The sequence below is a fragment of the Sinorhizobium chiapasense genome, from assembly GCF_045277575.1.
GTDB classification, from domain to species: domain Bacteria; phylum Pseudomonadota; class Alphaproteobacteria; order Rhizobiales; family Rhizobiaceae; genus Ensifer; species Ensifer chiapasense_A.
The window spans coordinates 683,972-739,357 of record NZ_CP144205.1 but is presented as its reverse complement, the minus strand read 5'-3'; the positions used below and the strand labels follow the sequence as shown (position 1 = coordinate 739,357).

The window sequence follows — 55,386 nt, the reverse complement described above, 5'->3', positions numbered from 1 at the left end:
ATAAAAAGGCAGTAATTTACTTGGTTCTGCGGGAAAGGAGGCGTCCCCGAGCCTATCAGCAAGACTGAACCGGTGGAGACCGACATGGCCAAATACCGACGGAGCCTGCCACTCTTGAAGGGTGGGCTGTTCCTGAGCGACGGCGGCATGGAGACGACGCTGATCTTCCACGAAGGCGTCCCGCTTCCGCATTTCGCAGCCTTCGTGTTGCTTTCGACCGCCGATGGGCGGCGGCGGCTGCTCAACTACTACGCACGCTATCTCGCGATCGCCCAGCAACATGGCACCGGCTTCGTGCTCGACACGCCCACCTGGCGCGCAAGCTCCGACTGGGGCGTCAAGCTCGGCTACGATGACGAGGCGCTGGCCGTCACAAACCAGAACGCCATCTACATCCTCTCGGAACTGCGCGCCGAATACGAGCGCCCGCAGGCACCGATCGTGCTCAGCGGAGCGATCGGTCCGCGTGGCGACGGCTACTGCCTGGGCCGTATGAACCCTGACGAGGCCGAAGACTATCATTCGCCGCAAATCTCGGCCTTTGCGGCCAGCGAGGCGGATATGGTCAGCGCCTATACGCTGACCAGCATCGATGAAGCGATCGGCATCACCCGGGCCGCTCAGAGCCACGGCATGCCCTCGGCCATCTCCTTCACGGTGGAGACAAATGGTCGCCTGCCGGACGGCCGCACGCTTCAGGCTGCGGTCGAGACCGTCGACGCTGCGACCGGCGGCTATCCGCATTACTACATGATCAACTGTGCCCATCCGAGCCATTTCGAAACGGTCCTCGACGCCCGGGCCACCTGGACGCAGCGCATCGCCGGGATCCGAGCCAATGCCTCGATGATGAGCCATGCCGAACTCGACGACAGCGAAACGCTCGATGCCGGTGATCCCGCCGACCTTGGGCGGCGGTACAGAACACTGACGGCACATTTGCCACGATTGCGCATCCTCGGTGGCTGCTGCGGCACCGATCATCGCCATATCGCGGCAATCTGCGAGGCCTGCCTTCCACCGACGGCGCTTAGCGCCTGAGGCGCGGGCCTCGCCCTCCCGGCCCTCTCGCGACTGATCGCGGGAGGGCGCCGCCGCTCTCGCGAAAGCCACAGTGCCGGAGCAATTTCAGCCCGCATCCCGCTCTAACTTCCAAGAATCGATCACGATGATTTTTGCTCGAGTCGGCGCAAAATCATCGTGATCTCGTGTAGACTTGGGCGGAAAGGACGGCCCCGGGCAATCCCGACAGACGCCGTTGACCGCTTGATCATGAACTATGCTCCCCCCTCACCGACCGGAAATGCCGAAGCCTTTGCCTTCGACAATAGCTATGCGCGGCTGCCGCAACAGTTCTTTGCGCGCGTCGAGCCGACGCCCGTCGCGGAGCCCTGGCTGATCAAGCTCAACAAGCCGCTCGCCGAGGAACTCGGGCTCGACGTCGCCGTGCTCGAGCGCGAAGGTGCCCAGATCTTCTCGGGAAACCGCGTGCCGGTTGGCGCCGAGCCGCTTGCCATGGCCTATGCCGGGCACCAGTTCGGCACCTTCGTGCCGCAGCTTGGCGACGGCCGGGCAATCCTGCTCGGTGAGGTGATCGACCGCAACGGAACGCGGCGCGACATCCAGTTGAAGGGACCGGGCCAAACGCCCTTTTCACGGCGTGGCGACGGGCGCGCGGCACTCGGGCCGGTGCTGCGCGAATATATCGTCAGCGAGGCGATGTTTGCCTTGGGTATCCCAACGACACGGGCGCTTGCGGCCGTGGTCACCGGTCAGCCCGTCTATCGCGAGCAGATCCTGCCCGGCGCCATCGTCACGCGCGTTGCAGCGAGCCACCTGCGCGTCGGCACCTTCCAGTTCTTCGCCGCACGCGGCGACATGGCATCCGTGAAGATCCTCGCCGACTACGCGATCGACCGGCACTATCCCGAGATCAAGGATCATGCGCGGCCCTATCTCGCCTTCTTCAAGGCGGTGGCGGCGCGCCAGGCGGAGCTGATTGCCCGTTGGCTGCATGTCGGCTTCATCCATGGCGTGATGAACACCGACAACATGACGATATCCGGCGAGACGATCGATTTCGGCCCCTGTGCCTTCATGGATGTCTACGACCCCAAGAAGGTGTTCTCCTCGATCGACCAGATCGGCCGTTATGCCTATGCGAGCCAGCCCGGCATCGGCCAATGGAACCTCGCGCGTCTCGCCGAGACGCTGGTGCCACTCTTCGACGATAATGCGGACACGGCGGTGGAACTGGCCAATGATGCGCTCGGCGAATACGGCGCAATCTTCCAGCGCCATTGGTTGGACGGCATGCGGGCCAAGATCGGGCTGGCCACGAGCGAAGAAAGCGACCTTGATCTCGTGCAGGCACTGCTGACGGCCATGCACAAGGGCGAGGCCGATTTCACTCTGACCTTCCGGCGGCTGTGCGACAGTGCCCGCGATCCGGCAGGCGATGCGACGTTCAGCGCTATTTTCGCCTCGGCCGAGACGATCCAGCCATGGCTTCAGGACTGGCGCCAGCGGCTTTCCCGCGAAACGGCGACGCCCGAAGCGCGCTCGCGCGCGATGAGGGCCGTGAATCCCGCCTATATCCCCCGCAATCACCGCATCGAACAGGCGATTGCAGCGGCAACCAATGACGGCGATTTTTCGCTGTTCGAGGCGCTCGTCGAGGTCACCGCAAAGCCCTACGAGGACCAGCCGCGCTTTGCTGCCTACCAGGAGCCGCCGAAGCCCGAAGAAGAAGTCCTGCGAACCTTCTGCGGCACGTGACAGTCGTCTGAAGCTGCGCCAGCTCGAAGCGATCCGGCCCGCTGCTTCTGGTCCTGATTCACCGAAACGTTCTAACTTCTTGTTTTTTCATGGCGTGATGGCACGGCTCGCCAACAGATGGGTCCATACCCATCGGGCTTGTGTTCATTTATCGCGGCAGCTTGAGCGCAACCCCATCGCATAACCCTAAATTTCCGCGTTGCGGAATTGTGGCTATTGAAAGGCAGATGCGGCGCGTTAGGTGCTACCGGTAAGTGCCAGGCGCGCCTTTCCACACCCGGCTGCCGCGACATCGCTTGCGGCCGCCAACTCCGAAACCGACCTGTCTCACGCGGCCCCGAACGGGACCGGCGTTATGGAAAAAACCGTGCCGCGGCACCTTTCTTCAATGCGGGAGTTTCCATCATGCTCATCCTGACGGCCATGGTCTTCGCTCTCATTGGCCTCGTGCTCGGCGGTGGCGGAGCCAAGCTGCTGATGCTCGGCGGCAGCCCCTACTATCTCGTCGTCGGTATCGGCTTCCTACTGACGGCCGTGCTCATGTTTATGCGGAAATCGGCGGCGATCTGGCTCTATGCGTTCATCGTCCTCGGATCGCTCGGCTGGGCGGTCTCCGAGGTCGGCTTCGACTGGTGGCAGCTCGGCCCGCGCGGCGGTGTCATCGTGCTTCTGGGGCTCTGGCTGCTGCTGCCGTCCGTCCGTCGTCCGCTTGGCTTCGAGAGCCCAACGGGCGAGCGCTACGCGGTGAGCGGCTGGCCGCTGGCGATCGCCGTGCTCATCGCGATCGGCGTGGCCGGGTATGCCCTGACGCAGGACCCGCACGACATTCGCGGAGATCTGCCAAGCGATGTCGTTGCCGCCAGTCCGCCGCTTGGAGGCTCGGTGCCTCCGGGCGAATGGCACCAGTACGGGCGTACGCCGTTCGGTCAAAGGTACTCGCCGCTCAAGCAGATAACGCCGGACAATGTCGGCACCCTCAAGCTTGCCTGGCAGTACCAGACCGGCGACGTCAAACGGCCCGACGACGTCGGGGAGACGACCTATCAGGTCACGCCGCTCAAGGTGAAAGATACGCTCTATGCCTGCACGCCGCACAATTGGGCGATCGCGCTCGATGCAGCGACCGGTGAGGAGAAATGGAAATATGATTCCAACTCGGGCATGAATCCCGATCGCCAGCATCAGACCTGCCGCGGTGTCACCTATTGGGCCGACCCGGCCGCAGCACCCGGCAGCCCCTGCGCCGAGCGGGTCTACCTGCCGACCTCCGATGCACGCCTGATCGCGCTCGACGCGGCGACCGGCTCGGTCTGCACCGGCTTCGCCGACAACGGCGTGCTGCGTCTCGAAACGGGCATGAAGTACAATCCGGCCGGCTACTACTATTCGACGTCACCGCCGGTGGCAGTGGCCGGCAAGCTCATCATCGGCGGCGCCGTCAACGACAACTATTCGACCCAGGAACAATCCGGCGTCATCCGTGCCTTCGACATCAACACGGGCGCGCTGATCTGGAACTGGGACAGCGGCAATCCGGATGTGACGACGCCGCTTCCCGTGGGGCAAACCTACACGACCAACTCGCCGAACAGCTGGTCGGTTTTCAGCTATGACGAAGCGCTTGGCCTGGTCTACATCCCCATGGGCAACCAGGTGCCGGACCAGCTCGGCATGGGGCGCAGCGAGCACGTCGAGAAATATTCGTCCTCGATCGTCGCGCTCGACATCAATTCCGGCGCGGTGCGCTGGGTCCGCCAGACCGTGCACCACGATCTCTGGGACATGGACGTGCCGGCGCAGCCGGCCCTGCTCGACATCACCAAGGACGACGGCACGGTGGTGCCGGCGCTGGTCGGGCCGACGAAACAGGGCGATATCTACGTGCTCGACCGCAGAAGCGGCGAGCCGATCATCCCCATCGAGGAGGTCCAGGCGCCGGGTGGGGCGATCCCCGAGGATTTCAGTGCGCCGAGCCAGCCAGTCTCGGGCCTTACCTTCATGCCTTCGCCACTGCAGGAGAAGGACATGTGGGGCATCACGCTCTTCGACCAGCTTGCCTGCCGCATCGCGTTCCGGTCGCTGAAATACGAGGAGCGCTACACGCCGCCGTCGATCGAGGGAACGCTCGTCTACCCCGGCAACTTCGGCACCTTCAATTGGGGCTCCGTCGCCGTCGATCCGGAACGGCAGGTGATGTTCGGCATGCCGACCTACCTCGCCTTCACGTCGCGTCTCGTGCCTCGCGATCAGATTCCGCCGAGGGGGCAGGACGAGAAAGGATCGGAACAAGGCCTCAACCGTAACGAAGGCGCGCCCTATGGCGTCTTCATGGGTCCCTTCCTCGGGCCGCTCGGCATTCCCTGCCAGGCGCCACCATGGGGCTATGTCGCCGGCGCAGACCTCAGGACCGGCAAGATCGCCTACAAGCACAAGAACGGCACCGTCGAGGACATGACGCCGCTGCCGTTGCCGTTCAAGGTCGGCGTGCCGGGCATCGGCGGACCGATGATCACCAAGGGCGGCGTCGCCTTCCTGGGTGCTGCGGTCGACGATTATCTGCGCGCCTATGACCTGACGACCGGCCGCCAGCTTTGGGAAGCCCGCCTGCCCGCCGGCGGCCAGTCGACACCGATGAGCTATGCGGTTGGCGATAAGCAATATGTGATGATCGTCGCCGGAGGCCACGGTTCGGTCGGCACCCGGCCGGGTGACTACATCATCGCCTACACCCTGCCCTGACGCGCGAGAAGCATCCCTAATTCTCGCTAGAAGGTTGCAGTAGCAAGCTCCACGCAAGCCCGCAAAAGCAGCTTCCCCCGGACGACAGATTCCGGGGGATTCCCATGAAGATCGACAACAGCATCTCGAGCTACTACTTCTCCCAGCGCCGCCAGCAGATGGGTACGGTTTCGCCGATTGAAGAGACCGGCACCGATGCGCGCCCGCGGCTTGCCCCGACAATCGCACCGCCGTCGACCTCGAACGCGCTCTCCAACGCCTTGTGGGCGACCGCAACCCGCGGCGAACCCGGCACGGCCTCGATCACGGACAAGGAAGGGGCGGCTCCCTCGGGCAATTCGGTCAGCGACGAGTTCCTGAAGCGGGCGAAGATGAGCCTGGCGGAACAGATCCGCGCGCAGATCCTCGAATCGCTCGGTCTCAGCGAAGAAGACCTGAAGGCGATGGACTCTGAGCAGCGCAAGGCGGTCGAGGACGAAATCCGTCAAGCCATCGAACGTGCGATGGGCGTCGAGAAGCAGCGCGACAACGCGGCCACCGACATCGGCGCAACTGGAGGAGAGCGATCTCTTCGACGGGATCTTGCTCTCGTTCCTCGGTAACAAACCTGACTACGGCCAGGCCGGGCCAGAATTGATGCCGAGGCCCCGGTCTCCGAATTTGGGAGGGCCCAGACGGGTCTTTCCCTCACCCCACCATTGACACCCAACAGCGCGCAACTATCTATTGCTCCAGGAGCTATAGGTTTGAGGCGAACATGTATTCCATCGGCGATCTCTCACGGCGCACCGGCGTGAAAATTCCGACCATTCGCTATTACGAGCAGATGGGGCTGATCGCGGCGCCCGAGCGTTCCGAAGGCAACCAGCGGCGCTACGAGAAAAGCGAACTCGAGCGACTGGCCTTCATCCGTCACGCACGCGATCTCGGCCTGTCGATCGATTCGATCCGGGATCTGCTCGCCCTCAGTCAGCATCCGGAACGCCCGTGCGGCGAAGCCGACCGGATCGCCAGCGAACATCTGGCGACCGTTCGCGAGAAGATCGCCCGGCTGAAGAAGCTGGAGCAGGAACTGGAACGCATCGTCGCCTGCCACGGCAATCACACGGTGGGCGACTGCTATGTGATCCGGGCTTTGGCCGACCACTCGATGTGCGAGAGCGAGCACTGAGATCACAGGGATAATGACCGCGCGAAAAATCCCCGTTGACAAAATCGCGAAAACGAACAATCTAGCGCCCATGATCAAGAACGCACCCATTTGCCGCGTGTATTTTTGGCTGTTCCGATAGGAGCGGCCTGCTGATCATATTCAACAAGGCCGCCATCAGGCGGCTTTTGTTTTTCCGGCTCCTGATGGCGAGAGAACCCGAGGAGCCGAGACATGCTACAGACCGCCATCCCCACCCTTCATCCCGTCCCGTCGGCGCGGCCGCCGATGGTCACGATCCGCTGCGCCAAGCAGCGCGACCTGCCGGAATTGCGCGAGATGATCGCCGAACTGGCCGCCCACCATGGCGATGCCGCGCCGATCACGCCGGAGCAGCTCGAGCGCGACCTCTTCGGCCGCACGCCCTGGATCACCGCGCTCGTTGCCGAGGCCGGCAACCGGCTGATCGGCTACGCGATCCTGGTGCCGATCTACCGGGCCGCCGAGGGCGCCCGCGGCATGGAACTGCACCATCTCTTCGTTCGCCCTGAAAGCCGCGGCACCGGCATCGGCCGTCACCTCGTTGCCAAGGCGCGCGAGCAGGCGAAGATGGCCGGCTGCGACTTCCTTTCGGTCAGTGCCGCCACCGGCAATTTCCAGGCGCATCATTTCTACGAATCCGAACGCTTCGTGCCTCGTCCGGTGACCGGCATGCGCTATATGCAGAAGCTTGGATGAGGACGGAACGATGCGCCTTGCAATCGTGCTCTGTGAAGGCTTCGCCGATTGGGAATGTGCGCTGTTGATGGCGGCGGCGCGCACCCATCTTGGCGTAGAAATCGACGTTGCCACCGCCGACGGTGCCCGCGTGACGTCGATGGGTGGCCTCGACGTCTCGGCGCATCTGTCGATCGACGCGCTCGATCCTGCGGGTTTCGACGGCTTGGTGATTTGCGGCGGATCGATCTGGGAGACAGATGAGGCTCCTGATCTCTCAGCGACGATCCGCGCTTTCGATCGCGACAAGCGCGTGGTTGCGGCCATTTGCGGCGGTGTCAACGCGCTCGCCGCAAGCGGTCTTCTCAACGGCGTCAACCACACCGGCAACAGCGGCGAAAGCCTTGCGGCGCTGCCCGGCTATCGCGGTGGGCCGCATTATCGCGATCAGTCGCAGGCGCTGCGCAGCGGCCATGTCGTCACCGCCGCAGGAACCGCACCGATCAGTTTTGCCGCCGAGATCCTGCGCGGCCTTGGCCTCGGCTCGCCGGAACTCGACGGCTTTCTGGCACTCTACGGACATGAGCATCTGGTGAACGAAAGCGCCAGCGTCGGCTGAGAACCGCCACTTGGGACGCAGGTCGGAGCGGCTGGACTGGTCATAGGGCACGGTTTCGTGTGGGCACATTCAGTCCCCTCCCCATTGTCCCGCAGCAACGCACGCCCCTCTCGACGCACAAAGATCACCGCAGCATCTTGAATTCCTGCATGCTTTGCCCTTCCTTCCGTGACGATCAAGGAAGCATGCAGAACGAGTTGAGTGCGTCCTACTGCGAAGATCTACTGCATGTCTCCTTAAGTCAGCCTCGATTTGAGGACGAAGACATGCAGCAAATCGAAGTGCTACAGCGACGTTTGATAAGACGCGTGGCGCTGTAGCGTCAGAGCGCCGGAACCGCCTTGAGATAGGCTGCAATCGCCTCCCGGTCGGCCGGCGTCAGTTTCGCCATGTTCTTCTGCACCTCGACCATGGAACCGCCGACGGAATCGAATTCCGGGGTGAACCCGGTTTCGAGATAGGAGGCGATATCAGAGGCGCTCCAGCCGCCGATGCTCTTGGAGCCGGGCGTGATGTTGGGGATGCGGCCTTTACCTCCCGCGTTCGGCGCACCGGCAAGCCACTGGTTAGGCTCGAAGCCGCCAATCGCATTTCGGGGCGTATGACATTCGCCGCAATGGCCCGGCCCCTCGACGAGATATTGGCCGCGCGTGAGTTTCGGATCGTTGCCGTCAACGCTGACGCGCGGCTTGTCGGTGAGGAACAGCAGCTTCCAGCCACCGAGCGCCATCCGCATATTGTAGGGGAACGGCAGTTCGTGCGGCGGCGCCACGTCGGCGCTCTTCGGCAGGGTTTTCATGTAGCCCCAGAGGTCGTTGACGTCCTTCGCCGTCATGCGCGCATAGGAGCCGTAGGGGAAGGACGGATAGAGATGCTCGCCATCGCGTCCCACCCCGCGGGTCATCGCGTTGCCGAAATCGGCAAGTGTCCACCCGCCGATGCCGGCGGTCTCATCAGGCGAGATGTTCGGTGCATGGAAGGTTCCGAACGGGCTCTTCAGCGGTGCGCCGCCGGAGAGAACGAGGCGAGCGTCGCCTTCGGCGCCCGGCTTGGCATGACAGCTCACGCAGCCGCCGGCCCAAAAGACCTGTTCGCCATTGGCGAGATCAGGCTCGCCAAGCCCCTCCCAATGAGAGGCACTCCACGGCGCCGGCTTCGTCAGCCACCAGAAGGCTGCCCCACCGACAACGCCCAACACCACAAGACCCGAAATCAGCTTTCTTGTGCGACGACCCATTGTCACCCCTCGTGCCTACTGCATGTCTCCTTAAATCGACCTCGATTTAAGGAGAATGCAGCAAATCAAAGTCCTACAGCGACCTTTGCGCGTCTGATAAGACGCGCGGCGCTGTAGCCGCAAGCGGACTGGTCCCAAAAACAGATCGAGGCACGCGACTCGAGGGCGCGTGCCTCTCTTGTCAACATGATGCGACGTCGCCGCCCATCAATCCTTCTTCAGGCGATAGCTCTCGTGACAGCTGCCACAGTCCTTGCCGATGCCGCCGAGGACAGTACCGACGGCCGCCTGGTCAGCGGGAAGCTGTGCCAGAACCGTCGCAGCATCGGTGCCGAGCTTGGCGGCCTTGGCTTTGAAGTCGTCCATGTTTTCCCAGATCTTCGGGCTCGCCTCGGTCTCGTGGCCCGTCTCGGAACCCGTCGGGAAATGCTCGGGGAAGGTCTTCATCGTTTCGCTGATCGTCGTCAGCGACGCCTTGACGACATCCGCGTCATAGGGCTTCTCGCCCTTGGCGATGCCGGCAAGTGCACCGGTTGCTGCCCCCACCTTCTTCATCGCCTGCTGGCGAACCACCTGCGGCTCGTCGGCTGCCGTCACGGCAGTAACACCCAGGCCCGCAAGAGCGGCTGCCAACATGAGTGCGCGTATTTTCATCAGGATCTCCCGGTCAAATCAAATCGGTTTGGCAAATCTGCCTGGCTGGCCTTCATGTCCAATGCGGCGGCATGATGTCATCTTGCGTATTCTGCGGAAGTAACATTTTTTTGATGTGCTTGTTACGACAACAGAATTTCGAATGGCCGCCTTGTTTTCCGGGCTTTCGGTCGATCACCGAATAAACATGACTTTTGTATTCATATTTATACTTCGACCGTCCGCATGATGAACGTCAATTCGCCCAGCCCTGCCAAATGGTGAAGACTGCGACCAGAATGAGCACGACGCCGGCGGCGCGACCGACCCACACCGTTGCGCCGGGGCTGCCGACCAGGAAATCGCGGCCGCGGCCGGCGGCGAGCGCCAGGCCGCCATATATCGCGAGTTGCGTCGTCGCGATCATTGCGGCCATGACCAGGGCCTGCGACCAGATTGGCCCAAACTGCGGTTTGAGAAACTGCGGATAGACCGCCTAGAGATAGGCCTTCGGGTTCATCAGGCTCGTCAGCGCACCCTGCCGGAAGCTCGCCCAGCGGGAGAGCCTCCCCGAGCCTTCTATCCCGCCGATGGTGATCGAACTCCTGACAAGCGAAAGACCGATCCAGGCGATATAGGCAGCACCCGCGACAAGCAGCACGTTGAAGAGCCCTAGCACGAGGTGGAGGATGACGCTGACGCCGAGCGCCGCATAGAGCGTGTGCAACACGCCGCCCGCCATGATGCCAGCCGTCGCCGACAGGCCGGAGGCCCGCCCACCCGTTAGCGAGTTGGCCAAAACAAAGACCATATCCATGCCCGGCACGATGATGATGCCGAAAAGCAAGGTGAAGAAGAGCCAGAGATTTTCCGTGTACGTCATGTCAGTTGTCCATCGCCCGATTTTTCACTTCCCTAGACGAATTGCTGTTTTTTCAACTCGTTGGCTGATGGTATAAATCCGGGCTACTGACAAGGTATTGTCAGGAGCGTTGATGACGGGAGCGGTTTTCGATGCGCAAGGCGGCACGGCTTTTCGAGATCATCCAGATCCTCAGACTTGCCCGAAAACCGGTAACTGGAGCGGCGATGGCCGCGACGCTGGAGGTGACGGTGCGCTCGATCTACCGTGATATCGCAGCACTCCAGGCGATGCGGGTGCCGATCGAGGGTGGCCGCGGCATCGGCTATATCCTCAGGCCCGGCTTCGACCTGCCGCCGCTGATGTTTTCGATCGAAGAAACGGAAGCGATTGCCGTGGCGCTGGCGCTGCTGTCGCGGACCGGCGACGAGGAACTGAAGGCGGCGGCCGTCAGGGTCAACCAGAAGATCACCGCCGCAGTGCCCGAGCCGCTCAGGCTCGCCTTCCGCTCGCAGGCGCTGCACGCCTGGGGAACGATTGCCCCCTCGCCCGCCGGCATCGATCTTGCCCTGGTGCGCCGGGCAATCCGCGACGAACAGAAGCTCGAACTCAACTATCGCGACGAGCTCGGCCGAGCGACGGAGAGAACGATCCAGCCGGTGGCGCTGATCTACTATTCCGAAACCGCCAACATCGTTGCCTGGTGTGAGCTGCGGAAGGCGATCCGCAATTTCCGGGCCGATCGCGTCGAACATTGCGAAGCGGCGGACGCCTATTTCCCGGGCGAGGGAAACCGCCTTCGGGAACTGTGGATCAGCGGCTGGCGTAGGCCGCCGGCAGCCTGACGCCTCACGCGACAGCAGGCCGCTGCAAACGAAGACCCGGCGCAAGCGCCGGGCCCAAACGTCATGCACTGAAGACGGACGGCTTACTTGGCAGCCGCTTCGTACATTTCGAGCACGTAGTCCCAGTTGATCAGGCTGTCGACGAAGGCTTCGAGGTACTTCGGACGGGCGTTGCGGTAGTCGATGTAATAGGAATGTTCCCAGACATCGACGCCGAGGATCGGCGAAGCACCGTGAACGAGCGGGTTCTCGCCGTTCGGGGTCTTGGAGATTTCAAGCTTGCCGTTCTTGACCGAAAGCCAGGCCCAGCCCGAGCCGAACTGACCGGTGCCGGCGGCGATGAAATCGGCGCGGAACTTGTCGTAGCCGCCGAGATCGGACTTGATGGCCGCCTCGAGCTTGGCCGGCAGGCTGGTGCCGCCGCCGCCCTTCTTCATCCACTTCCAGAAGTGGATGTGGTTGTAGTGCTGGCCGGCATTGTTGAACAGCGGCTGGTTGGTGCCGTAGGACTTCTTGACGATTTCCTCGAGCGACAGGTCGGAGAGGCCGGCTTCTTCAGCGAGCTTGTTGCCGTTGGTCACGTAGGCAAGGTGGTGCTTGTCATGGTGATATTCGAGCGTCTCGCGCGACATGTAGGGCGCCAGCGCATCGTAGTCATAGGGAAGGTTCGGCAATTCGAAGGCCATGTGGGCATCTCCTCTTGGCATGGGATTTCGTGAGGGAAATCTGTGAGCGGGAACATAGGCACCAGCCCCCATGGAGGCAACCGATGCAATGCCATTTTTTCCTCAACCCACGGAATATACTTTCAACATCATTTTGAAAGCATGACACTTTCGAGCACAATCGCGCCACGGTTTGCGTGCAGCCTTTCAACCGCCACAACCATGCAGAAGGACTGCCCATGCCATCGCGCCTGATCCACGCCCTCGCCCTTTCCGCTGCCGCGGCGCTGCTCGCGTCCAATGCCGCAGCCTCCTCCGGCGACGCGTGGGAGACCTTCCGGGCCGAAGTTTCGGAAAAATGCCTCGCCGCTGCCTCGTCGCTCGAAAAGGCAAGCGCGGTCGTCGATCCCTTTGGCTCGGAAAGCTTCGGCCTGGCGCTGATGATCGGCACGCCCAAAGGATCCGACACGGCCGTGACCCGGATCTGCGTCTTCGACAAGCAGAAGAAGACGGTCGAAGTCGGCGGCGAACTGGCACCCGATACGGTGATCATCAAGGCACCGGAAAAGGCCAAGTGAGCAACCGGCGCTGACACGCGACGATCACCACTCGCAGTCTGACGTTCGACCTGACGGATGAACTATTGGCAGGTCGAACGTCTTGCGCCGCCGCTATGCTCGGACACCGATTACAGCTTGAGCTCCAACCGACCAGTTGGTAGAGCTTTCGCCATGGTGAGCGAGACCTACGAAAAGATCCTGGAAGTCGCGGAACGCCTGATGGTGTCGAGGGGCTACAACGCATTCAGCTATGCCGACATTGCGCCCGAAGTGGGGGTCGGCAAAGCAACGATCCATCATCATTTTGCGACCAAGGCGGATCTGGCGGCGGCGGTGCTTGCGCGTTACCGCAAGAACAATCGCCGCCACGTCGAGGGGCTGCTGGCGGCCGTCGCCGATCCGGTGGCGCGGCTTGACGCCTATATCGGCTTTTGGGAGGACTGCATTCGCCGGCAGGATATGCCGTTCTGCATCGGCGCATTGCTCGCCTCCGAGATCCCGTCATTGCCGGAAATTGTCGTTCAGCAGGTGCGTAGCCATTTCGCCGATCTCGCCGGCTGGCTCCGCGCGGTGATCGACGACGGCGTCGCCAAAGGCGTGCTTAGGGCCGAGCATGGATCGGCAGTGGCGGCCGATTCCTTGATTGCCTCGGTCCACGGCGCCATGCTGGCCGCACGGGTCGCCGGCTCCGATCCAAGCGTGTTTTCCGTTATCGCCCGTCGCGCAATGAATCAGCTTCTGACCACCAGGACGATATGATCGACGGCTTCGCAGGCATTGTTTCGACATCACAAAGCCGCAACAATGGCGACGCAGACTCCGCGAGGGCTGTTCCCACGGTAACGCCAGAAAGCCCGCAGTTGGCATAAGTTGACTGCGAAGGACCCCGATGCGCCGGCATAAGCAAGCGCATCTCTTTTTTGAACCATTGCCCAACTAGTCGGTTGATAAGATTGGAAGGAGCAAGATCATGGCAAATCCGCTGTCCACCCTTGGCATCATACATACGGCAATCAGCCTGGCGCCCGTCGTCGCGGGGCTTTACGGCTTCGCCCGCCATGGCGCGATCGACCCCGCGACGCGCTCCGGCAAGATCTATCTCGCCACTCTCGTTCTCGCCGTGCTGACAACGGTGGGGCTGTCGAGCACCGGCGGCTTCAATGCAGGGCATGCGCTTGGCATCGTCACGCTGCTTGTGATCGCTGGAAGCCTTGCCGCTGCACGCGTCGACTTCTTCGGCCGCCTCAAACCCAATCTGACGACGCTCGGCCTCTCCTTCACCTACTTCCTGCTGATTGTGCCGGCGGTCGCCGAAACGCTGAAACGTCTGCCGGCCTCGCAGCCGCTCGCAAGTGGGCCGGAATCGCCGATCGTGCAAACGACGTTGCTCGTCTGGCTGCTGATCTTCCTGTCGGGTATTTCAGTCCAGGCCTATCTGATCCATAAGCGCGCCGCGGTCAGGGCGCGCGCTTCCCTCTCCCGCTGAAGGCGGGAAGCAAGCGACCGGCGTTCGGCCGCACCCCGAGTGTATACCGTCCGAGCGCGGCAGACCTCGCGCTCGGTGTCGGGACCTTCGGATTGTTTCAGACGTCGCGCGCCGCGTGCGCCCAATCCATGTAGAGATCGCGGGCCTTGGCGGCGACCGGGCCGGCTTGCAGGTCGCGGCTTTCGAGGCGTGTCACTGGCAGCACCTTGGAATAGTTGCCGGACGTGAAGATCTCGTCGGCCGCTTCGAAATCGGCCATGGTCAATGTTGCCTCGACCACGTCGAAACCAGCTTCACGCAGCAGCGTCATGACGCGGAATCGGGTGATGCCGGCGAGGAAGGTGCGGTTGGCGGCCGGCGTGAAGACGACGCCGTCCTTGACCAGGAAGACGTTGGAAGAGCCGGTCTCGGCGATGTTGCCGAGCATGTCGCGCACGAGCGCATTGTCGAAGCCGCGCGAACGGGCCTCGGTCAGGATGCGCGCATTGTTCGGGTAGAGGCAGCCGGCCTTGGCGTCGGTCGGCATCGATTCCAGCGTCGGCCGGCGGAAGGGCGAGAGCGTGAGCGACGAGCCGCCATGACCATTGCCCATCGGCGCTTCGAACAGGCAGAGCGCGAAACGGGTCGATTCCGGATCGATGGCGACGACGCCGGCGGCGCCGTGTTCGGCCCAGTACATCGGCTTGACGTAAAGCGCGGTCTTGCCATCGAAATTCTTGGCGCCTTCCCAGGTCAGCGCCTCGATCTCTTCGGCCGCCATGGTCGGCTTCAGGCCAAGTGCGGTCGCCGAGCGATTGACGCGCTGGCAATGCAAATCAAGGTCGGGCGCGACGCCGTCGAAGACGCGGGCGCCGTCGAAGACCGTCGAGCCCAGCCACATCGCGTGCGAGGTCGGGCCGATCAGCGGCGGGTTGCCCGAGAGCCATTCACCATCGACATAGGTCCAGGTCACTGAGCGGGGGGATGTATCGACGGCCATCGGCGTCTCCTTCACTTTCCTTGTTCCGTTCGTTCGGCATAGCCCAAAAAAGCAGCATCGGGGTGAATGGGTATATCAAAAAATGTCATAGCGGCCATTCTGGCACCGGGACGACGTCTCGCTTAGTCTCTTGCGCAAAGGAAGGGAAAGCCATGCGCATCAAGCATCTCGAAGAGGAAGACGTGGACCTCTTCCGCCGTATAAGGCTGGAAGCGCTCACCCGCGAGCCACAGGCCTTCGCTTCGACCGCGGCGGACTGGGAGCGGCTTTCGACGGCGGAATGGCAAGCGAGACTGACCGCCAACGCCGTCTTCGTCGCGCTCGACGGGGACGAGCCGCTCGGCATGATGGGCCTGATGCGGGAGCGCGCGAGCCGGCTGGCGCACCGGGCCACGATCATCATGGTCTATGTGCGCGACGAAGCACGCGGGTCCGGCGTAGCGCACCAACTTCTCGGGTATCTGACCGAGCATGCCCGTTCGGCCGGTATTCGGATGCTGGAGCTCGTCGCCCGCGCCGACAACGAGACCGCGATCCGCTTCTATGAGCGCGAAGGGTTCCGAGCAATCGGGCGCGTTCCGGGCGGGTTGCTCGACGGAGACGAAGAAGTCGACGAAATCCTGATGGCCCGCCACATCGATGGTCGCGCCGCATCTGTTCAGACATCGCAAGGAGTGCCCCGATGAAAGCCATGTATTACGACGCGTTCGAGAAGACGCCGGAAATCCGGACGCTTCCCGATCCGACTCCGACGGAAAATGGCGTGGTCATCAAGGTCGAGGCGACGGGGCTTTGCCGGTCCGACTGGCACGGGTGGATGGGCCATGACGCCGATATCCGGCTGCCGCACGTGCCGGGCCACGAGTTGGCGGACGTGGTCACCGCTGCCGGCCGCCGAGTGATGCGCTACAAGGTCGGCGACCGGGTCACCGTGCCCTTCGTTTCCGGCTGTGGCCGCTGCGGCGAGTGCCGCTCGGGCAACCAGCAGGTCTGCGAGGCGCAGTTCCAGCCGGGCTTCACCCATTGGGGTTCCTTCGCCGAATATGTCGCGCTCGACTTTGCCGACCAGAACCTCGTGCACCTGCCCGAAAGCATGGACTTCACCACGGCCGCGAGCCTCGGCTGCCGCTTCGCCACCTCATTCCGCGCCGTCGCCGACCAGGCCAAGGTCAAGGGCGGCGAATGGGTGGCCGTGCATGGCTGCGGCGGTGTCGGTCTTTCGGCGATTATGATCGCGGCCGCCCTCGGCGCCCAGCCGATCGCGATCGACATCGCCGAGGACAAGCTCGCCTTCGCCAAAGAAATCGGCGCCATCGCGACGATCAACGGCCGCGAGGTCGAGGACGTGGCGGCAGCCGTCAAGGACATCACCGGCGGCGGCGCGCACGTCTCCATCGACGCCCTCGGCAATCCAGTGACCTGCTTCAACTCGATCAAGAACCTGCGCCGGCGCGGGCGTCACGTCCAGGTCGGCCTGATGCTTGGCGACCAGGCGACGCCGCAGATCCCGATGGCGCAGGTAATCGGCCACGAGCTCGAGATCTACGGCAGCCACGGCATGCAGGCCTGGCGCTACGACGCCATGCTCGCGATGATCGCCGACGGCAAGCTGAAGCCGCAACAGTTGATCGGCCGGGAGATCTCGCTCGCCGAGGCGATCCCTGCGCTGACCGCCATGGATCGTGCGATCGACCTCGGCATCAGCGTCATCACGCGGTTTTAATGCGGACATGGACAGCCGGATCGGAGCGATCGACGAGCGAACGCCGAACACACCCATTTCGACTCACTTGCTGCCTGGGCTAAAGCTCGTTCCCGACAGGGGGCAAGGCAGATGACCATTGCGAGACGGCGAAGATTGATCAAGCGGCAGCGCACCGGCACGGCGCTGGCCATTGCTGCGACGATCTCATTCCTCGCCGGCATGACCGACGCAATCGGGCTCCTGAGCATCGGCGATTTCGTCTCCTTCATGAGCGGCAACACGACCCGGGCGGCGATCGCACTTGGTGAAGGCAATTTCACCGGTGCGCTGTTGCTCGTCGGCGCGCTCGGGGCGTTCATCATCGGTAACGCGCTTGGCGTGATCGTAGCCGCGCGCCTCGGCGTCGTCGGCGTTCTCTCGACGGTCAGTCTCGTGCTGATGCTTTGCGCCGGTTTCGGGCCCCTTATGGCGCGACCCTTCTATTTCTACGGCGTCGTGCTCTCCATGGGCCTGGTCAACGCGGCTGTCGAACATATCGAGGGGCTGCCGATCGGGCTTACCTATGTCACCGGGGCACTTTCCCGCTTTGGGCGGGGTCTCGGCCGCTGGCTGCTCGGCAACAAAAACCGTCAATGGTTCGTGCAGATCGTCCCGTGGCTCGGCATGTTCTCAGGCGCGGTTGCGGGCGCCGTGTTGCAGCACCACTTCGGCGCGGCCTCGCTCTGGGCGTCCTTTGCGCTCAGCACCGGGCTCGCGCTTGCCACCGTTCTCGTGCCGTCCCACTGGTCGCGGCGCTATATCCATTCGGGCTGATGCCCTGCCCTGCCGGCAGCTTTTCACCAGTTCCAAGATTTTGCCCTTAAGCCTCGACCGATTTCAGGGCAAAATCCGCTCGGAAGAATCACAGCGAGGTCCTGTCATGGCGCTTGCGGCAGCCGTTACCGGGGATGAACTCTACCATCCCGTTCTCAAGGCCAATCCGGCGCATCCGGCCGGCTGGCCGGTCCGGGCGATCGTCAGCTCGCAAACAGAAGCGCGGCACAACCGGGCGCTCTGGGCGCCGACGCATCTGATCTCGATCCGCGCCCCCGGCAGCCGGCTGCTCTCGATGATCGAGCTGCCGCCGGAGCGGCACCTGGAACTCTTTTTTGGCGACAGCACCGATCCGGACGAACCGGATGCAGCCCGTCGGGAGGCGATCGAGGCCGCCTTCGCCTTTGTCGACCGTCTGCCCGAAGACGCACATCTGCTCGTCCACTGCCTGAGGGGGATCGGCCGCGCGACCGCGCTCACCCTCGGCATCCTGGCGCGTTACATGCCGCCGGAAGACGCCGCCGCGGCGCTCCATGCGCTGCGGCCGGAGGCCAAGCCGAACCGGCATGTGGTCAACCTCTGCGACACGGCGCTCGGCCTCAAGGGCAAGCTCGCCAAGCAGGCGCTGCGCTTCCCGGCGAAAATCTGGAAGCCAGGCAAAAGCTGACGCGAGAATTCTGCAGCCGCCCTGCCAGATATTGTGCATTGCACAAAGATTTGACATGATCCCACGAAAGAACGGTGACAGTTGGCTGCCTGATCAGGCATGATGCTGTAAGCCTTTGTTTTCGGATGGGCTTTGACGGGCGATTCGATCTTGTCCCGCCAGTGCCGAAGACAAATGACGGGAGGAAAAGATGTCCCACGCGGCCTATGTGTTTGACGCCTACGGCACGCTTTTTGATGTGCATGCGGCTGTCAGGCGCCACGCTGAGGAAATCGGGCCGGACGGGCAGGCTTTCTCCGAACTCTGGCGCGCCAAACAGCTCGAATATTCCTGGGTGCGCTCGCTGATGGGCAGCTATCAGGATTTCTGGCAACTGACCGAACAATCGCTCGACTACGCCTTCGCACGGTTTCCCTCCGCCGACCCGAAGCTTCGCAAGCGGCTGCTCGACGCCTATTGGGCGCTCGACTGCTATCCGGAAGTGCCGGCGGTTCTGAAAGGGCTCAAGGAGCGCGGCGCGCGCATCGCCATCCTCTCCAACGGCTCGCCGGCCATGCTCGCCTCTGCGGTCCGCAACGCGGCGCTCGACATCATCATCGACGACGTCTTTTCCGTCGACGCGGTGAAGGCCTTCAAGACCGCGCCTGCCGTCTACGACATCGTCACAACCGGCTACCGGCTCTATCCGCATGCCGTCTCCTTCCAGTCGTCGAACCGCTGGGACATTGCCGGGGCGACGAAATTCGGCTTCCGCACCGTATGGATCAACCGCGCGGACATGCCGGACGAGTATCGTGATCACGGGCCGGCGCTGATCCTGCCCTCTCTCGAAAGCCTGCAATTCGGTATCTGAAGGATCCCCGATGGTCTGGTCGCCTGCGCTATATCTGAAGTTCGAAGACGAACGCACCCGGCCAGCCAGAGACCTTCTTGCCCAAGTGCCAGACCTGCCCGATGGCGTCGCCTTCGACCTCGGCTGCGGCCCGGGCAACTCCACCGAACTCATCCGCGACCGGTTTCCCGAGGCCACGCTTTCAGGCCTCGATAGCGACGAGAACATGCTCGTTGCGGCGGCCAAGCGGCTGCCCGGCATCACCTTCGAGAAGGCGGATCTCGCAAACTGGGTCCCACCTGCCGGCGCGGCGCTGTTTTACGGCAACGCTGTCTTCCAATGGCTTCCGAACCATCTAACTGTCTTCGAAAGACTGATGGCGGCACTCGCATCGGGCGGCACGCTTGCGGTCCAGATGCCGGACAATCTTGGAGAGCCGAGCCATTTGCTGATGGAGCAGACGGCTCGCAGCCCGGCTTTCACCGATGCCTTTGCCGGCAAGACCATCCGCCGCAATCCCATGCCGAGCCCCGCAACCTATGTCGAATGCCTGGCGCCACAGGCGGCCAGCATCGAGGTCTGGCACACAATCTACTATCACCGGCTCGCCAATGCCGAGGCGATCGTCGAATGGGTGAAAGGTACGGGCCTGCGCCCCTATCTCGACGCCGTGCCAGAAGACAAGCGCGACGCCTTCGTTGCCGACTACACGGACCGGATCCGCGCTGCCTATCCGGCGATGAGCGACGGCAAGGTCCTTCTGCGCTTCCCGAGACTTTTCATCGTCGCGGTGAAGGCGTAGCGCCGACCTGCGTTAAATACGTTCGACCAGAAATTCGATGAAGGCGCGGATACGGGCGGCGAGATGCTCATGGCCTGCATAGACGGCGTAGACCGTCTCGATCTCGCCCGATTGATAATCTTCAAGCAACGGTACGAGCGTTCCCGCTTCGAAGTCCGGCTCGACGTGGAAGCGGCCGATACGGCCGATGCCGATGCCGGCAAGGCAAAGCTGGCGGACGATCGAACCGCTCGAAACCTGCATGTTGCCGAAGACCGAGCGCAGTTCCGCGGCCGGCTGCCCGGGCATGCGGAACGCCCATTCGTCGACGCTGCGACGGAAATTGAAGCGGATGCAATTGTGGCCGTCGAGTTCATCCGGCGTTTGCGGTGTCCCGTGCCTTTCCAGATAGGCGGGCGATGCGATCACCACCGGGCGGCTTTCCATGAGCTTGCGTGCCTTCAGCGATGAATCACGCAAGGGACCGGTGCGGATCGCCACGTCTGCCCTCTCGCCGACCACGTCGATCATGCTGTCGGTCAAGGTCAGATCCAGCCGCACCTCCGGGTAGCGGGCGAGGAACTCCGGCGCGAGCGGCATGATGTAGCGCTCGCCGAAGCCGACGGCGGCATTCACACGCAAAAGCCCACGCGGTGTCATGCGGCCGCCGGCGGCGACGAGCTGTTCGGTCTCGACGATCTCGGTCAGAATTCGCTGCGCTCGCTGAAGGTAGACCTCTCCCTCCGGCGTCAGTTGCAAGGTCCTGGTCGAGCGCACGAGAAGGCGTGTGCCGAGCCGGTCCTCGATGCGCGTCACCAGTTTGCTGACTGCAGACGGCGACAGCTTCAGGCGTCGCGCCGCGGCCGAGAAGCTGCGGGTCTCCGACACGGCAACAAAGACCTCCATCTCACCCGCCCGATTGTCCATGGGTCGTCACCTTTGAAACGAATTCACAGTCCTTTGTCCGATTATGCTTATTATCTTGCGGAGTGCAAAGGCTCATATTCCGCTTCGATTTCATCAACAACCAACGCGCCCGGCCCCTCCCAGCCGGGTGGGAAAGGTCTCGTCGTGCCCATTGCTATCCTTGCGCTGACGATCGCGGCCTATGCGATCGGAACAACGGAATTCGTGATCGTCGGCCTACTTCCGACAGTCGCCACCGACCTCAATGTCACCCTGCCGCTCGCCGGCCTGATCGTCAGCGTCTATGCGCTCGGCGTCACCTTCGGCGCGCCGGTGCTGACGGCGCTGACTGGCCGGATCGAGCGCAAGCCGCTCCTGATCGGCCTCATGGCGCTGTTCATCGTCGGCAACGCCGCCGCCGCACTGTCCCCCAGCTATGAGCCCCTGCTCGTCGCGCGGGTCATTTCCGCCTTTGCCCATGGCGTGTTCTTCTCGGTCGGCTCGACCATCGCCGCCGACCTCGTCCCGGAGGATCGCCGCGCCTCGGCCATTGCCATGATGTTCATGGGCCTCACGGTCGCGATCGTCACCGGCGTGCCGCTCGGTACCTGGATCGGCCAGACCTTCGGCTGGCGCGCCACCTTCTGGGCAGTGACCGGTCTCGGCGTCATCGCGCTCACCGCGATCGTTGGCCTGCTGCCGAACACGCTCTCCAAGGCGCCGCCGGCCAAGCTCATCGACCAGTTGCGTGTGCTCGGTTCCGGCCGCCTGCTGATCGTCTTTGCCATGACCGCGCTCGGCTACGGCGGCACATTCGTCGCCTTCACCTTCCTCGCGCCGATCCTGCAGGACATCACCGGCTTCTCCGAAGGAGCCGTCAGCCTGATTCTCGTGCTCTATGGTGTTGCCATCGCCATCGGCAACATTGCCGGCGGCAAGATCGCCAATCGCGACCCGGTAAAGGCGCTTGTAGGCCTGTTCCTGGCCCAGGCGACTGTGCTCGTGCTCTTTACTTTCACCGCTCCCGCGCCGGCGCTGACGCTGGTGACGCTTGCCGCGCTCGGCTTCCTGTCCTTCGCCAACGTGCCGGGCCTGCAGCTCTACGTGGTGCAGCTTGCCAAGCAGTACCGTCCGGGTGCGGTCGATGTCGCCTCGGCGCTCAACATCGCAGCCTTCAACCTCGGCATTGCCGTCGGCGCCTGGCTCGGTGGCGTGGTCGTCGCCTCGCCGCTTGGTCTCGGCATGACACCGATCATCGGTGCCCTGCTCGTCGCGGCCGCCCTGATGCTTACGCTCTTGAGCGGCGTTCTTGATCGTCGAGCCGGCGCCGCCTACCAACCGGCTTGATCCGCCGCCCTCGAGGACCACCTATAGATCGTTCCTTTCTCGCCCGGCCATCCGGCCGGGCGCTCGCCAAGTGCAGCAGGTCAAGTACAAGGAGTTACCCACCATGCATTCCGTCAATTCAAACGGCGCCAACATTCCAGCGCTCGGCTTCGGCACCTTCCGCATGCCTGGCGCTGACGTGCTGCGGGTGCTGCCGGAAGCGCTCAAGCTCGGCTTCCACCACGTCGACACGGCGCAGATCTACGGCAACGAGGCCGAGGTCGGCGAAGCCATCCATAATTCCGGCGTGTCGCGCGCCGACATCTTCCTCACCACCAAGGTCTGGGTCGACAACTATGCGTATCGCGACTTCCTCGCCTCGGTCGACGAGAGCCTGAAGAAGCTGAGGACCGACCATGTCGACCTGCTGCTCTTGCACTGGCCGGGCGGCAGCGACGTACCGATGGCAGAGCGCATCGGCGCCCTCAACGACGTGCAGAAGGCCGGCAAGGTCCGCCACATCGGCGTCAGCAACTTCAACACGGCGCAGATGGAAGAAGCCGTGAAGCTCAGCGATGCGCCGATCGCCACCAACCAGGTCGAGTACCACCCCTATCTCGACCAGACCAAGGTGCTTCAGACTGCCCGAAAGCACGGCATGTCGATCACCGCCTATTACGCAATGGCCAACGGCAAGGTGCCGAGCGATTCCCTGCTCAACGAAATCGGCGCGCGCCACGGCAAGACGGCCGCGCAAGTGGCCCTGCGCTGGTTGGTGCAGCAGAAGGACGTGATCACGCTTTCGAAGACGGCGACGATCGATCGCCTGAAGGAGAATTTCGCGATCTTCGACTTCGCGCTCGGTGACGGCGAGATGGCGGAAATCCACGCCCTGGCCCGCCCGGATGGCCGCATCGTCAATCCGGACGGTCTCGCACCGGTCTGGGACAAGGCCGCCTGATCGACTCTCCTAGATTGGAGCGGGATGCGGGCGGAAAACCGCGCACACTTTTCCTATCCCGCTCTCTTGGATTGGAGCGGGATGCGGGCGGAAAACCGCGCACACTTTTCCTATCCCGCTCCGACCAATCCTGCCGCGCCGGCGTCGGTACGGGCTCGTGATCTTCGCCCTCGCCTTTGCGCTCGCTGGTCGCCGCTAGAGCGGAATGAGAAAAGGCGTATTCCGCTCGTATTCCGCTCCGACTAATGTGAACCGATCACGATCAATTGGCGTTGACCTGGCTCAAAATCATCATGATCCAGGGGCAGCACTCAGCCGGGCAAGCGCCTCCCCGAAAATGCGTGCGGCAGGCCCGAGCGGCTCGTCGATCCGGTGGGTGAGATAGCACTCGGCGCCGACCTGGCTGTTGCGGCCGAGGGCCGTCGTCGGCATGCGCACGAGCCGGCCTTCATCGAGATCCCGCTGCACCTGCCAGAGCGGTAGCCGGCCCCAGCCGAGACCGGCCCGGATCATCGCATATTTGGTATCCTGGCTGCTGACACGACAGGTCTGCGGCGACAGCACGCCGAAATCCCGCCCCGCCGTGCGCTGCGACGGATCCGACTGCACGATCTGCAGGTGGTCGGCGAGTTCGGCGTTTTCGAGTGCGCCGTCGCCGGCACTGAGCCCAAGAGGATGATGGGCAGCCACGACCGCAACGATTTGAACCGTCGAGAGCGCCTGGCGGGCGATCGCCGGATCGCGGAAATCCTCGCCAACCATGATACCGAGGGTGAAGCGGCGTTCGACGAGACCATCCAGCGGCCCGCCCAGTGGCGAAACCGCGAGCCTGATGGATACATTGGGGTAGCTCGTCCGCATCTCGTTCAGCGCCAATCCGACCGTCTCGATCGGGAAGAGCGTGTCGACGATCAACGAAAGCTCGAGCTCGATTCCCTCGCCAAGCCCGCGTGCCCGGGCCCGCATGGCGTCCACTCGCAGCAGGATGTCGCGGGCATTGGCAAGCAGCGCCTGCCCTTCCGGTGTCAGCGCCGGCCGATGGCCCGAGCGGTCAAACAGGGCGACGCCGAGTTCCGACTCGAGATTGGCGATGGCGTGGCTGACCGCCGACTGCACGCGTGAAAGCCTGGCGGCACCGGCACGGAAACTTCCGCTTTCGGCGACGGTAACGAAGGTCCGCATCTGGTCGAGGGTCAGGGCATCCAGCATGATCGATTCCAGAGATCAAGTTGATGAATTTTATGTCACTTCATCAGATCAAATAAAGCCACCATCTTTATCCGAACAGCAGCACCCCGAGGAAGGAAGCCGGATGGCCAGGATACTCGTACTCTACTACTCGTCTTACGGTCACATCGAGACCATGGCGAAGGCCGTCGCCGAGGGCGCGCGGGCGTCCGGTGCCACCGTCACGCTGAAGCGCGTGCCAGAAATCGTGCCGGAAGCCGTTGCTATCAAGGCGGGTTACAAGCGCAATCAGGACGCGCCGATCGCGACGGTCACGGAACTGCCGGACTATGACGCGATCATCATCGGCACGCCGACGCGCTTCGGCAACATGGCAGCGCAGATGAAGAACTTTCTCGATCAGGCGGGCGGCATCTGGGCGCGGGATGCCTTGGTCGGTCGTATCGGCAGCGTCTTCACCTCCACGGGCAGCCAGCATGGCGGCCAGGAATCGACGATCCTTGCCACCCATACCGTGCTTCTCCATCTCGGCATGGTGATTGCGGGCCTGCCCTACAGCTTCAAGGGTCAGATGCGCATGGACGAAATCACCGGCGGATCGCCCTATGGTGCCTCTACCCTTGCCGACGACGGCAACGGCGGCGACCGTCGGCCGAGCACCAACGAGCTGGAAGGCGCACGATTCCAGGGACGCCACGTCGCAGAACTGGCGGCAGCACTGGTCGCCGGGCGTGCGCGCGTGGCGGAGATCGCCTGATGACCACAGCCGCAATCTTCGTTCGCGAGAGAACCGATTGGGCGGGCGTGTTGACCGTCGTCGTGGCGGGCGTGGTCGCAGCGATGCAGGTCGGCAAGGGGCTGATTGCCGGCCCGCTGCTTCAGTCCGACCTCGGGCTCGACCTCTCCGCGCTCGGCTGGATCACCTCCGTCTTCGCCATCGTCGGCGTCGTCGGCGGCATGGTTGCCGGCGCGATCGTCGCGGCGGCGGGGGATCGGCGCCTGCTCGGCGTCGGGATGGCTATGTTGGTGCTCGGCTCCTTCGCCGGAGCGGCCAGCCACGCTTTCACGCTCCTCCTTCTGTCGCGCATCCTCGAAGGTTTCGGGTTCCTGCTCGTCGTCGTCGCCGGGCCTGCCATCCTCATGCGTCTCGTGAGCACCGATCGCAGTGATCTCGTCTTTTCGCTGTGGAGCTGCTTCATGCCCGCGGGAATGGCGGCCGCCATGCTGATCGGACCGTTCTTTGCCGATTGGCGGTCGATCTGGTGGAGCAATGGCTTGATCACACTCGCAAGCCTATTTTCCGTCTTCCTGGCTGTTTCGCCACCGCGAGAAACAGCCAGCACCGTCGCCAGCTTCCGGAATGATGTGACCGAAACGCTGGCAAGCCGCGGCCCGGTGCTGCTCTTCGTGCTGTTTTCCCTCTTCAGCCTGATGAGCTTCACGCTTTCCAGTTTCCTGCCGATCCTGCTCGTCGAGCGCTTGAACGTCTCGCTTGCAACCGTTGGCGTCATCAGCGCCGTCATCACCCTGGTGAATGTCATCGGCAATCTCGCTGCTGGTCATCTGCTGTCGCGCGGCTTCGCCCGCGGACGGCTGATCGCCACCGCTGCGGTGCTGATGGGCGCATCCGGTCTGTGGATCTTTCTGGGTCAGTCCGGCGACGTTCTGATCGTTGGCCTCTGCGTTCTGTTTTCGGCGATCGGCGGCCTGATTCCCGCCACGCTGATTTCATCGGTGCCGATCCTTTCGCCTCGCCCGGCGCTTGCGCCGATGGCGATGGGGCTGCTGATGCAGGGCAGCAATCTCGGACAGCTTGTCGGCCCTGTCGCGGTCGGAACGGCGATTGAACTTTACGGCTGGGCCTCGGGTGCAGCCTTCATCGGTGTCGGTGCCCTTTTCTGCATTCTTCTCTCCTCCACGCTCGAACGAACTCTGCAGAGCAAGGCACAGCGGAAATGATGATTGGCACCCGTTGAGACATCATCCATCACACAGAAAACCCACCGGCCGGAACCGGTGGGTTGGCATTTCAGACGGATTGTCCGCGGATCAGACGAACTGGCTGAGGCCCGGAACCGAGGCGACGACTTCGTCGACCACGTCGTCGCCAGCCTTTTCCTTGGCGAAGGCAATGGTTTCCTTGGCGAGCGAGGTGATTTCGCCCATGCCGAGGCCCTGGCTCATCAGCTGCTGGCCGAGCGCCATGACGCCGCCGCCGCCGATCGCCGACATCAGGCCACCAAGCAGGCCGCCGCCACCAGAACCTTCGCCGTTGTACTGGGCGATCAGCTCGGATGCGCCCGGGATCGCTTCGATCATCCTGGCGACCGGGCCGTCGGCGGCTTCGCGCTGCAGAAAACCGAGGATCATGCCGACAGCCTTTTCGGCCGTTGCGGGCTCAATGCCAACGTTTTCCGCGACGCGCGTGACCAGTTCATTCATGGACTTAACTCCCTCATTGAGTTTTTGACGTTGACGTCAAGGTAAATGATCGCTTCGAAAATAACAAGCGGCGACGGCTGCCGGCGCCGAACAACTCACGGCTTTCGGCCCGCATCTGCAGGCCTCCTTCAATGGCACCCGGCCCGCGAAAAGCCGATGGTTTCACGGCGCCGCAGGCTTGGCAAGGCGTCGAGCCGGGCACCGTCCACCCATCCGCTTTCCCGCTCCCCGGACGGGAACAGTCCAGTTGCCGGGCGTGACTGCACCACCTATAACAGGAGCGAGCCACATAGCGATGACGGGCCTTTGCTAAAACCGCGAACCGCCCGCTTTCATTGACGAAACGGAGATGAAGCCCACATGTTGGAAGAAGGCAAGCTCTTTATCGGCACCAGCCGCAAGCCTGATGATTCGATCAACAAGGGCGAGTATCTGGAACTCAAATTCGGCAACCGCCACGGCCTGATCACCGGCGCCACCGGCACCGGCAAGACAATTACCTTGCAGATCCTCGCCGAAGGCTTTTCCAACGCCGGCGTCCCGGTCTTCTGCGCCGACGTCAAGGGCGATCTCTCCGGCATCGGCGCCATCGGCGAACCCAAGGACTTCATCCTGAAGCGCGCCGAACAGATCGGCCTGCCGACGAACCCTTACGAGTTCCAGGAATTTCCCGTCATCTTCTGGGACCTCTATGGCGAGAAGGGTCACCGGGTCCGCACCACCATGTCGGAGATGGGACCGCTGCTGCTGTCGCGGCTGATGAATGCGACCGACGCGCAGGAAGGCGTGCTCAACATCGCCTTCAAGATCGCCGACCAGGGCGGCCTGCCGCTGCTCGATCTCAAGGACCTGCAGGCGCTGCTCAACTACATGGGCGACAATGCCAGTGCGCTTTCCAACCAGTTCGGCTTCATCTCCAAGGCCTCGGTCGGCTCGATCCAGCGCGAGCTTCTGATCCTCGAGCAGCAGGGCGCCGAGCATTTCTTCGGCGAGCCGGCGCTGAAGATCACCGACATCATGCGCACGACCAATGACGGACGTGGCGCGATCTCGGTGCTGGCGGCCGACAAGCTGATGATGAACCCGCGGCTTTACGCGACCTTCCTGCTCTGGCTGCTTTCGGAACTCTTCGAGGAGCTGCCGGAAGTGGGCGACCCGGACAAGCCGAAGCTGGTCTTCTTCTTCGACGAGGCGCATCTGCTCTTCAACGACGCGCCGAAGGCGCTGATCGAACGCGTCGAACAGGTCGTGCGCCTGATCCGCTCCAAGGGCGTCGGCGTCTACTTCGTCACCCAGAACCCGCTCGACGTGCCGGATACCGTTCTCGGCCAGCTTGGCAACCGCGTCCAGCATGCATTGCGCGCCTATACGCCGCGCGACCAGAAGGCGGTGAAGACGGCCGCCGACACCTTCCGTCCGAACCCGGACTTCGACTGCGCCACCGTCATCACCAATCTCGGCACCGGCGAGGCGCTGGTCTCGACACTCGAAGGCAAGGGCGCACCGTCGATGGTCGAGCGCACGCTCGTGCGTCCGCCACAGTCGCGCGTCGGTCCGCTGACCGAGGCCGAGCGGCAGAAGGTGATGGACGTCAGCCCCGTCCGTGGCCTCTACGATGAAGACTTCGACCGCGAGTCGGCCTACGAGATCCTGGCGGCACGCGCCAAGAAGGCAGCCGACGCGCAGGCAGAGGCGCAGGAACAGGCCGAGCAGCAGACGACTGAAGCCAATACCGGCGGCAGCCGCTGGACGCTGCCGGGCTTCGGCGACGACGAGCCGGAAGCGGCCGGCAAGCAGGCGCGTCCGCGCAGCTCCGGCTACCAGCGCGAGACAGTCGTCGAAGCCGCGATGAAATCGGTCGCCCGCACCGTCGCCACCCAGGTCGGCCGCGCCCTGGTGCGCGGCATCCTCGGCAGCCTCAGCCGGCGTTGACCAAGACCGTGAGGGCAAGGGCACCTCGACGACGCTGAGGCGCGGCGGCCGCCGCCTCGTGCGGCGGCTGGATGGAGCATCACGCCCCTCAGGACACAAAGCCCGGCGGAAGAACCCGCCGGGCTTTTGGATTCCGATTGGAATTGAAAAATCAGGCAACCGTCAGCTTGACGTCGATATTGCCCTTGGTCGCGTGGCTATAGGGGCAAACGATATGCGCCTTCTGGACGAGGTCTTCGAGAACCGCCTTGTCAACGCCAGGCGACGAGATCTCAAGCGCGGCATCGATGCCGAAGCCGGTGCCATCGTCGCGCGGGCCGATACCAACGGTTCCCGTCACCTTCGTGTCTTCCGGAAGCTTTACCTTCTCCTTGCCGGCAACGAACTTCAGCGCGCCGAGGAAGCAGGCCGAGTATCCGGCGGCAAAAAGCTGTTCCGGGTTGGTGCCGCGGGCGCCGTCGCCGCCGAGTTCCTTCGGCACAGTGAGGGTGACATCCAGAACGCCATCGGCGCTCTTGGCCTGGCCAGCACGGCCACCGGTTGCGGATGCAGTGGTGCGATAGAGAATGGGCATTGGCGGGTCTCCTTTTGCGTTTCCGAGTGGATGCGAATTAGATATCGCAAAATTCAATTGCGCGCAAATTAATTTTGCAAATTGCATTTTTGGCGTGTTTTTGCGAAAATGCGACGATGACAGACAAGTCGACACATAACGACACCATCCCCGAGGAAGCGCTGGCGCTCGGCCAGCAACTCTGCTTCGCCGTCTATTCGGCGGCGCATGCCTTCAACCGCGCCTACAAGCCGCTGCTCGACCGTTTCGGCCTTACCTATCCACAATATCTCGTGCTGCTCGCGCTGTGGCAACAGGACGAGATGACGGTGAAGCGCATCGGCGAGGAAATCGGGCTCGATTCCGGAACACTGTCTCCACTTCTCAAACGCCTGGAGACGGCCGGTTATGTCGCGCGCCAGCGCGATCCGGCTGACGAACGGCAGGTGATCGTCCGCCTCACGGAAAAAGGCCGCGACCTCAAGAGCGAGGCCTTCGGCATTCTCATGGATATCGGCAGGGCTTCAGGCTGCAGCCTGGAGGAAGCGGGCGAGATCCGGGAAACGCTGCATCAATTGACGCGGCAGCTCAATTCCGGTCACGGGGCGGACTGACAGCAGCGGAAAATAGCGGACGTCATCCACCGCATGAGCGGTGGGACACAGTGAGCGACGCCGCCCGCGGTTCTCAGATGACGAGGATCGGCGCCTTGCCGCGCACGCGATCGTAAAGATCCATGACATCCTGGTTGAGCATGCGCACGCAGCCGGACGAAACGGCCTTGCCGATCGACTTCCATTCCGGCGTTCCGTGGACGCGATAAAGCGTGTCCTGACCATTCTGGAAGATGTAGAGCGCCCGCGAACCCAAGGGGTTGTTGAGACCCGGCGCCATGCCGCCGTTCTTGGCCGAATAGGGTTTCAGCTGCGGCTGGCGGGCGACCATGCTGTCCGGCGGGGTCCAGCGCGGCCACTTCTGCTTCCACTGGATGACGCCGCGGCCCGACCAGGCGAATCCCTCGCGACCGAGGCCGACGCCATAACGCAAGGCCCTGCCCCCCGGCTGGATCAGATAGAGGTAGCGGTCGCCGGTATCGACGACGATCGTTCCCGGCTGCTCGCCGAAGGGATCGCTGACCTCCTGGCGATAGAAACGCGCGTCGATCTGGCGGAAGGGAATGGCCGGCACCTGGTATCCGCCGTCGTTCACGGAGGCATAGATGTCCTCGACGTAGAGGTCCTGCGGCGGAAGGCCGGTCGGCAGCGGCCCCGGACCATCCTGCCTCTCATAAATGCCCTCGGCGCGCGGATCGGTAAAGCGTCCCTCGAGCGCGGGATTGCGGAACACCGGCGCCGTTTCATAGCGGAAGACATCCGTGTTCATCGAGGAGGTGCAGCCTGCAAGACCGGCGGAGGCAAGCGCCAATCCGGACGAGCGGAGAAACTGACGACGGGAGAAGAGGACTGAAGAGGACATCGAACTCTGGAGGGCTTGAGTGCGGCCTGAGGAGTGCTGCATGAAATTGCTTAACGAAATACTACGCACAGCCCCTCGAAATGGGGCGATGCTTGCATTTGCGGCTGGACCGAAGCTTGCGTCGCGGGGTGAAACGGAGGGAACTCAGACGCTGTGGGCGCTGAAAAGCGGCTGGCGCATCAATGCTTCAAAATCAGGCGCGGCGAGTGGCCGGCTGAAGAAGTAGCCTTGGATCTCGTCGCAACCGCTCCGGCGCAGAAACTCGACCTGGGCCTGGTTTTCCACACCTTCGGCGATGACGCGCAGGCCGAGGTTTTGGGCGAGCGAGATGATCGCCGCCGTGATCGCGTTGTCGTCGAGATCGACGGGAATGTCCGCGACGAAGGACCGGTCGATCTTCAGGCGGCGCACCGGGAAGCGCTTCAAGGCGCTGAGGCTCGAATAGCCGGTACCGAAATCGTCGATTGCCAGGTGCACGCCGATCGCCTGCAGTTCGTGCATGGTGGCGATTGCGCCTGGCACGTCCTGCATGATCAGGCTTTCCGTAAGCTCCAGTTCGAGACGACAGGGCTCAAGCCCGGTTTCGGCCAGAATGGCCGCAACGTGGCCGGCCCAGTCGCGCTCGCGGAACTGGCGCGCCGAAACATTGACGCTGACGATCAGCGGTGGCAGGCCGGCATCCTGCCAGCCCTTGGCCTGGCGGCAGGCGGCACGCAGCACCCAGTCGCCGATCGGCACGATCAGCCCGGTTTCTTCAGCGAGCGGAATGAACTCGGCCGGCGAGACCGTGCCCCGCTCGGGGTGACGCCAACGCAGCAGCGCTTCGGCTGCGAAAACGCGGCCATTGGCAAGGTTCATCTGCGGCTGGAACTGCAGGAAGAACTCGTTACGCGCCAGCGCCCTGCGCAACTCCTCCTGCTGGCGCAGCTTTTCGTGCGCCTTGGCAGCCATTTCCTCCGTGAAGACCTGCAGATTGTTGCGACCGAGCTCCTTGGCCCGATACATCGCCATGTCGGCATTGGCGAGTAGCTCGCCGACCGTCTTGCCATGATTGGGAAAGCAGGCGACCCCCATGCTGCAGGTGACCTGCAAACTTCGGCCCTCGATCTCCATCGGTGCGGCGATGGCGCGGCGAATATCCTCAAGCCTCGCCAGTACGACATCACGCTCGCAGGGAAGGCCGTTCAAGAGCAGGATGAACTCGTCGCCACCGACACGCACGACCATGTCGGACTTGCGCACCGACGAACGCATGCGCGCTGCCGTGACCTTCAACAGTTCATCGCCGGCCGCATGGCCGAGCGTATCGTTGACCAGCTTGAAATTGTCGAGGTCGAGGAAGGCGAGCACCGCCCACTGACCGATGCCACGCAGGGCCTCCAGCGCCTCGGCGACCTGCTCCTCGAACAGCGCCCGGTTCGGCAAGCCCGTCAGCGCATCATGATGCGCCATGAAACTGATACGGTCCTCTGCCTGCTTGCGCTCGATGGCGATACCCGCCAGATGCGCCGCCATCGCGATCAGTTCCCTCTGCCCATCGTCGGGAACGCCGACGGAGCCGGAATAGAGCGCGAAGGTACCAAGCACCTTGCGGTCGCGCGAATGGACCGGCGTCGACCAACAGGACCGGAAACCGTAGGGACGAACGAACTCGCGATAGTCGTCCCAGAGAGGATCGGCGAGAATATCCGAGACGATTACCTGCTCGCCGCGCCAGGCGGCGGTCCCGCAGGAGCCCATTCGAGGACCGATCTCGACACCATGGATGGTCGCGCAATAGGCCTCGTCGAGGCTTGGCGCTGCGCCGTGGGAGAGATAGCGGCCATCGGCCGACAACAACAGCACTGACCCTTTGATCCCGGGCATCAGCGCCTCGATCAGCAGGATCATGTCCCGGAAGAATTCGTCGAGCGGCCGGCTGTTGGCGATCATCTCCAGGAGCCGGGCTTGCCCTTCGAGCAGGCGTTCGGCGGCCTTGCGGTCGGAGATGTCGCGCGACACGCCGACGACGCCGACAATCTTGCCACGCTTGTTGCGCAGCGGCACCTTGGAGGTCATCAGCCAGCGGTCGCGGCCTTTGCTGACGATCGCCCGTTCCTCGATGCCGAAAATCGGCTCGCCGGTCTCGATGACGCGGCGCTCGATGTCGGCGATCGCCTTGGCCATATGCGGCGGATGGAGATCGAAGTCGGTCTTGCCGACGATGTCCTTCAGCGCCTCCAGCCCGTTGTCGGCAATTGTCACCTGGTTGGCGATGAGGAACCGCCCGTCGACATCCTTGGCATAGATGTAGTCGGGCACATGGTTGATCATCGTTTCCAACCAGTAGTGGCGGTCGGCGATGTCGGGTTCGGCGGGAAAGATGCGCGCCACTTCTTCGGCCAACCGGTGGCTGGCATCGATCAGACAACGTGTATCCTCATTGCCGCCGCCGTTTAAGGCGGCATATCGCGGATTGCGGGACGTGTTTTTCGCCAAGCAGCCCTCCCGACGCGTTTCGTCGCGTCGCTGGTCGATCTTTCCCCATTTCACGTTAAACGAGCAAGAGTTAGCCCTTCCTAAATAACTTGTAGAAAAATCGTGTAGAGGTTGCAATCTCGAAGTCGCGCCGCCCGCAGCGGCCGGACCAACGGCGCGAACGACATGTCGACAATGGGCCGCATGGCCTATCAAAAGATTTCATGCGTGATATCAGCGACCTTGGCTTCCGCCCTCCCGCACGCTTGCCTATGACAGGGGCACGCAACGACGGGAGGAGTTCGACATGCTGACGATCTACGGGGTCTATCGCTCGCGCGCATCGCGCAACTACTGGATGGCGCTGGAGCTCGGCATCCCTTTCAAATCCGTGCCGGTCATCCAGGCACGGCGGGTCGCCGATCCGCTTGCCGCCAATGCGCCCATCAACACCAAGTCGCCGGCTTTCCTCGCCGTCAATCCGATGGGGCTGATCCCGGCGATCGACGATGACGGGGTGGTGCTGACGGAATCGCTTGCCAACAATCTCTATCTTGCGCGCAAATATGGCGGCCCCCTGGCGCCGGCCGATATCCGTGAAGAAGGACTGATCGGCAACTGGACGATGTGGGCGGCGACCGAGGTCGAGCCGCATGCCGTGCAGATCGTGCTCACCTACGACTACGGCAACGAGGAAACGGACGAAGGCAAAGCAACGATCGCGAGATGCGCCAAGGCGCTCGACAAGGTGTTTGCCCGCATGGAGACCCACCTCGATGGACGGGACTATGCGGTCGGCGATCGTTTCACCGTGGCCGATCTTAACCTCGCAGAGGTCTTCCGCTACACCATGACCCAGAAGCAGCTTTTCGCGAGATATCCGCGTGTGACCGCCTGGCTTGCCCGTTGCCATGACCGGCCGGCGTTCAAGGCGATGATGGACGTGCGCCTGGCGGAACCGGAATAAACCGTCGGGAACGGCTCGACGGCTGCCCGGGTATCGTCAGGTCATGGTCGCCGCGTCGAAGCGGACACGCGGCGCCCTGAGATCGAGCAGGTGCATGCCCTCTTCCACCTCGTCACGAACCCAGCGCTTGAAGGCGGCCGCGGCTTTGCTTTCCCGCCGCGATGGCGAGCTGACGAAATAGTGGCCGTAGCCCGTCTCGACACGAATGCCGAAGGGCACGACCAGACTGCCCTGGCCGATCGCGAAACCGGCCAGCGTCTGCCAGGCGAGCATAACCCCCTGCCCCGAGATCGCCGCGTCGAGCACCAGCGACGCCTCGTTGAACGTGTGGCGCACGGGCATTTCGGCGCCGGAAAGGCCGACTTCGCGAAGCCACACCTCCCAGCTGAACATCGAGTGACCGTCAACCACGGCAGGGAGCTTTAGAATATCTGCAGGTATGCGCAGGTTCTCCGCCATGGACGGCGAGCAGACGGGAAAGACCTCCTGCTGCAGCAGCAGTTCGGATTTCACGCCAGGCCATTCGCCGGAGCCGACACGGATGCCGACATCCACATCGGACGTGTCGAGATTGACGAGCTTCGTCGTGGCATCGATGCGCAGGCGAATATCGGGGTGGCGCTCGGCAAAACGGTTGAGCCGATAGACCAGCCAGCGGGCGGCAAAGACCGGCGCCACCGAGATCGTCAACATCGACTCGTCGCGCCGCCGCGCCGAAGCCACGGCCTCCGCCAGTTCCTGAAAGGCATTGCCGAGGCGCGCGAGGAACCGCTGACCAAAGTCGGTCGGGACGAGGCCCCGCGACGTTCGCTCGAACAGGACGCGGCCGAGTTGGGCCTCCGCCTTAGCGATCTGCTGGCTGACGGCGCCGGAGGTCACGCCGAGCTCTTCTGCCGCTGCCGCGAGCGAGCCCAGTCGACCGGCGGCTTCGACAGCGCGCAGTCCGTTCAGATGGACGGAATTCAGATCCCTCATATAGTTTTTCTAAACTCGTTCGGTGCCATTCTCAATTGAAAAGAGAGCGGGACAGGCAGATCATCCAACGATCGAAAGGATGGTCCGCCATGTTGAAGCTTCTCTCGACGTTGACCGCATTCGCCACTTCGGAAAATCGGAAGCAGGATACGCCACTGGCCTGGGCGCGCGATCCGCTGCAGCACCCGGATCTCGAGCGCATGGACGAACGCGAACTCGGTGATCTGCCCTTCCCCGGCTGGCCGTGGCCGCGCGCGGCCGAATGCGCCGGCGACTGCCTGCAGGCCGGGGGCCGGTGACGAGCAAGAGCGGCCTTGTGATAGGCTGGTGGGATGAGCGAGGACCTCGACCGCAATTTCGTGAGGGTCGTCAAGCTGGCGGAAGCCGCCAGCCTGCCGGAAGTGTCGGTTGGCACCTCCTACGGCACGCCGGCGCTGCTGGTGAAGAACAAGAGCTTCGCGCGCATGAAGAATGGCGACACGCTCGTCGTCATGTGCGCGCTCGAGGAAAAGGCAATGCTGCTGGAACTCGATCCGCGGCTCTATTTCGAGACGGACCATTACAAGGGCTGGCCTGCCATGCTCGTCCGGCTGTCGGAGATCGACGATGAAAGCCTAACCGGGCGACTGGTTGCCGCCTGGCGGCAAAAAGCGCCGAAGAAGCTTTCTGCCAGCTTCGGCGGCTGAATCCGGCGCTTCTTCATGAAAGCGGACGCCGGGCGGCGCTCTATGGTGTAGGGCCTGCTTGTCGACCGGGCAGCCCTTGCCGAGCGAAAATCTCGATGCTGGAGGCGGCGCGATCGGATGATGCGGCCTTCCATTTCAGAGCCAGCGCCTATACCGGTGGAAACGATAGCCGCACAGGTGCTCTTCCATGATCGTTCGCGACCGCCCCAGCCTTCTGAAACTGTTCTTCATCCTCAGGGGATCGGTCATTCAGCGGATATTTCCGCAGGTGCTGTTCGTCTTCGGACTTTCCGCCTTCGTCGTCTGGGCGCACCGCTTCGATCCGCAAATCGTGCCCAGCGTCAACAGCGGCCCGTTCGCGCTGCTCGGTATCGCGCTCTCCGTATTTCTCGGCTTTCGCAACAATGCCTGCTATGACCGCTGGTGGGAGGCGCGAAAGGATTGGGGGCAACTGATCTTCACGTCACGCGATCTTGCCCGCCAGACGCTGATCCTGGACGAGGCGGACGAGACGTCGGGGAAAGCGGTGCGGCGGCGCCTGCTCAATTTGACGATCGCGTTTGCCCACGCCCTAGTCTGCCACCTGCGGCCGGGCAACCATGCCACCAGGACGCTCGAGCGGATACCTGACGATCTGGTTCCGGGCTACACGGCAAGCCGCAATCCGCCGGACTTCCTGTTGCGCGAGATGGGCCGCGACCTTGCCGGTCTACGTGCTTCCGGCACGATCAGCGACTTTCAGTGGGCGCTGCTGGACGGTACGGTCGGCAAGATGTCGACCATGCTCGCTGCCTGCGAAAGAATCCGCAACACGCCGGTGCCCTTCGGCTACACACTGCTTCTGCACCGCACCGCGTATCTCTTCTGCTTCCTGCTGCCCTTCGGCTTTGCCGATGCGCTCGGCTGGGCGACGCCCTTCGTCACCGCGCTGGTTGCCTACACCTTCTTCGGCCTCGACGCGCTGGGCGACGAGCTGGAGGAGCCGTTCGGCGTGCTGCCGAACGACCTGCCGATCGTGGCACTCGCCGAAACGATCGAGATCAACCTGCGCGAAGCGCTCGGCGAAGCCGACCTTCCGCCGCTGCCGCAACCGAAGAACTACATGCTGATGTAGCGGCCGTGGCCTAAAGCGCGTCGTTAGCGCAAGACCGCTGCGCACTCTTGCGCGACAGGTCAGAGCTTGACCGCCGCCAATACCCGGGCAACGGCCGGACGCGCCGTCATGCGATTGCGGTGATCCAGCACTTTCGGAAAAAGGGTGGGGTCGACGCCATCCGCTTCCAGCCAGCCGGCAATGGTGAAAAGGTAGGGATCGGCGATGGAATAGGCCTCGCCCATGACGAAGGGGCCTTCGAACATCCTGTTCTCGATCAGTTCGAAGCAGGCCGTCATGTTGGATGCGACCTTGGCCCTCATCGCCTCGTGCGCGGCGGGATCGTCTGCCCAGCGCGCACCGCGGCGACCATGGGCATGGGCGACATGCACCGTCGAGCACAGATAGTTCATGAACGACTGCAGCTGGGCAAAAGCAAATGCATCGCCCCTGGGTGCCAGGTTCGCCGCCGGATGCGTCTCAGCGATATAGGTCAGGATCGCCGGCGTTTCGGTGACGACGCCACGGCCAGTCAAAAGCGCCGGCACCCGACCTTTCGGGTTTACCGCGAGATAATCGGGCTTGGTCTGTTCGGCGGTCGAGAAATCGACGCGGCGCGCCTCGTAGTCAGCACCGGCCTCCTCCAGCGCAATATGCGAGGCCAACGAGCAGGTCCCCGGTGCGTAGAACAATTTCAACACTTTAACTCTCCTCTGCGGTCAGATGGATCCGATGACTTAGCGTCGATCGAGTCGAGCCAACAGTATCAATACTCGCGAATTGAAGCGAATTCGGGCGAAGTCCAACGGGTTTTCTCCGCTCCTATCCCCGCGTGCGGCCCGCAGAAGAACGGATGTCACCCGGATTGACAAGCGGGAACGGATTTCAATAGAACATGAAGGTTACGTTATAACATTATTCGGAGTTACTTATGAAGACGCTCTTTTCAACCTTCATCGCCGCCAGCCTGTTTGTCGCCGCTGCGACACCCGCCTTTTCCCATGGCGCATGGATCGGCGAACGTTGGGGAACGCTCGCCGTCATCTACGGCCACGGCCCGGCGGACGAAGCCTATGATCCGGCCAAAGTGAAATCGGTCTCGGCGCTTGGCGAGGACGGCAAGGTGCTGCCGGTGACGATCGTGCCCGCCGACAACCACGCCTCGCTGAAACTCGACGGCGACCCCGCAATCGTCGCTCTCGAGTTCGACAACGGCTATTGGAGTGAAGGTGCTGACGGCAAATGGGTGAACAAACCGAGAACGAGGTTCCCGGCGCCAAGCAGGCGAGCCATTCCGTCAAATACAGCATCGGGCTGGTGCATGCGCATGGCGAGCTGCCGGACTTTCCGGCACAGCCGCTGCAGATTGTTCCTCTCGACAACCCTATCGGGCTGAAGCCTGGTGAGAGATTTCGCGTCCGCCTGCTGCTCGACGGCAGGCCGCTCGAAGGCAAGGAAATCATCCTGGACTACGCCGGACTGCCCGAGCTCGTCGCCGAAAAGACGGACGCGAATGGTGAAGCCGAGGTGACGCTGCGCAATGCCGGCGTCAACATCCTCGCCGTTAGTCACGCGATCCCGCTCGAAGGTAACGCCGCAGCCGACAAGAAGGGGCTGACGGCGACGCTGACCTTCGTCGCCGAGCCGCACGTGCACGAGTAGCCCCATCTCTCCGGTCATGCCGCAGCTTAGCCAGAACATCCACCCTCTGCTTGAGGGCGGGCGTGAAGGATTGAACCGCGAATCGGTCCCGAGGATGACGTGCCGAGGCGTTCAGAAGCCTCACAATCGGCCCGGCAGGCTATCCCTGCCGGGCCGTTTTCGGTCAGGCAACGAGCGCCTCGCCGCAACCGGGCACATCTTCCAGGCGATGGTAGACGGGTATGCCGCGCTCGCGGGCAATGCGCACATCGTTGTCGGCTCCCTTGCTGTCCCCCGGCAAGCGCAACACAGCATCGCAAAGCGCCAGCAGGCGTCCGGCCACCGGGTGGAAGATTTCCTCGTAGAGCTCATCCCCCACCCGCTCGCCGCCCGCCGCATTCCACACCGGCAGCGCCACCCATTCGCCGATCATCGGCACGTGCCCGGCTTTAAACAGCGCATAGGACGGCTCTTCCAATCGCTTCAGGTTGGCGGCCATCTTGTCCGGATCGTCTCCCGTTCCCGAGCGATAGGGGCCCGCGATCAAAATCAGCATGATTTTCTCCACATTCTTGCACGAAATATCCAGATCATTCTGGAATATTCATGATATTTCGTGCAATATCGTGAAGAGTCAAGGAGGCATTCATGCTGACAACACAGAGACGGACTTTGATTTCCGCACGACTGGCGCGCGACGGCGAGATCGTCGCCAAGCGTCTGGCGGACGAACTGGACCTCTCGGAAGACACGATCCGGCGCGATCTCCGCGAGATGGCGGCGGAAGGCCTGTTGAAGCGCGTCCATGGCGGCGCGCTGCCGCTGGTGCCGCCGCTACCGAACTTTGCGGCACGGCAGGAGATCGCCGGCGAAGTCAAACGTCGGCTTGGGCGCAAGGCCGCGGCGATGATCGAGGCGGGCCAGACGATCTTTCTCGACGGCGGCACCAGCAATGCGGAAATCGCGCGGGCGCTGCCACGGGAGATGCGGCTGACCGTGGTCACCCACAGCCCGACAATCGCCGCCGAGCTCGAACGCCACGAAGCCGAAGTGATCCTGATCGGCGGCCGTCTCTACAAGCATTCGATGGTTGCTACGGGAGCGGCCGCCTTGGCCGCCATCGCCGGGATTCGCGTCGACCTGTTCTTTCTCGGCGTCACCGCCATTCATCCCGCCCATGGCGTCTCGACCGGCGACTTTGAAGAGGCGGCCGTCAAGCGCGCGATCCTGAAGCAGGCCGCAGATACCTATGTGCTTGCGACGGCTGAGAAATTCGGCGCGGTCTCGCCACACCGCGTGGCCGGGATCGCCGATCTGGCCGGCTTCATCATGGCTGAGGAAATCGAGGACGGGATGCTCGCATCCTATGACGACGCGAACATCGCGATGATCAAGGCCTGATGTCGCCGACGGATTGACCCGACCGGGATGCTCGCAGACGGGTGAGCCGAGGTCCTCCGCCCCAACATCTCAGGCGGCGAAAGCCTCCGTCACCCTGACATCGCCGACATGGATGCCGTTCCAGTTCCGCATCGAATGGTTCGCCTGCGCCATCAGGGCCGCATGCAGTTCCGACTCGTCGCGGAAGAAGCGGGCAAGCGTTGCCGCAACCATGGCCTCTGCCGCCCGCGTCGTGCCGTCCTCGCATTTCAAGGCAATCGCAATGCCCTTCTCCGGAATGGCGGCGCAGAAGACACCCTCGGCGCCGGTCTTGGCAAAGATGCGGCCGGGCGCCGTTTTCATGAGCCGCGTGCAAGAACGCTTGGTGCCTGCAACGAAAAAGGGCTCGGCCATGCAGGCGTCGATCAGCCGCTTGGAGGCGCGTGCACGCTCCGGCGCGAGACCGGAGCCGGTCGCCATCTTCGCAAAGCCGTGCGCCAAACCCTTGAGCGGCACGGCATAGGTCGGGATCGAGCAGCCGTCGACGCCGCAATTGTCCTTGGCGAGGATCGCACCCGTCAGACTCTCCATCGTGCCGCGGATTTCCCGCTGCAGCGGATGGTCGTAGCCGACATAGCCCTTTACTTCGGTGCCCGAATGGCAGCAGGCGCAGATGAAGCCGGCATGTTTGCCGGAGCAATTGTTGTGGAGCGCGGTCGGCGCATCGAGGCTGCGGACCTGGGCGATCAGCGTCTTCTGGTCGGACGACCAATGGGCGCCGCATTCGAGCGCCGAGACATCGCGGCCAGCCGCTGCAAGCATCTTGGCGGCAAGTTCCACATGTTCCGGCTCACCGGAATGCGACGAACAGGCAAGCGCCAGTTCCCTGTTGCCGAAACCGTAGGCGTCAGCGGCGCCGCTTTCCATCAGTGGCAGCGCCTGCATCGCCTTGCAAGCCGAGCGCGGGAAGACGGCGGTGTCGATATCGCCGAGCGAAAAGACGGTGCGGCCGTCGCCATCGACGGCGATCACGAGGCCGCGATGGCGGCTTTCGACGAGGTTTCCACGGGTGACTTCGACGAGAACGGGATTCGACATGCCTTGCCCTCAAATATCCGAAATTGCTCCGTGCATTTAACAGGATTCCAGCGGCAGGAAACGGAGTTTTCATGAAATTCGCCCGCAGGCTCGCCGCCGTCTTTCTGGTGATCTACCTGTTGCCGGCGCTGGCCTCGGCCGGCTGGTGGTACATGCAGGACCGGCCGCAGAGCTGGCGGGATGCGGATTGGTCTTCGGCCGGCATCCTGCCAAAGGCCGCGGAAAGCGCCGATGCGGCAGTCTACATCTTCTCGGCAACGGCCGGCGGCATGAAAGGCGCTGTCGCCAGCCACGCCTGGATCGTGACCAAGGAACAGGGCGCCCCCTCCTACAACCGCTACGACAAGGTCGGCTGGGGCAAGCCGATCCGCCAGAACGCCTATCCGGCGGACGCCCGCTGGTATTCCAACGAACCGCGGCTGGTCGTCTCCGTGACCGGCACCGAAGCCAGAAGACTGATCCCGAAGATCGAGGCGGCCATCGCCGGCTATCCCTATGCCTCGCCCGGCGGCTACCGAATCTGGCCAGGTCCGAACTCCAACACCTTCGTCGCCCATGTGTTGCGCTCCGTGCCGGAACTCGGCGCAGTGCTGCCGCCCGACGCCGTCGGCAGGGATTATCTGCCGGAGGGCAAGCTGTTCCAGATCGATGCCGATGGCCGCGACATGCACGCAACGCTCTATGGTCTGGCCGGCATTTCGGCCGGGGCGCGCAGCGGCCTCGAGCTGCATTTCTTCGGCCTCGTCGCCGGCTTCGATTTTGCGAGGCCCGGCATCAAGATCCCGGCACTCGGGCGTTTCGGGGTATGATCCGCAAGCTTCGCCATACCTGAGGTGGAGGCCCGGGAACGGAATGCCGGAAACGGAAAAGGGCCGCCCGAGGCGACCCTTCCATGAGTTCTGGCCAAGTGAGTGGCCCGGGCCTTAGGCCCGAAGGAAGGCGGGGATCAGGCCGAGGGCTGCCTCGACACGTTCACCTCTCCCATGCCCTTCACCAAGACCGAAATCTCATTAGACATTGGACCACCTTCCTTTCTGTTCGTTGCTGATCAGCCGAAGGTAAGCGATCCGTCTCCAATTGCAAGACCGACGATAGTCGGAGATCGCCGCAATGCTCGCGATCACAAGAACCTGATGGCCATTCCGATCACAGGGGCCTGATGATCCTTCGGATCACAGGGACATGATGATCTTGCCGATATGGTCGCCCCCCTCCATCTCGCGATGGCCGTCGGAAACCGCGCTGAAGGGCAGGACCGAATGGATGACCGGCGCGACCTTGCCCGCCTCCAGCAGCGGCCAGACCTTCTCCCTAAGGCCGTCGCGGATCGCCTGCTTCTCCGCCGCCGTGCGCGGACGAAGGGCCGAGCCCATGACATGGAGCCGTTTCGTCAGGATCGGCGCGATGTTTGCGGCTTCCACCTTGGCGCCGCCGAGGAAGGCAATGATCGACAGGCGTCCGTCTTTCGCAAGCGATGCAATGTTACGATCGAAGTAGCGCCCGCCAACCATGTCGAGGATGACGTCGACGCCGCGTCCGCCTGTTTCCTCGAGCGCGACGACCTTGAAGTCCTCGTCGCGATAGTTGATCGCGCGTTTGGCACCCAGCGCCTCGCAGGCACGGCATTTCTCGGCGCTGCCGGCGGTGACGAGAACCTCGGCACCAAAGGCCTTGGCGAGTTGGATCGCCGTCGTGCCGATGCCGCTCGAGCCACCATGGACGAGGATCGTCTCGTCCGCCTTAAGGCCGGCCATGTCGAAGACATTGGCCCAGACGGTGAAGAATGTTTCCGGCAGCGCGGCCGCCTTCACCGAGTCATAGCCCTTCGGCCAGGCGAGCGCCTGGGTCGCGGGCACTGCCGCGTATTCCGCATAGCCGCCGCCATTGGCGAGCGCGCAGACCTTGTCGCCGATCTGAAATCCCACAGCGCCCTCGCCGAGCGCCACGATCTCGCCCGCCACCTCGAGGCCGAGGATCGGGCTTGCGCCCGGCGGCGGCGGATAGTCCCCCTTGCGCTGCAGGACATCGGGGCGGTTGATGCCGGCCGCCTCCACGCGAACCAGGATGTCGCCCGGCTTGACCTCAGGCAACGGCCCCTTCTTCAGGACCATGTTTTCCGGTCCGCCCGGGGCCGGAAGATCGACGAAATTCATTTCTGACGGAAGGGACATGGCATAACCTCATGCTCACTGATGTGTCCCATCTAGCGCTGGCAATGCGTCGCGGAAAGAGCTTCGATCGAATCGATAGAGCCACCCTTGGCCGACAGGAAGGAGAGTATGTGTTCGGCCACAAGGGCAGGACTCTCCCAGTGCGGATTGTGGCCGTGTCCGTCAAGAGTGATCGAGCGGGCCGAGCCGAGGGCGGCGACAAGCTGCTGGCGATGTCCGGCATCGAAAAGCGGATCCTCGCTGCCGGCGATCGCAAGCACCGGCATCCGCAGTTGCCGCGCACTGGCGCGCAGGTCGGTGGCTGCAAGACCGTCGAGGATAGTGTGCCACATTGCCGTCGGTATGTCCGCGGCCTCCTCGCGCATGTAACCCAGAAATTCGCCATCGACCGGACGGCTGCAGGCGTGCCAGCTGTCGAAGAACGCATGATCCCGATGAAGTGGTTCCTTCAACGCGCGGATCGCCTGCGCCGTCGGATTGGTCGCGTCGAGCCCGGGCTGCAGGGTGCCGGACAGCAGGACGAGCGCGCGGACCAGATCCGGCCGCAGGGCGGCAAAGGCGATTGCTGTCATCGCGCCCATGGAATGGCCGACGACAACGACGTCGCTCAGCGCCAGCCGGCCTGCCAGGCAATCGAGGTCCCGGGCGAAATCGACAACCGTCGCCCCCTGCCCCGCCTGTGAGGCGCCGTGTCCGGCAAGATCGGGGATGATGAGGCGACGGCCGGCCAGATGAGGCGCGATCAGCGAGAAACTGCGGCTGCTGTCAGAATAGCCGTGCAGGAGCAACAGCACCGGACCTTCGCCCTGATCGACATAGGCGAACTGACGCCCGCCTGGCAGTTCGAGCCGCTTCTTCAGCAAAGCCCAGTGCCGCTGGTCGATGCAGGTCACAGCCCGAGCGCGGCCTTGACCGCGGCAGAACCCGGCTGCCCATCGAATGTCGTCACGCCGGCGAGCCAGGCGTCGAGCCGCTGCGGTTCCTCCTTGATCGCCTTTTGCCCGGCCTCATCCGGCGCCAGCCCGTCGTTCATCAGGTAACCCATGCCGCGGTTCTCGAAGTCGATGTCGAACACCAGATTGTTGAGGAGTTTCGCCACGTTCGGGCACTCCTGCAGGTAGCCTTTGCGCACCTGGGTCGAGACGGTCGCCGCGCCAAAATCCGGCCCGTAGAACTTGTCGCCGCCGGTCAGATACTTGATCGAGAGCGCCGTGTTCATCGGATGTGGCGCCCAGCCCTGAAACACGATGAAAGATTTGTCGCGCACCCGGCGGGTGACTTCGGCTAACATCCCTTGTTCGCTCGATTCGACCACTTCCCAGCCATCGAGACCGAGGCTCGGGTCCTTGATCGCATCGAGCATCAGTTGATTGGAGCCCGGCTCGATGCCGTACATCTTCTTCTCGAACCTGTCGGCGAAGGTTTTCAGGTCGGCGAAGTCCTTGACCCCGGCCTCGCAGACATAATCGGGCACGGCGAAGGTATATTTCGCGCCCTTGAGGTTGGTGCGCACGGTCTCGACCGAACCGTCGTCCTTGTAGGGCTTGTAATAGCTCACCATCGCCGGATCCCAATAGCCGAGAAAGACGTCGAGATCGCCGCTGCGCAGGCTGGTGTAGATGACATCGATGCCGAGCAGCCTGCTCTCCGGCTCATAGCCAAGCGCCTTCAGCACCGTCAGCCCCACGCCCGTGGTGAACGCCAGATCGTTCCATCCGGGCTCCGCCAGCCGTACGTGCCGACAGGCTTCCGGGTCGCCGGCAAGGACCGGGCTGGCGGCGGCAATGAGCGCAACGGTGGACATCAAAAGTTTCACGCCTGGCATCGCATCCTCCGATTTGTCCTTCAGGACTAAAAATTGACCCGTAGGTCAACAATTGATCTTTCCGGAAAGTTTGTCAATGTGGGAATCGTTTGGAGAGGGCCTATGCGACTGACAAAGATAAGCGAGATCAGGCGGCGCGAGCTGCGCCGGGCTGCCTTCGAGGTGCTGCAAAAAGAGGGCATGGCCGGCGCGACGCTGGAGAAGGTGGCAATGCATGCCGGCGCCTCCAAAGGCATCGTGCTGCATTATTTCGCCAACAAGCAGGAGCTTTTCGAACATGCGATGCGCGAGGCGAATGCCGCGCTGAAGGAAGCGGTGGTCGAACGGCTGAACCGGGCGCGCACGCCCCGCGAGCGGCTGAAGGCAATCATCGAGGCGAATTTCGAGGAACGCTTCTTTCAGCCTTCGGTCTGCCATGCCTGGCTTTCCCTCTGCGCCGAGGTGCCGCGCGAGCCGCAACTCGCCCGGATCCAGAAGGTCATTCACGCCCGTATGCGCTCGAACCTTCTCTCCGCGCTGGCTCATCTCTTGCCGGAAGACGAATGCGAGGCCGCGGCGCTCGGCATCACATCGTTGATCGATGGGCTATGGCTGCGGCTCGGTTTGCAATCGGGCGGACTGACGCGTGACATGGCGCTCGCGCAGATGCGCGATTATCTCGCCCACCGCGTGCCTGGAAATTAGATCTCAGCCGCCGAGCGCGTCCATGACGAGCCCGGCCTCGCTGGTCTTGGCGCGGGACTTGATTTCGGCGATACGGGCGCTGACGGCCTGGCCGTCGGAAAAGACGAAGCCTTCCGGCAGCCCGAGCACCGCGATCGAGCAGCGCATCAGCGGAAATTCCTTCGGCGAGCCGTCGCGGCCATAGCCGCTGATGCGCCCTTCCGCCTGATGCTCCGGCGAATAGAGCTGGCGCACGTCGGAGCGGAAATCGTCGAGCAGGCGGTTCAGCACCGCCTCCAGGTCTTCGACCGAACAGCCGCTGATACCGACGAAGAAATCATCGCCGCCGACATGGCCGAGGAACTTTTCCTCGCCGATGAAGTGTCGGCGCAAGAGCGCGGCGAACAGCGTGATCGCGAGATCACCCTTCTGGAAGCCGTAGGTGTCGTTGAAGGGTTTGAAGTCGTCGAAGTCGCAATAGCAGAAGTAACGCGCCTGATCGCCGTCGAGGATCGCGTCCTGGACGTAGTCGCGGATGGCGCGGTTGCCGGGAAGGCCCGTCAACGGATTCTGCTCCTGCGCCATCTTCAACTGCTTTTCGTTGATGATCTTCAGAAGCGACGAAGCCGAGAGCGTGCCGGCGTAACGCATGTTCTCCGTCAGGATCAGGCAATCGCTGCCGTCCATGCCGGCAAAGATCTTCAGCATCTCGTCCGCAGGCGTATCGAGATCGGCGATCGGTGCCGGGCTGACGAAATGCGAGATGCGCCGCTGGTAGATCCTGTTCTTCAGGAGATCGCGGCCGAAGGGGTGATAGATCAGTTCCTTGACGTGATATTCGTGCAGGATGCCGCGCGGCTCGCCATTGGCGTTGAGCACCGGAAAGAAACCTTGGCGCGGGTTCAGGCGGAAGAGATCGAAGACGGAATCGAGCTCGTCGCTTTCGCGCACCGTCGGGAGCTGCTCGATCTGCTTGCGGATCAGGATGCCGTCCAGCGACGACGAGGACCGTCTGCCGCTCACGCTCTGATCGAGATGCGGATAGGCCGGCAGCAGTTCGCTGAGATGGGTCGTCGGGCGGGCGACGTAATAGCCCTGCACGAGGTCACAGCCAAGATCGCGGCAGGTCAGGAACTCCGCTTCCGTCTCGACACCTTCGGCGATGACGCGCGTGCCGAGCACGTGGGCGGTATTGACGGTGTGACGGACGAGATGACGCTTGCGGGCATCCGCTTCGATGCCGGAGATGAAGTGCCGGTCGATCTTCACGTAGTCGACCGGCTGGTCGCAGAGCAGCTTCAACCCGTTGAAGCCGGCACCGAAATCGTCAATGGCGAGCTTGAAGCCGGCGAGCCGGAGATCGCGCACGAGCGCGGAGAAGTCCGGCATCTTGCCGCTGTCGAAACGCTCGGAAAGCTCGAAGCAGAGCGACGACGGGGCAATGTTGGCGCGCTTCAGGTGGTTGACGAGGCGCTCGACGATATCCCCCTCGCCGCCGACGAGGCGCGAGTCGAAATTGAGGAACAGCGTACGGGCGGCATGATCGGGCAGCGTCGCGAAGCCGGCGACGGCGCGGCTGTTGATCATATGCTCCAGCGCCAGCAGTTGCCCCGCCTCTTCAGCCTTGTCGAGCAGTTCCAGCGGCGAGGCAAAGCCCAGCTTCTGGAAACCGCGCATCAGGGATTCGTAACCGAAGACGGTGCCGGTCGCCGCTTCGGCGATCGGCTGGAAGGCGCTCTCGATCACCAGCTTGGCAAGCGTGACGATCTGGTCGTCGCCGAACCGGCGCAGCGAGAGGATTTCGGCGGGGGCGGCGGACATGCCGGGCTCCAGAGGCTTAAGAACGGACGATCGGACCCCGACAGCATGGCTGCCAAGAGTCAACGAAGTCTTTCCCCACTATGAAGCTTTGATGAAAGCTATGTGACAGCCGCAATGCCCCTGACCAACTGCGAACATTCTAATAAAATCAGTAGTTTCATGGGCGGGGGTTTCCGCGCCAGCGGCGCCGGTTAAGGGTCGGCTTTTCGCCCACAAATTGCTCAAGCGAGGACGAGGAGAACCAGATATCCGGCCCCAATCGCGAGGCAGAGGGGACCGTAAACTCGGCGATCGAGCGTTGTGAAAGGCTCGCCGCCGTGCCGCCTATGGAAGGCCTCATTGAAGGCCACCAGTCCGCGGGCGACAAACACCGCCGCAAGCGCGGAGATACCGCCATAGGCCAAGATCGGCGGCAGCACACCTGCCAGCACAGGTGTCACCGACAGCGGCAGGAGCGCCGCCGCGAAGATGAGGACGGCGACGACAGCCGTCAGCCAAGCCGGCGGCATCGTCGGCCGATGTCTTGTTCCAACCACTGTCCGCACGAGCGACGCCTCGTCCTCACAGGGCCAAAGCCCTCCGAGCGCCCAATAGGCATGCAACGCGGCAATGCCGGCAAGGACCAGAAAGATCAGGATCGCGATCGCCGTGAGCATGACTGAAGCCCTTTTTCGCAGGCTGTTGAGGATGTCACGCCGCTTTTGCCAGCGGCTTCGCGCCCGAACGTACTCCCATGGCGGCAAGCCCGGCCATGGCGATGAAAGCTGCCCATTGCGGCGCCGGCCAGAGGGAACCGAGATAGGCGAACCCATAGCCCATGAAGAGCGCCGCATAGGCGAGATACTGCGCGATCACGGTTGAAGCGAGCGGCATGCGGTAGCGTTCGTCCCCGGCGGCAAACAGCAGAGCGAGACTGTTGATCAGCAAGATGGCGCTCGTCGCGTGCCAGAGCAGCGAGACATAGGTTTGCAGCAGCGGCGATGGGCTGCTCGCGAGCAGCGGCACATGCACTTCCGGCCCGCCGGCGAAAACATGGATGCCTGTTGTGACCAACGAAAGGATGCCTGCTGCCAGAAGCCACCTGCTCATGAACCGTCTCCAATGACCATACGGCAGCGTATGTACGCCACCATCTTGCATCCGTCAATACGGTGGCGTATGGATGGCAATGCCGACGAAAACCACCCTGACGAACGCCGACTGGATCGAGGCCGCCTTCCGAGCGCTGACAGAGGGCGGCGTGCAGGCGATCCGGGCCGAGGCCATTGCCCGCGACCTAAAGGTGAGCAAGGGCTCCTTCTATTGGCATTTCAAGGACGTACCGGATCTGAAAGCTCAGATGCTCGCCCATTGGGCGCGCGAGGCGACCGACGCCATCATTGCCGAAGTCGACTCCCAACAGGTGCCGGCGGAAGAGCAATTGCACCTGCTGGTGCAAGCGACAACCGACGAACGCAACCTTGCCTATGGCGGCATGCTGGCCGAAGGCGCAATTCGCGAATGGGCACGCTTCGACCCAACGGCGGCAGCCGTGCTCAAATCGGTGGACGAGCGCCGCATCGCCTATGTCGCCGGCCTACTCGAGGGCTGCGGATTTTCGGTGAAGCACAGTCGCAGCAGCGCCAATGCGCTCTACGGCGCGCTGATCGGCCTCGAAGCCCTGGCTGCAAGCGGCCTTGCCGATCTTCGCGGCGACCTGCTCGGGCTGCTGGAGGCCCAGCTCCGCAGCCGCGACAGCGGATAAATCAATTCCAGGACAAGCGTGAAAAAGTTTTCCGCCCGGAATTGCGTCCCTTCTAACTGTCAGCCCTTCGCCAGCACGCCGAAAGCGATCAGCGACAGTCCCTGCATCACGAGGTCGACAGCCAGGAACAGGCCGAGGATCCAGAGGCTGTTGACCGGCCAGCCGGCAGCGATGATGAGGCCGGCGGCAAGCGTGACCAGACCGCCGATTGCCACCCATCCCCAGCCCTGCACCGGCCTGAGCTTGAGACCGACCCAGATGCGGAAGCAGCCGGCGACGATCAAGGCGATCGCCATCACGAAGGTCAGGAAGGACGAGGCAAGCAAGGGATTGATGAAGGCAAAGAGGCCGGCGATCATGTAGCAGGCGCCGCTGAGGCTCCAGTAGAGCACGCTGTCCCAGCCCTTGACCTGGAAGGCGTGGGCGAGATTGAAAAGCCCGCCGACCAGCATGATGATCCCGACATAATAGACCGAAGCGACGGTGGCCATCAGCAGGTTGCCGAAGGCGAGACCACCGCACATGATCAACAGCACGCCGAGTGCTACGAACCATCCCCATTTGCCGGCAATCGCTGTCTTGTCGGCCTGATCGAATGCATGGGACATTTCAACCTCCAGTTCTTCGGAGCGCAGGATCGCTACCGGAGGGATTGAGCCGGATTTCTTCGCAAAAGGAAAGCAAAAACACCGAAGATTTTTATTGATTGATGAGTCAATCAAAAATAAACTGACCAACGTCAAGGGAGAGACGGATGCCGAAGGTCGGAATGGAACCGGTGCGCCGCAAGGCGCTGGTAGACGCAGCACTTCGCGTGATCGGCGACCAGGGCACGCTGACCGTGACCATGTCCGAGATCGCCCGCCATGCCGGCGTCTCCCCTGCCCTTGCCCATCACTATTTCGGCAGCAAGGAGCAATTGCTGATCGAGACGATCCGAAGCCTATTAAGGCAGTTGCGCGATGACACGGTGACGGCGCTTCACACGGTGGCGGGCCCGCGCGAACGGCTGAGCGCGCTCATCCGCGTCTCCTTCCAGGCAAGCCAGTTCGCCCCCGACACCATCGCCGCATGGCTCGCCTTCTATTCGGAGGCGCAACGGTCGGAAGAGGTGCGGCGGCTGCTCGTCGTCTATGCCCGGCGCCTGCGCTCCAATCTCATGGCGAGCCTCAAGGCGCTTTGTGCGGATGATGACGCGGAACGCATCGCCGAGGGCGCTGCTGCGATGATCGACGGACTTTATATCCGCCAGAGTCTGCGCTCCGCGCCGATCGGCATCGAGGCCTCGATCGCGCTCACCGAAGATTACGTCACCTCGCACATCGATCGGCTCAATCGCCAGGGAACGGCCGCATGACCGCAAGACCGAACATCCTGATCATCATGGTCGACCAACTGAACGGAAAGTTCTTTCCGGACGGACCGGCCGCGTTCCTGCATGCGCCGAACCTGAAAGCGCTCGCCGCCCGCTCGGCCCGCTTCCGCAACAACTATACTTCTTCGCCGCTTTGCGCGCCGGCCCGCGCCTCCTTCATGGCTGGGCAATTGCCGAGCCGCACCCGCGTCTACGACAATGCCGCCGAGTACCAGTCCTCGATCCCGACCTATGCGCATCACCTGCGCCGCGCCGGCTACTACACGGCGCTTTCCGGCAAGATGCATTTCGTCGGACCGGACCAGTTGCACGGTTTCGAGGAACGGCTGACGACCGACATCTATCCGGCCGATTTCGGCTGGACGCCCGACTATCGCAAGCCCGGCGAGCGCATCGACTGGTGGTACCACAATCTCGGCTCCGTCACCGGCGCAGGCGTCGCCGAGATCACCAACCAGATGGAATATGACGACGAGGTCGCCTTCCTCGCCAACCAGAAGCTCTATCAGCTTTCGCGCGAAAACGACGATGCGGACCGCCGCCCCTGGTGCCTGACCGTCTCCTTCACCCACCCGCACGACCCTTATGTCGCGCGGAAAAAGTTCTGGGATCTCTATGAGGGCTGCGAGCATCTGCTGCCCGAGGTCGGCATGCTGCCGGAGGATCAGCAGGATCCGCATTCCAAGCGCATCATGCACTCCTGCGATTACGGCAATTTCGACCTGACGGAAGACAATATCCGCCGTTCGCGCCGGGCCTACTTCGCCAACATCTCCTATCTCGACGAGAAGGTCGGCGAGCTCTTGGACACGCTGACGCGCACCCGCATGCTCGACAATACGCTGATCCTCTTCTGCTCGGATCACGGCGATATGCTCGGCGAGCGCGGCCTGTGGTTCAAGATGAACTTCTTCGAGGGCTCGGCCCGCGTGCCGCTGATGGTCGCCGGTCCGGGCGTCGCACCCGGCCTGCATCTGGCGCCGACCTGCAATCTCGACGTGACGCCGACGCTTGCCGATCTCGCTGGCATTTCACTCGATGAGGTCAAGCCCTGGACCGACGGCATCAGCCTCGTGCCGATGATCAACGGGGAGGAACGCAGCGAACCGGTGCTGATGGAATATGCGGCGGAAGCGTCCTACGCCCCGCTCGTCGCCATCCGCGAAGGCAAGTGGAAATACATCCACTGTGCGCTCGATCCCGACCAGCTCTACGATCTAGAGGCGGATCCGCTGGAACTCAAGAATCTCGCCGCCAATCCGGAAACGCCGGTGCAGGCGGCGACGCTGCAGGCCTTCCGCGACATGCGCGCCGCCCATTGGGACATGGAAGCCTTCGATGCGGCCGTGCGCGAAAGCCAGGCGCGCCGGTGGGTCGTCTACGAGGCGCTCCGCAACGGCGCCTATTACCCCTGGGACCACCAGCCGCTGCAGAAGGCATCCGAGCGCTACATGCGCAACCATATGAACCTCGACAATCTCGAGGAATCCAAACGCTATCCGCGAGGAGAATGAGATGAAAGCCCAACCACAAGCCTCGCACTTCATCGACGGTGAATATGTCGAGGACATCGCCGGCACCGTGATCGAGAGCATCTATCCGGCGACCGGCGAAGTGATCGCGCGCCTCCATGCGGCAACGCCCGCGATCGTCGAGAAGGCGATCGCCGCGGCCAAGCGCGCCCAGCCGGAATGGGCGGCGATGAGCCCGACGGCCCGCGGCCGGATCCTCAAGCGCGCCGCCGAGATCATGCGCGAGCGCAACCGCGAACTCTCCGAGCTCGAGACGCTCGACACCGGAAAGCCGATCCAGGAGACGATCGTCGCCGATCCGACTTCCGGCGCCGACAGCTTCGAATTCTTCGGCGGCGTCATCGCCACGGCGCTCAACGGCGATTACATCCCCCTCGGCGGCGACTTCGCCTATACCAAGCGCGTGCCGCTCGGTGTCTGCGTCGGTATCGGCGCATGGAACTATCCGCAGCAGATCGCCTGCTGGAAGGGCGCACCTGCGCTCGCCGCCGGCAACGCCATGGTCTTCAAGCCCTCAGAAAACACGCCGCTCGGCGCCCTGAAGATCGCCGAAATCCTGATCGAAGCCGGCCTGCCGAAGGGCCTCTACAACGTCATCCAGGGGGATCGCACAACGGGTCCGCTGCTTGTCAACCATGCTGACGTCGCCAAGGTATCGCTGACCGGCTCGGTGCCGACCGGCAAGAAAGTGGCGGGTGCGGCGGCTGCCGAACTCAAGCACGTCACCATGGAACTCGGCGGCAAGTCGCCGCTGATCGTCTTCGACGACGCCGACCTCGAAAGCGCCATCGGCGGCGCCATGCTCGGCAATTTCTATTCGACCGGCCAGGTCTGCTCGAACGGCACCCGCGTTTTCGTGCAGAAGGGCATCAAGGAACAGTTCCTGACGCGGCTTAAGGCCCGGACCGAAGCGATCGTCATCGGCGATCCGATGGACGAAGCGACGCAGCTTGGACCGATGGTCTCGATGCCGCAGCGCGACAAGGTCTTCTCCTACATCGAGAAGGGCAAAGCCGAAGGAGCGCGGCTCGTGACTGGCGGCGGCATCCCGAATGCCGTCAACGCAGGCGGCACTTATATCCAGCCGACGGTCTTTGCCGACGTCACCGACGACATGACGATCGCCCGCGAAGAGATCTTCGGGCCCGTCATGTGCGTGCTCGACTTCGATGACGAGGCCGAGGTGATCGCCCGCGCCAATGCGACCGAATTCGGCCTTTCGGCCGGCGTCTTTACCGCCGACATCACCCGCGCGCACCGGGTCGTCGATCAGCTCGAAGCCGGCACGCTGTGGATCAACACCTACAATCTCTGCCCTGTGGAGATCCCGTTCGGCGGCTCGAAACAGTCCGGCTTCGGCCGTGAGAATTCGGTCGCGGCACTCAACCACTACAGCGAGTTGAAGACCGTCTATGTCGGCATGGGGCCAGTGCAGTCGCCGTATTGAGATTGGAGTTTGCCCCTCACCCTAGCCCTCTCCCCGCGGGCGGGGAGAGGGGACGTGCCACACGAGCAGTTCGAGAGTGCGCAAAACGGTGCGGCAACGTCCCTTCGCCCCGCTTGCGGGGAGAAGGTGCCGGCAGGCGGATGAGGGGCATGCCGAGGGGCATTCAGCTAGAAGAGAGACCACGCTAATGCAGGCAGATTACATCATCATCGGCTCCGGCTCTGCCGGTTCGGCGCTCGCCTACCGCCTCTCCGAAGACGGCAAGAATACCGTCATCGTGCTCGAATATGGCGGAACGGATGCCGGGCCCTTCATCCAGATGCCGGCGGCGCTTGCCTGGCCGATGAGCATGAAGCGCTACAACTGGGGCTATCTCTCCGAGCCCGAGCCGAACCTCAACAACCGGCGCATCACCGCGCCGCGCGGCAAGGTGATCGGCGGCTCATCCTCGATCAACGGCCTCGTCTACGTGCGCGGCCACGCGGAAGACTTCAACCGCTGGGAGGAGCTCGGCGCGCGCGGCTGGGCCTATGCGGACGTGCTGCCCTACTTCAAACGCATGGAGCATTCGCATGGCGGCGAAGCCGGCTGGCGGGGCACCGACGGGCCGCTGCATGTCAAGCGCGGGCCGGTGCACAACCCGCTGTTCCACGCCTTCATCAAGGCCGGAGAGCAGGCGGGCTTCGAGCTCACCGACGATTACAACGGCTCGAAGCAGGAAGGCTTCGGGCTGATGGAGCAGACCGTCTGGCAGGGCCGGCGCTGGTCGGCGGCGAACGCCTATCTGAAGCCGGCGATGAAGCGGCAGAACGTCTCGCTCGTGCGCTGCTTCGCTCGCCGCATCATCCTCGATAACGGCCGGGCGACCGGCGTCGAGATCGAACGCGGCGGCAAGATCGAGATCGTGAAGGCGAACCGCGAAGTGGTGGTCTCGGCGTCCTCTTTCAACTCGCCGAAACTGCTGATGCTCTCGGGCATCGGCCCGGCTCAGCACCTGAAGGACATGGGCATCGAGGTGGAGGTCGACCGGCCGGGCGTCGGGCAGAACCTGCAGGACCATATGGAGTTCTACTTCCAGCAGGTCTCGACCAAGCCCGTGTCGCTCTATTCCTGGCTGCCCTGGTTCTGGCAGGGCGTTGCCGGGGCGCAGTGGCTGTTCTTCAAGAAGGGTCTCGGCATTTCCAACCAGTTCGAGGCCTGCGCCTTCCTGCGCTCCGCCCCCGGCGTCAAGCAGCCGGACATTCAGTACCACTTCCTGCCGGTGGCGATCAGCTATGACGGCAAGGCCGCCGCCAATACGCACGGCTTCCAGGTGCATGTCGGCTACAACCTCTCGAAGTCGCGCGGCAACGTCACGCTGCGCTCCTCCGACCCGATGGCCGACCCGGTCATCCGCTTCAACTATATGAGCCATCCGGAGGACTGGGAGAAGTTCCGCCACTGCGTGCGCCTGACCCGCGAGATCTTCAGCCAGAAGGCCTTCGACCACTATCGCGGTCCTGAGATCCAGCCGGGCGAGAAGGTACAGTCGGACGAAGAGATCGACGCGTTCCTGCGTGAGCACCTGGAAAGCGCCTATCACCCCTGCGGCACCTGCCGGATGGGCACGAAGGACGATCCGATGGCGGTCGTCGATCCGGAGACGCGCGTCATCGGCGT

The 55,386-nt window shown here is 63.2% G+C and carries 57 protein-coding genes and 1 pseudogene (1 of these 58 running past the window's edge); 36 read left to right on the top strand and 22 right to left on the bottom strand.

Annotated elements, in window-relative coordinates; genetic code table 11:
* The first annotated feature begins 84 nt into the window (after positions 1-84).
* From QM996_RS03565 to QM996_RS03535, 7 genes are all read left to right on the top strand, one after another.
* Positions 85-1,041 carry a homocysteine S-methyltransferase family protein gene (locus tag QM996_RS03565; protein ID WP_500269326.1) on the top strand — a complete coding sequence of 319 codons (957 nt, stop codon included), beginning with the start codon at positions 85-87 and terminating at the stop codon, positions 1,039-1,041.
* Between the two features lie 231 nt (positions 1,042-1,272).
* Positions 1,273-2,778 carry a protein adenylyltransferase SelO gene (locus tag QM996_RS03560; RefSeq protein WP_500269325.1) on the top strand — a complete coding sequence of 502 codons (1,506 nt, stop codon included), beginning with the start codon at positions 1,273-1,275 and terminating at the stop codon, positions 2,776-2,778.
* A 405-nt stretch (positions 2,779-3,183) separates the two neighbouring features.
* A complete protein-coding gene (locus QM996_RS03555; protein WP_500269324.1) occupies positions 3,184-5,517 on the top strand; it encodes a glucose/quinate/shikimate family membrane-bound PQQ-dependent dehydrogenase in 2,334 nt (777 codons plus the stop codon).
* A gap of 104 nt (positions 5,518-5,621) precedes the next feature.
* Positions 5,622-6,119, top strand: coding sequence for a hypothetical protein (locus QM996_RS03550; RefSeq protein ID WP_500269323.1), 498 nt, complete (start codon positions 5,622-5,624; stop codon positions 6,117-6,119).
* A 155-nt stretch (positions 6,120-6,274) separates the two neighbouring features.
* Positions 6,275-6,688 carry a MerR family transcriptional regulator gene (locus QM996_RS03545; protein WP_247957937.1) on the top strand — a complete coding sequence of 138 codons (414 nt, stop codon included), beginning with the start codon at positions 6,275-6,277 and terminating at the stop codon, positions 6,686-6,688.
* Positions 6,689-6,901: 213 nt separating this feature from the next.
* The gene (locus tag QM996_RS03540; protein ID WP_058320326.1) at positions 6,902-7,405 is read left to right on the top strand and encodes a GNAT family N-acetyltransferase; all 504 of its coding nucleotides are present in this window, start codon (positions 6,902-6,904) and stop codon (positions 7,403-7,405) included.
* A gap of 10 nt (positions 7,406-7,415) precedes the next feature.
* Positions 7,416-8,003: a type 1 glutamine amidotransferase family protein gene (locus tag QM996_RS03535; RefSeq protein ID WP_500269322.1), complete on the top strand. Its 588-nt coding sequence runs from the start codon at positions 7,416-7,418 to the stop codon at positions 8,001-8,003.
* Between the two features lie 322 nt (positions 8,004-8,325).
* On the opposite strand, the gene QM996_RS03530 is transcribed toward QM996_RS03535, so the two are convergent.
* The 3 genes and pseudogenes from QM996_RS03530 to QM996_RS03520 all read right to left on the bottom strand — a co-directional run bounded on the left by QM996_RS03530 (position 8,326) and on the right by QM996_RS03520 (position 10,756).
* The gene (locus tag QM996_RS03530) at positions 8,326-9,240 is read right to left on the bottom strand and encodes a c-type cytochrome (RefSeq protein WP_500269321.1); all 915 of its coding nucleotides are present in this window, start codon (positions 9,238-9,240) and stop codon (positions 8,326-8,328) included.
* 207 nt (positions 9,241-9,447) lie between these two features.
* A complete protein-coding gene (locus tag QM996_RS03525; protein ID WP_500269320.1) occupies positions 9,448-9,894 on the bottom strand; it encodes a c-type cytochrome in 447 nt (148 codons plus the stop codon).
* 235 nt (positions 9,895-10,129) lie between these two features.
* A pseudogene (locus tag QM996_RS03520) lies at positions 10,130-10,756 on the bottom strand (LysE family translocator).
* A gap of 131 nt (positions 10,757-10,887) precedes the next feature.
* Between QM996_RS03520 and QM996_RS03515 the strand changes: the two are divergent.
* Positions 10,888-11,580 (top strand): helix-turn-helix transcriptional regulator, encoded by a 693-nt coding sequence (locus QM996_RS03515; protein WP_500269319.1) that lies wholly within the window; start codon positions 10,888-10,890, stop codon positions 11,578-11,580.
* Positions 11,581-11,663: 83 nt separating this feature from the next.
* Here QM996_RS03515 and QM996_RS03510 read toward each other — a convergent pair whose 3' ends face one another.
* Positions 11,664-12,266: a superoxide dismutase gene (locus QM996_RS03510; protein ID WP_173515913.1), complete on the bottom strand. Its 603-nt coding sequence runs from the start codon at positions 12,264-12,266 to the stop codon at positions 11,664-11,666.
* A gap of 218 nt (positions 12,267-12,484) precedes the next feature.
* On the opposite strand from QM996_RS03510, the gene QM996_RS03505 reads away from it, so the two are divergent.
* The 3 genes from QM996_RS03505 to QM996_RS03495 all read left to right on the top strand — a co-directional run bounded on the left by QM996_RS03505 (position 12,485) and on the right by QM996_RS03495 (position 14,291).
* Positions 12,485-12,823: a hypothetical protein gene (locus tag QM996_RS03505; RefSeq protein WP_500269318.1), complete on the top strand. Its 339-nt coding sequence runs from the start codon at positions 12,485-12,487 to the stop codon at positions 12,821-12,823.
* 153 nt (positions 12,824-12,976) lie between these two features.
* On the top strand, positions 12,977-13,564 hold the full coding sequence (locus tag QM996_RS03500) for a TetR/AcrR family transcriptional regulator (RefSeq protein WP_500269317.1): 588 nt from the start codon (positions 12,977-12,979) through the stop codon (positions 13,562-13,564).
* Positions 13,565-13,775: 211 nt separating this feature from the next.
* A complete protein-coding gene (locus tag QM996_RS03495) occupies positions 13,776-14,291 on the top strand; it encodes a hypothetical protein (RefSeq protein WP_500269316.1) in 516 nt (171 codons plus the stop codon).
* Positions 14,292-14,388: 97 nt separating this feature from the next.
* Here the strand turns inward: QM996_RS03495 and QM996_RS03490 are convergent, their stop codons facing one another.
* Positions 14,389-15,270, bottom strand: a complete 882-nt coding sequence (locus QM996_RS03490) for a branched-chain amino acid aminotransferase (RefSeq protein ID WP_500269315.1) — start codon at positions 15,268-15,270, stop codon at positions 14,389-14,391.
* Between the two features lie 152 nt (positions 15,271-15,422).
* Between QM996_RS03490 and QM996_RS03485 the strand changes: the two genes are divergently transcribed.
* From QM996_RS03485 to tam, 6 genes are all read left to right on the top strand, one after another.
* Positions 15,423-15,956, top strand: coding sequence for a GNAT family N-acetyltransferase (locus QM996_RS03485; protein ID WP_500269314.1), 534 nt, complete (start codon positions 15,423-15,425; stop codon positions 15,954-15,956).
* The gene (locus tag QM996_RS03480) at positions 15,953-16,993 is read left to right on the top strand and encodes a zinc-dependent alcohol dehydrogenase family protein (protein WP_500269313.1); all 1,041 of its coding nucleotides are present in this window, start codon (positions 15,953-15,955) and stop codon (positions 16,991-16,993) included. Before QM996_RS03485 ends, QM996_RS03480 begins: the two co-directional genes overlap by 4 nt.
* Positions 16,994-17,104: 111 nt before the next feature.
* A complete protein-coding gene (locus QM996_RS03475; protein WP_500269312.1) occupies positions 17,105-17,788 on the top strand; it encodes a YoaK family protein in 684 nt (227 codons plus the stop codon).
* A 106-nt stretch (positions 17,789-17,894) separates the two neighbouring features.
* The gene (locus QM996_RS03470; RefSeq protein ID WP_500269311.1) at positions 17,895-18,455 is read left to right on the top strand and encodes a phosphatase; all 561 of its coding nucleotides are present in this window, start codon (positions 17,895-17,897) and stop codon (positions 18,453-18,455) included.
* Positions 18,456-18,645: 190 nt separating this feature from the next.
* Complete coding sequence (locus QM996_RS03465) at positions 18,646-19,308, top strand: haloacid dehalogenase type II (protein WP_173515905.1); 663 nt, start codon at positions 18,646-18,648, stop codon at positions 19,306-19,308.
* A gap of 10 nt (positions 19,309-19,318) precedes the next feature.
* Positions 19,319-20,089, top strand: coding sequence for a trans-aconitate 2-methyltransferase (gene tam, locus QM996_RS03460; RefSeq protein WP_500269310.1), 771 nt, complete (start codon positions 19,319-19,321; stop codon positions 20,087-20,089).
* 12 nt (positions 20,090-20,101) lie between these two features.
* On the opposite strand, the gene QM996_RS03455 is transcribed toward tam, so the two are convergent.
* Positions 20,102-20,995 (bottom strand): LysR family transcriptional regulator, encoded by an 894-nt coding sequence (locus QM996_RS03455; protein WP_500269309.1) that lies wholly within the window; start codon positions 20,993-20,995, stop codon positions 20,102-20,104.
* A gap of 144 nt (positions 20,996-21,139) precedes the next feature.
* Between QM996_RS03455 and QM996_RS03450 the strand changes: the two genes are divergently transcribed.
* A complete protein-coding gene (locus tag QM996_RS03450; protein WP_500269308.1) occupies positions 21,140-22,321 on the top strand; it encodes an MFS transporter in 1,182 nt (393 codons plus the stop codon).
* Positions 22,322-22,424: 103 nt separating this feature from the next.
* Positions 22,425-23,261 carry an aldo/keto reductase gene (locus tag QM996_RS03445; protein WP_500269307.1) on the top strand — a complete coding sequence of 279 codons (837 nt, stop codon included), beginning with the start codon at positions 22,425-22,427 and terminating at the stop codon, positions 23,259-23,261.
* Between the two features lie 291 nt (positions 23,262-23,552).
* Here QM996_RS03445 and QM996_RS03440 read toward each other — a convergent pair whose 3' ends face one another.
* Entirely contained in the window at positions 23,553-24,470 is a 918-nt protein-coding gene (locus QM996_RS03440) for a LysR family transcriptional regulator (protein WP_500269306.1), read from the bottom strand.
* 103 nt (positions 24,471-24,573) lie between these two features.
* On the opposite strand from QM996_RS03440, the gene wrbA reads away from it, so the two are divergent.
* Together wrbA and QM996_RS03430 are read left to right on the top strand one after the other, a co-directional pair.
* Entirely contained in the window at positions 24,574-25,206 is a 633-nt protein-coding gene (wrbA, locus tag QM996_RS03435) for an NAD(P)H:quinone oxidoreductase (protein WP_500269305.1), read from the top strand.
* Entirely contained in the window at positions 25,206-26,408 is a 1,203-nt protein-coding gene (locus tag QM996_RS03430; protein ID WP_500269304.1) for an MFS transporter, read from the top strand. The genes wrbA and QM996_RS03430 overlap by 1 nt, the downstream gene beginning before the upstream one ends.
* 90 nt (positions 26,409-26,498) lie before the next feature.
* Here QM996_RS03430 and QM996_RS03425 read toward each other — a convergent pair whose 3' ends face one another.
* A complete protein-coding gene (locus tag QM996_RS03425; RefSeq protein ID WP_500269303.1) occupies positions 26,499-26,891 on the bottom strand; it encodes a hypothetical protein in 393 nt (130 codons plus the stop codon).
* A gap of 360 nt (positions 26,892-27,251) precedes the next feature.
* Between QM996_RS03425 and QM996_RS03420 the strand changes: the two genes are divergently transcribed.
* The gene (locus QM996_RS03420; protein ID WP_500269302.1) at positions 27,252-28,823 is read left to right on the top strand and encodes a helicase HerA-like C-terminal domain-containing protein; all 1,572 of its coding nucleotides are present in this window, start codon (positions 27,252-27,254) and stop codon (positions 28,821-28,823) included.
* A 151-nt stretch (positions 28,824-28,974) separates the two neighbouring features.
* On the opposite strand, the gene QM996_RS03415 is transcribed toward QM996_RS03420, so the two are convergent.
* Positions 28,975-29,397: an organic hydroperoxide resistance protein gene (locus QM996_RS03415; protein ID WP_173515898.1), complete on the bottom strand. Its 423-nt coding sequence runs from the start codon at positions 29,395-29,397 to the stop codon at positions 28,975-28,977.
* Between the two features lie 116 nt (positions 29,398-29,513).
* Here QM996_RS03415 and QM996_RS03410 point away from each other — a divergent pair, with 116 nt between their 5' ends.
* Entirely contained in the window at positions 29,514-29,990 is a 477-nt protein-coding gene (locus QM996_RS03410) for a MarR family winged helix-turn-helix transcriptional regulator (protein WP_500269301.1), read from the top strand.
* A 73-nt stretch (positions 29,991-30,063) separates the two neighbouring features.
* On the opposite strand, the gene QM996_RS03405 is transcribed toward QM996_RS03410, so the two are convergent.
* The gene (locus QM996_RS03405) at positions 30,064-30,852 is read right to left on the bottom strand and encodes a L,D-transpeptidase family protein (RefSeq protein ID WP_173515896.1); all 789 of its coding nucleotides are present in this window, start codon (positions 30,850-30,852) and stop codon (positions 30,064-30,066) included.
* A 144-nt stretch (positions 30,853-30,996) separates the two neighbouring features.
* On the bottom strand, positions 30,997-33,330 hold the full coding sequence (locus QM996_RS03400) for a putative bifunctional diguanylate cyclase/phosphodiesterase (protein WP_500269300.1): 2,334 nt from the start codon (positions 33,328-33,330) through the stop codon (positions 30,997-30,999).
* 286 nt (positions 33,331-33,616) lie between these two features.
* Between QM996_RS03400 and QM996_RS03395 the strand changes: the two genes are divergently transcribed.
* Positions 33,617-34,276, top strand: a complete 660-nt coding sequence (locus QM996_RS03395) for a glutathione S-transferase family protein (protein ID WP_500269299.1) — start codon at positions 33,617-33,619, stop codon at positions 34,274-34,276.
* Between the two features lie 36 nt (positions 34,277-34,312).
* On the opposite strand, the gene QM996_RS03390 is transcribed toward QM996_RS03395, so the two are convergent.
* Entirely contained in the window at positions 34,313-35,251 is a 939-nt protein-coding gene (locus tag QM996_RS03390) for a LysR family transcriptional regulator (RefSeq protein ID WP_500269298.1), read from the bottom strand.
* 89 nt (positions 35,252-35,340) lie between these two features.
* On the opposite strand from QM996_RS03390, the gene QM996_RS03385 reads away from it, so the two are divergent.
* From QM996_RS03385 to QM996_RS03375, 3 genes are all read left to right on the top strand, one after another.
* Positions 35,341-35,550 (top strand): hypothetical protein, encoded by a 210-nt coding sequence (locus QM996_RS03385; protein ID WP_500269297.1) that lies wholly within the window; start codon positions 35,341-35,343, stop codon positions 35,548-35,550.
* Between the two features lie 33 nt (positions 35,551-35,583).
* The gene (locus QM996_RS03380) at positions 35,584-35,937 is read left to right on the top strand and encodes an MmcQ/YjbR family DNA-binding protein (RefSeq protein WP_500269296.1); all 354 of its coding nucleotides are present in this window, start codon (positions 35,584-35,586) and stop codon (positions 35,935-35,937) included.
* A gap of 187 nt (positions 35,938-36,124) precedes the next feature.
* Complete coding sequence (locus tag QM996_RS03375) at positions 36,125-37,051, top strand: bestrophin family protein (RefSeq protein WP_500269295.1); 927 nt, start codon at positions 36,125-36,127, stop codon at positions 37,049-37,051.
* Positions 37,052-37,110: 59 nt separating this feature from the next.
* On the opposite strand, the gene QM996_RS03370 is transcribed toward QM996_RS03375, so the two are convergent.
* Positions 37,111-37,731, bottom strand: a complete 621-nt coding sequence (locus QM996_RS03370; protein ID WP_500269294.1) for a glutathione S-transferase family protein — start codon at positions 37,729-37,731, stop codon at positions 37,111-37,113.
* 541 nt (positions 37,732-38,272) lie between these two features.
* Here QM996_RS03370 and QM996_RS03365 point away from each other — a divergent pair.
* Positions 38,273-38,692, top strand: coding sequence for a DUF4198 domain-containing protein (locus tag QM996_RS03365; RefSeq protein ID WP_500269293.1), 420 nt, complete (start codon positions 38,273-38,275; stop codon positions 38,690-38,692).
* 163 nt (positions 38,693-38,855) lie between these two features.
* Here QM996_RS03365 and QM996_RS03360 read toward each other — a convergent pair whose 3' ends face one another.
* On the bottom strand, positions 38,856-39,227 hold the full coding sequence (locus QM996_RS03360) for a DUF4406 domain-containing protein (RefSeq protein ID WP_500269292.1): 372 nt from the start codon (positions 39,225-39,227) through the stop codon (positions 38,856-38,858).
* Positions 39,228-39,319: 92 nt separating this feature from the next.
* Between QM996_RS03360 and QM996_RS03355 the strand changes: the two genes are divergently transcribed.
* A complete protein-coding gene (locus QM996_RS03355; RefSeq protein ID WP_500269291.1) occupies positions 39,320-40,072 on the top strand; it encodes a DeoR/GlpR family DNA-binding transcription regulator in 753 nt (250 codons plus the stop codon).
* Positions 40,073-40,141: 69 nt separating this feature from the next.
* Here the strand turns inward: QM996_RS03355 and QM996_RS03350 are convergent, their stop codons facing one another.
* Positions 40,142-41,149, bottom strand: a complete 1,008-nt coding sequence (locus tag QM996_RS03350) for an asparaginase (protein ID WP_500269290.1) — start codon at positions 41,147-41,149, stop codon at positions 40,142-40,144.
* A gap of 71 nt (positions 41,150-41,220) precedes the next feature.
* On the opposite strand from QM996_RS03350, the gene QM996_RS03345 reads away from it, so the two are divergent.
* Positions 41,221-41,958, top strand: coding sequence for a DUF3750 domain-containing protein (locus tag QM996_RS03345; RefSeq protein ID WP_500269289.1), 738 nt, complete (start codon positions 41,221-41,223; stop codon positions 41,956-41,958).
* A 363-nt stretch (positions 41,959-42,321) separates the two neighbouring features.
* Here the strand turns inward: QM996_RS03345 and QM996_RS03340 are convergent, their stop codons facing one another.
* The 3 genes from QM996_RS03340 to choX are packed head-to-tail and all read right to left on the bottom strand — an operon-like array spanning position 42,322 to position 45,124.
* Complete coding sequence (locus tag QM996_RS03340; protein WP_500269288.1) at positions 42,322-43,320, bottom strand: NAD(P)H-quinone oxidoreductase; 999 nt, start codon at positions 43,318-43,320, stop codon at positions 42,322-42,324.
* Between the two features lie 32 nt (positions 43,321-43,352).
* Positions 43,353-44,213, bottom strand: coding sequence for an alpha/beta fold hydrolase (locus QM996_RS03335; protein WP_500269287.1), 861 nt, complete (start codon positions 44,211-44,213; stop codon positions 43,353-43,355).
* A complete protein-coding gene (choX, locus tag QM996_RS03330) occupies positions 44,210-45,124 on the bottom strand; it encodes a type 2 periplasmic-binding domain-containing protein (protein WP_500269286.1) in 915 nt (304 codons plus the stop codon). Before choX ends, QM996_RS03335 begins: the two co-directional genes overlap by 4 nt.
* Positions 45,125-45,247: 123 nt before the next feature.
* Between choX and betI (QM996_RS03325) the strand changes: the two genes are divergently transcribed.
* Positions 45,248-45,829, top strand: coding sequence for a TetR family transcriptional regulator C-terminal domain-containing protein (betI, locus tag QM996_RS03325; RefSeq protein WP_500269285.1), 582 nt, complete (start codon positions 45,248-45,250; stop codon positions 45,827-45,829).
* Between the two features lie 3 nt (positions 45,830-45,832).
* Here the strand turns inward: betI (QM996_RS03325) and QM996_RS03320 are convergent, their stop codons facing one another.
* From QM996_RS03320 to QM996_RS03310, 3 genes are all read right to left on the bottom strand, one after another.
* Positions 45,833-47,629, bottom strand: coding sequence for an EAL domain-containing protein (locus QM996_RS03320; protein ID WP_500269284.1), 1,797 nt, complete (start codon positions 47,627-47,629; stop codon positions 45,833-45,835).
* A gap of 221 nt (positions 47,630-47,850) precedes the next feature.
* On the bottom strand, positions 47,851-48,285 hold the full coding sequence (locus QM996_RS03315; protein WP_500269283.1) for a DUF3995 domain-containing protein: 435 nt from the start codon (positions 48,283-48,285) through the stop codon (positions 47,851-47,853).
* 34 nt (positions 48,286-48,319) lie between these two features.
* Entirely contained in the window at positions 48,320-48,718 is a 399-nt protein-coding gene (locus QM996_RS03310) for a hypothetical protein (RefSeq protein WP_500269282.1), read from the bottom strand.
* Between the two features lie 79 nt (positions 48,719-48,797).
* Here QM996_RS03310 and QM996_RS03305 point away from each other — a divergent pair, with 79 nt between their 5' ends.
* The gene (locus QM996_RS03305) at positions 48,798-49,373 is read left to right on the top strand and encodes a TetR/AcrR family transcriptional regulator (protein WP_500269281.1); all 576 of its coding nucleotides are present in this window, start codon (positions 48,798-48,800) and stop codon (positions 49,371-49,373) included.
* A 59-nt stretch (positions 49,374-49,432) separates the two neighbouring features.
* Here the strand turns inward: QM996_RS03305 and QM996_RS03300 are convergent, their stop codons facing one another.
* Positions 49,433-49,981, bottom strand: coding sequence for an HdeD family acid-resistance protein (locus QM996_RS03300; protein WP_500269280.1), 549 nt, complete (start codon positions 49,979-49,981; stop codon positions 49,433-49,435).
* Between the two features lie 146 nt (positions 49,982-50,127).
* Between QM996_RS03300 and betI (QM996_RS03295) the strand changes: the two genes are divergently transcribed.
* The 4 genes from betI (QM996_RS03295) to betA all read left to right on the top strand — a co-directional run.
* Positions 50,128-50,730, top strand: a complete 603-nt coding sequence (gene betI, locus QM996_RS03295) for a transcriptional regulator BetI (protein WP_500269279.1) — start codon at positions 50,128-50,130, stop codon at positions 50,728-50,730.
* Positions 50,727-52,262 (top strand): choline-sulfatase, encoded by a 1,536-nt coding sequence (gene betC, locus QM996_RS03290; protein WP_500269278.1) that lies wholly within the window; start codon positions 50,727-50,729, stop codon positions 52,260-52,262. The genes betI (QM996_RS03295) and betC overlap by 4 nt, the downstream gene beginning before the upstream one ends.
* Position 52,263: 1 nt before the next feature.
* A complete protein-coding gene (betB, locus tag QM996_RS03285; RefSeq protein WP_500269277.1) occupies positions 52,264-53,727 on the top strand; it encodes a betaine-aldehyde dehydrogenase in 1,464 nt (487 codons plus the stop codon).
* Between the two features lie 187 nt (positions 53,728-53,914).
* Positions 53,915-55,386 carry the 5' portion of a choline dehydrogenase gene (betA, locus tag QM996_RS03280; RefSeq protein WP_500269276.1) on the top strand. 178 nt of this gene lie beyond the right edge of the window, so 1,472 of the gene's 1,650 nt are visible here — the first part of the coding sequence; its start codon is at positions 53,915-53,917; its stop codon lies beyond the right edge, outside the window.

Coding starts and splice junctions, on each gene's coding strand:
- QM996_RS03540 (WP_058320326.1), top strand. CDS start 6,902: ATGCTACAGACCGCCATCCCCACCCTTCATCCCGTCCCGTCGGCGCGG.
- QM996_RS03355 (WP_500269291.1), top strand. CDS start 39,320: ATGCTGACAACACAGAGACGGACTTTGATTTCCGCACGACTGGCGCGC.
- betI (WP_500269285.1), top strand. CDS start 45,248: ATGCGACTGACAAAGATAAGCGAGATCAGGCGGCGCGAGCTGCGCCGG.
- QM996_RS03430 (WP_500269304.1), top strand. CDS start 25,206: ATGACCACAGCCGCAATCTTCGTTCGCGAGAGAACCGATTGGGCGGGC.
- QM996_RS03365 (WP_500269293.1), top strand. CDS start 38,273: ATGGGTGAACAAACCGAGAACGAGGTTCCCGGCGCCAAGCAGGCGAGC.
- QM996_RS03475 (WP_500269312.1), top strand. CDS start 17,105: ATGACCATTGCGAGACGGCGAAGATTGATCAAGCGGCAGCGCACCGGC.
- QM996_RS03300 (WP_500269280.1), bottom strand. CDS start 49,981: ATGTCCCATGCATTCGATCAGGCCGACAAGACAGCGATTGCCGGCAAA.
- QM996_RS03565 (WP_500269326.1), top strand. CDS start 85: ATGGCCAAATACCGACGGAGCCTGCCACTCTTGAAGGGTGGGCTGTTC.
- QM996_RS03305 (WP_500269281.1), top strand. CDS start 48,798: ATGCCGACGAAAACCACCCTGACGAACGCCGACTGGATCGAGGCCGCC.
- QM996_RS03495 (WP_500269316.1), top strand. CDS start 13,776: ATGGCAAATCCGCTGTCCACCCTTGGCATCATACATACGGCAATCAGC.
- QM996_RS03530 (WP_500269321.1), bottom strand. CDS start 9,240: ATGGGTCGTCGCACAAGAAAGCTGATTTCGGGTCTTGTGGTGTTGGGC.
- QM996_RS03425 (WP_500269303.1), bottom strand. CDS start 26,891: ATGAATGAACTGGTCACGCGCGTCGCGGAAAACGTTGGCATTGAGCCC.
- QM996_RS03310 (WP_500269282.1), bottom strand. CDS start 48,718: ATGAGCAGGTGGCTTCTGGCAGCAGGCATCCTTTCGTTGGTCACAACA.
- QM996_RS03505 (WP_500269318.1), top strand. CDS start 12,485: ATGCCATCGCGCCTGATCCACGCCCTCGCCCTTTCCGCTGCCGCGGCG.
- wrbA (WP_500269305.1), top strand. CDS start 24,574: ATGGCCAGGATACTCGTACTCTACTACTCGTCTTACGGTCACATCGAG.
- QM996_RS03445 (WP_500269307.1), top strand. CDS start 22,425: ATGCATTCCGTCAATTCAAACGGCGCCAACATTCCAGCGCTCGGCTTC.
- betC (WP_500269278.1), top strand. CDS start 50,727: ATGACCGCAAGACCGAACATCCTGATCATCATGGTCGACCAACTGAAC.
- QM996_RS03375 (WP_500269295.1), top strand. CDS start 36,125: ATGATCGTTCGCGACCGCCCCAGCCTTCTGAAACTGTTCTTCATCCTC.
- QM996_RS03385 (WP_500269297.1), top strand. CDS start 35,341: ATGTTGAAGCTTCTCTCGACGTTGACCGCATTCGCCACTTCGGAAAAT.
- QM996_RS03395 (WP_500269299.1), top strand. CDS start 33,617: ATGCTGACGATCTACGGGGTCTATCGCTCGCGCGCATCGCGCAACTAC.
- QM996_RS03545 (WP_247957937.1), top strand. CDS start 6,275: ATGTATTCCATCGGCGATCTCTCACGGCGCACCGGCGTGAAAATTCCG.
- tam (WP_500269310.1), top strand. CDS start 19,319: ATGGTCTGGTCGCCTGCGCTATATCTGAAGTTCGAAGACGAACGCACC.
- QM996_RS03480 (WP_500269313.1), top strand. CDS start 15,953: ATGAAAGCCATGTATTACGACGCGTTCGAGAAGACGCCGGAAATCCGG.
- QM996_RS03535 (WP_500269322.1), top strand. CDS start 7,416: ATGCGCCTTGCAATCGTGCTCTGTGAAGGCTTCGCCGATTGGGAATGT.
- QM996_RS03515 (WP_500269319.1), top strand. CDS start 10,888: ATGCGCAAGGCGGCACGGCTTTTCGAGATCATCCAGATCCTCAGACTT.
- QM996_RS03510 (WP_173515913.1), bottom strand. CDS start 12,266: ATGGCCTTCGAATTGCCGAACCTTCCCTATGACTACGATGCGCTGGCG.
- QM996_RS03405 (WP_173515896.1), bottom strand. CDS start 30,852: ATGTCCTCTTCAGTCCTCTTCTCCCGTCGTCAGTTTCTCCGCTCGTCC.
- QM996_RS03490 (WP_500269315.1), bottom strand. CDS start 15,270: ATGGCCGTCGATACATCCCCCCGCTCAGTGACCTGGACCTATGTCGAT.
- QM996_RS03525 (WP_500269320.1), bottom strand. CDS start 9,894: ATGAAAATACGCGCACTCATGTTGGCAGCCGCTCTTGCGGGCCTGGGT.
- QM996_RS03345 (WP_500269289.1), top strand. CDS start 41,221: ATGAAATTCGCCCGCAGGCTCGCCGCCGTCTTTCTGGTGATCTACCTG.
- QM996_RS03320 (WP_500269284.1), bottom strand. CDS start 47,629: ATGTCCGCCGCCCCCGCCGAAATCCTCTCGCTGCGCCGGTTCGGCGAC.
- QM996_RS03340 (WP_500269288.1), bottom strand. CDS start 43,320: ATGTCCCTTCCGTCAGAAATGAATTTCGTCGATCTTCCGGCCCCGGGC.
- choX (WP_500269286.1), bottom strand. CDS start 45,124: ATGTCCACCGTTGCGCTCATTGCCGCCGCCAGCCCGGTCCTTGCCGGC.
- QM996_RS03500 (WP_500269317.1), top strand. CDS start 12,977: ATGGTGAGCGAGACCTACGAAAAGATCCTGGAAGTCGCGGAACGCCTG.
- QM996_RS03420 (WP_500269302.1), top strand. CDS start 27,252: ATGTTGGAAGAAGGCAAGCTCTTTATCGGCACCAGCCGCAAGCCTGAT.
- QM996_RS03470 (WP_500269311.1), top strand. CDS start 17,895: ATGGCGCTTGCGGCAGCCGTTACCGGGGATGAACTCTACCATCCCGTT.
- QM996_RS03315 (WP_500269283.1), bottom strand. CDS start 48,285: ATGCTCACGGCGATCGCGATCCTGATCTTTCTGGTCCTTGCCGGCATT.
- QM996_RS03440 (WP_500269306.1), bottom strand. CDS start 24,470: ATGCTGGATGCCCTGACCCTCGACCAGATGCGGACCTTCGTTACCGTC.
- QM996_RS03550 (WP_500269323.1), top strand. CDS start 5,622: ATGAAGATCGACAACAGCATCTCGAGCTACTACTTCTCCCAGCGCCGC.
- QM996_RS03360 (WP_500269292.1), bottom strand. CDS start 39,227: ATGCTGATTTTGATCGCGGGCCCCTATCGCTCGGGAACGGGAGACGAT.
- QM996_RS03410 (WP_500269301.1), top strand. CDS start 29,514: ATGACAGACAAGTCGACACATAACGACACCATCCCCGAGGAAGCGCTG.
- betB (WP_500269277.1), top strand. CDS start 52,264: ATGAAAGCCCAACCACAAGCCTCGCACTTCATCGACGGTGAATATGTC.
- QM996_RS03390 (WP_500269298.1), bottom strand. CDS start 35,251: ATGAGGGATCTGAATTCCGTCCATCTGAACGGACTGCGCGCTGTCGAA.
- QM996_RS03555 (WP_500269324.1), top strand. CDS start 3,184: ATGCTCATCCTGACGGCCATGGTCTTCGCTCTCATTGGCCTCGTGCTC.
- QM996_RS03455 (WP_500269309.1), bottom strand. CDS start 20,995: ATGGACAATCGGGCGGGTGAGATGGAGGTCTTTGTTGCCGTGTCGGAG.
- QM996_RS03485 (WP_500269314.1), top strand. CDS start 15,423: ATGCGCATCAAGCATCTCGAAGAGGAAGACGTGGACCTCTTCCGCCGT.
- QM996_RS03560 (WP_500269325.1), top strand. CDS start 1,273: ATGAACTATGCTCCCCCCTCACCGACCGGAAATGCCGAAGCCTTTGCC.
- QM996_RS03350 (WP_500269290.1), bottom strand. CDS start 41,149: ATGTCGAATCCCGTTCTCGTCGAAGTCACCCGTGGAAACCTCGTCGAA.
- QM996_RS03465 (WP_173515905.1), top strand. CDS start 18,646: ATGTCCCACGCGGCCTATGTGTTTGACGCCTACGGCACGCTTTTTGAT.
- QM996_RS03415 (WP_173515898.1), bottom strand. CDS start 29,397: ATGCCCATTCTCTATCGCACCACTGCATCCGCAACCGGTGGCCGTGCT.
- betI (WP_500269279.1), top strand. CDS start 50,128: ATGCCGAAGGTCGGAATGGAACCGGTGCGCCGCAAGGCGCTGGTAGAC.
- QM996_RS03380 (WP_500269296.1), top strand. CDS start 35,584: ATGAGCGAGGACCTCGACCGCAATTTCGTGAGGGTCGTCAAGCTGGCG.